Genomic DNA, 49052 nt, shown 5'->3' with positions numbered 1-49052 from the left:
TGCCGCTTGCTAACATGGGCGCGTGGCGATTGGGCGGGCGCCCATGTTAGCAAGCGGCACCTGTCAGCACGCTGACATCGGTGCGGTGCCGGCATGTCGAACACCCGCGGCCGATTCGGCGAGCACGACCGGGCGTCGTTACGCGCGCACGACCGTCACGCCTGCTGCCTCGATCGGCTTCGTCAGCGCGGTGTCGGTCTCCTTCTCGACCACGACGGTTTGCGCAAGCGTGAGGTCGCCGATCACGAATTGCGATGCCGCGCGCAGTTTCGACTGCGACGCGAGCACGACCGTCTCGGCCGCGCGTCCGGCCAGCGCGCGCTTGATCGCCGCTTCCTCGAAATCGCCGGTGCTCAGCCCCGCGACCGGATGCACGCCCGTGACGCCCATGAAGTACAGGTCCGCATGGATGCGCGCGATGCCTTCCATCGCGGCGGCGCCGACGGCCACGATCGAATGCTTGTAGAGCCGCCCGCCGATCAGGATCACGTCGATCGACGAATGCGCGGCCAGCGCGACCGCCACGCTCGGACTGTGCGTGACGATCGTCGCGCGCAGGTCGGCCGGCATCTGGCTGACGAGCAGCGCCGAGGTCGTGCCGCCGTCGACGATCGCCACTTGCCCGGGCGCGATCATCTCCGCGGCGCGGCGCGCGATGCGCCGCTTTTCCGCCGTTTCGATGGCCTCGCGCTGCGCGAACGGCGCGACGGCCGGCGACGCCGGCAGCGCGCCGCCATGCACGCGCTGCAACAGGCCTTCGGCCGCCAGCTCGCGCAGGTCGCGGCGGATCGTGTCTTCCGACACGCCGAATTGCGTACTCAGCTCGACCGCCAGCACCTGGCCGTCGCGTGCGAGCGCATCGAGGATTGCTTTCTTGCGTTGCGTCGTCAGCATCGTGATTGCACGAAAATTCTTGAAATTGCACGAATATGCACGTTACCATGGGCGCCGTCTTTTGTCGAATGGGAGGTCGTGATGGCTGCAACGCGGGACCGTGTCCGCATCGTCGATACGACGGTGCTGTCCGATGACTGGTATGTGCTGAAGAAGGTGACGTTCGATTTCCTGCGCCGCGACGGAACGTGGCAGCGCCTGAGCCGCGAGACCTACGATCGCGGCAATGGCGCGACCATCCTGCTGCGCAACGCCGGCACGGGCGACGTGCTGCTGACGCGGCAGTTCCGGATGCCGGCGTTCGTCAGCGGACACGACGGCATGCTGCTCGAAGCCGCGGCCGGCCTGCTCGACGACGCGACCCCCGAAGCGCGCATCCGCGCGGAGGCCGAGGAGGAGACCGGCTATCGCGTGCGCGGCGTGCGCAAGGTGTTCGAGGCGTTCATGAGCCCGGGCTCCGTGACGGAGAAGCTGCATTTCTTCGTCGGCGAATACGATGCGTCGCTGCGCACCGGTGACGGCGGCGGCGTCGCGGAAGAGGGCGAGGATCTCGAGGTCGTCGAGATGCCGCTGCAGGCCGCGCTGGATGCGGTCGAGCGCGGCGAGATCGTCGACGCGAAGACGATCATGCTGCTGCAGTACGTCGCGCTGCGGGAAACCGCCGGCGCGCGCACGGCATGACGCCGCTGCTCGTGCTGGTTGCCGGCCCGTATCGCAGCGGCACGGAAGGTGACCCCGCGCGCATCGCCGCAAACCTGCACCGGCTGGAAGCGGCGGCGCTCGCCGTGTATCGCCGTGGGCACGTTCCGATGATCGGCGAATGGGTGTCGCTGCCGCTCGCCGCCGCGGCCGGGTCGCGGCAGGTCGGCGACGCAATCAGCGAGGCGTTCCTGTATCCGGCCGCGCATCGGCTGCTGCGGCGCTGCGATGCGGTATGGCGGATCGACGGCGCGTCGCGCGGGGCGGACGCAGATGTCAGTCTCGCGCGCAGCCTCGGCAAGCCGGTCTATTTTGCGGCCGACGAGATTCCGGTTGCGCAGGACGATTCGGATAGCTGAGCAGGCGGGGAGGCGTCGGCCGGGGCATCGCCGGCGGCTCCCCGGATCGGCCTGCGCCTGCATCGCCAGCGGCCGGACGTGCACGGTGTCATGCCGTTGCATCGCGCATGCCGTGCGGCAGCCGATCCGGCGTATGATCGCGACGCCACCCGCGCACCGCTCGACGTTACCGCCGCCCCATCATGCCGTTCTCCGAATCCGCCGACTCCACTGCCACCGCCGCCGCGCAGCTGCCCGCCGATCTCGTTGCTTCCGCCGTTGACGCGCTCGCCCGCGCCGACGCGTTGCTCGTGACGGCCGGCGCGGGCATCGGCGTCGATTCCGGGCTGCCCGATTTTCGTGGCACTGACGGCTTCTGGCGCGCGTATCCGGCGCTGCGCCACGAGCGTTTCGAATTCCACGAGATCGCGTCGCCGCACGCGTTCCGTGCGCGTGCGCAGCTCGCGTGGGGCTTCTACGGACACCGTCTCGCGCTCTACCGCGCGACGGTGCCGCATGCGGGCTTCGCGATCCTGCGTCGCTGGATCGACGCGATGCCGAACGGCGGCTTCGTACTGACGAGCAACGTCGACGGCCAGTTCCTGAAGGCCGGCTTCGATCCAGCACGGATCGTCGAGATCCACGGTTCGATTCATGTGCTGCAGTGCCTGCGTCCCTGTTCGGACGACACGTGGGACGCGGCGCCGTTCGTGCCGGACGTCGACGAAGCCACTTGCCGCCTCATCGGCGAAACGCCGCGCTGTCCGCACTGCGGCGGCCTCGCGCGGCCAAATATCCTGATGTTCGGCGACACCGGCTGGCTCGGTGCGCGCTACGACGCGCAGGAGCGTGCACTGCAAGACTGGATCGCGCGGGCCGGGCGCGTCGCCGTGGTCGAGATCGGTGCGGGCACCGCGATTCCGACCGTGCGCCTGCTGAGCGAACGGCTCGGTGCCGACGTGATCCGCATCAACGCGCGCGAAGCGCATGCACGCCGTGCGGACGCGATCGGGTTGAAGGGCGGCGCGCTGGCGACGCTGACCGCGCTCGACGCGGCCTGGCAGCGCGCGTGAACGTACCGGCGAACGGGCGGCCGGGCGAACGGGCGTGCGTCGTGCCCGCCGTCGTCGTTGCAGCGGCGCGGCGAATCCGCATACAGTTCAGCTAGCACCGCCCGTGCATGCGCCGCGTGCGCCGGGAAACGGGCATCGCCCCGGGCAACCGGGGGCCGGCGGCTGAGTCCAGCCGCATCATCGACCGGGAGCGCCCTTGTTCTATTCGATCGTCGCGATCTTCGTCGGCGCCGGGCTCGGCGCGCTACTGCGCTGGTTCCTGAGTCTCGCGCTCAACGAATTCTTTCCCGAGGTGCCGCTCGGCACGCTCGCCGCGAACCTGATCGGCGGCTACGTGATCGGTGTCGCCGCCGTCGGGTTCACGGCCCGCGTCGGGCTGCCGCCCGAGTGGCGGCTGTTCGTGATCACGGGCTTCCTCGGCGGGCTCACGACGTTTTCGACCTACTCGGTCGAAGTGATGACGCATGCACTCGAGGGCCAATTGGGATGGGCGTTTGCGGTGGCTGCCCTACACTTGATGGGATCGTTCGCGCTGACGGCGCTCGGCATGTGGACCGCGCGCGCGTGGCTCGCGGCGGCCTGAGCGTGCCGCCATCGGAGGGTGCGGTGGACAGGATCTTCTTGCGCTTCTATCTGCACGAGCAGCACCGGCTGCACTGGAAGCCGCTGTGGGAATGGCTGCTGGAGGAGGCGAACCGGATGGGTGTCGCGGGCGGTTCCGCGTTTCGCGCGATGGCCGGTTTCGGCCAGCATCGCGTGCTGCACGAGGATCGCTTCTTCGAACTGCAGGGTTCGCTCGCGATCGAGGTCGAATTCATCGTCACCGAGGACGAAGCGCAGAAGTTGCTCGAGCGGCTATCGCACGAGAAGGTGCGCGTGTGCTACGCGATGATTCCGGCGCGCTTCGGCGTGATCGACACGCTCGGCGCACCGCCGGCGCAGGGGCCGGCGGCGTAGGGTGCGACGTCAGATGCCGAACATCGTCAGCGACACGGCGGCGCGCGTGACGATCATCAGCAGCACCTGCACGATCACGAACAGCAGGATCGGCGACAAGTCGATGCCGCCGAGGTTCGGGATGACGCGGCGCAGCGGGTTCAGGAACGGTGCGGTGAGCTGGTAGAGGATCGGCATCGCCGGCGAGCGCGGGTTGAGCCACGACAGCAGCGCCATCAGGATCGTCATCCAGATCACGAGATTGAGCGCCCACTTCACGACGGTGAGCAGTGCGACCACGACGAGCGTCGCGATCACCGCGGCCGGATCGAAGCCGGCCATCACGACCATCAGCACGACATAAACAAGCGCGGTGACCAGCGCGGCGACGACGCTGGCCCAGTCGATGCCGCGCACGCCCGGGATCACGCGGCGCAGCGGCAGCACGAGCCAGTTGGTCGCCTGCAGTACGGCCTGCGTGACGGGGTTGTACGGCGGCACGCGGACGGCCTGCATCCAGACGCGCAGGATCAGCGCGGCGCCGAACAGCGTGAAGATGGTATTGAGCAGAAAACGGGCGATCTCGCCGAACATCGTTGGCATCCTTTTTTATACAGTCAGTAGCGCGCGGCCGCCAACGCCGGATGGCGGCGCATCGGCCGACACCTTATCACGCCTCGTCTCGCGGCGGGGAGGGGTGCGCGGCCGTGCGCGCGAGCGACGTTTCGACGGCCTCGGCGAGCGCCGGCAGCGACGCCGGCGGCGCGGCGCGTTTCGCCGCGAGCGCGACCGCGCGGCGCGTCATCAGCGCGTACAGCGTCGCGTGATCGCCGCCGCGCGCTTCGAGCAGCGCGAGCTGGCGTTCGACGATGCCCGTATCGCCGCGCGACACGGGCCCGGAGAGCGCGTTCGCGAGCCCCTTGTCGCGGGCGGTCTCGATCGTGCCGGCGAGCATCGGCAGCAGCGCGCGCAGCGCGGCTTCCTCGTCGAAACCGAGGCCGCGCCACAGCTCGACCGCTTCCGACAGCCCGCACAGCGCGAAGCTTGCCGCGTAGTGCGCGGCCGCGTGATAGAGCATCCGGCCGCCGGCCGGAATCGACAGCGGATGGCAGCCGAGTGCGGCAGCAAGTCGCAGCAGCGTGGCATGCAGCGCGCCGTCGGCTTCGATCGTGACCGAGCAGCCGTCGATGCGGGCAAGGTCCGCGTCGGTGCCGCCGAACAGGTAGAGCGGATGGAAGCCGCCGGTGGCCGCGTGTTGCCGTTTCGCCGGATCGAGCAGCGCGACCGCCGACGCGCCGCTGCAATGGACGACCGCCTGCCGCGCGGCGCGCGATGCGTCGAAGCGGAGCGCCGCGGCGGTCGGCGCGAGATGATCGTCGGGCACCGTCAGGAAGATCAGGTCGGCCGCGTCGACGACCTGCTGCGGCGTATCGACCGCCTGGCAGCCATCGATACGCGTGGCGAGGGCCGCGGCCGATGCGGGTGTGCGGCTCGCGATCGCAGCGACGGGAAAGCCGGCCTGCGCGAAGCGCTGCGCGACACAGCGCGCGAGCCGGCCGGCGCCGATGAAGCCGAGACGGGGTGTGTCGGGGAGGGGCATGGCAGCGACGGAAGCGAAAACGGAGCAGCCGCCAGTATCGCAGGAATGACGGCGGGGTCGACGGACGTCGATTTCCGCGCAGACGCGTGTATTGCTTACCGGTATGCGGCGCGACTCACGCGCCTCGTGGTGCCCGCCATCACGGTCGAAGCGTGATCGTGGAATCCGACCCTGAAAAGGGTTGCATGCGTGTCCCTCTTGGAATGTCGGCGTCTTGTCGCAAATTTGTAATCGTTCATTACGCAAGCGTGCCCGCCGCGCGGGCCGTATCCGGTAAGACTGACCGGCCATGGTGTTGCGACCCGACTCGTCGGACGGAATCGCGCGATCCGCAAGGATCGCGGCATGTTCCTGAAGCCGTGCAGAACGGCGGCTGCGGCAGCGTGCAATTGCAATTTGCAACAAATGTGCGATACGCGAGGGGCGGGTTTTCGCTACATTGCTCCCATGCGACGTGCACGCCCGCCGTTGCCGACAGGGGCGCAAAAAATACCGCTCCAGCAGGAGAATCGAAGTGAAAAAGCTCATTCCGTTCATCGCCGCCGCCGCGCTGGGCCTGGGTGCCGCAAGCGCTGCGCAAGCTCACGTGTCGATCGGGGTCGGCATCGGTATCCCGGTCGCACCGGCGTACCCCGTCTATGCACCGCCTCCGCCCGTGTACTACGCGCCGCCGCCTCCGCCCGTGTATTACGCACCGGCGCCGGCCTACTATGCGCCGCCGCCCGCCGTGGTCGTCGGCGGCTACGGCGGCTATGGCGGTTACTACGGTCGTCCGTACTACCGTCATGGCTACGGCGGCTGGGGCCATCACGGCTACTGGCGTCGCTGATCCGTCCCGCGCGGCCTGACCGCGCGGCAAAACGGCGCAATGTCCCGTCGAGGGGCGCTGCGCCGTTTTTCATTGGGGCCGCCGCTTGGCGTGCAGCCCGTTCAGATCGCCTTCGATTACACGGCGTGCACGATCAGGTCGCGGTAGCCGCCGACGATCACGCTGTACGAGAAATACGCGAACAGCAGCGCCGACGCCACATGGCACGCGCGCATCAGCCCGGCGCCCGCGCGCTTGCGGCCCTGGCTCGCGAGCGTGCACATGAAGAGCGTCCACGCGAGGCCGCCGAGGAAAAAGCCCGACAGGAACACCGACGCCGTCGCCGGCGTGGTTGCGCCGGCTTTCGCGATCAGTGCGCCGCCGACCGCCGCGAACCACAGGATCGCGCTCGGCGAGGACATCGCGAGCAACATGCCGCGCAGGAAACTGCGCCGTGCGCTTGCACGCGGCGGCTGCGCGTCGTCCGCATCGTCGTCGGCCACCTTGGGCGGCAGCAGCGCTTCGCGTGCCATCTTCCACGTGAGGAACAGCAGCACGGCACCGCCGCCGATCCACACGATCCAGCGCACAGGCTCGAACTGCAGCAGCACGGCCATCCCCGCGAGCGCGAGCGCCGCGTAGACGAGATCGCCGACGCACGAGCCGACGCCGAGCCAGAAGCCCGGCCGGAAGCCGTGCGACAGCGTCAGCGACAGCATCGCGACGTTCACGAGGCCGATGTCGAGACACAGCGACAGCGACAGAAAGAAACCGTCGGACAGCATGGAGGCGGGCGGAAAGCTCATCTTCGTTGTTCTGGTGGTGGGTGCGAGGCACGGGCCGGCGGCTGCCGGCCGCATGGCTTCAGAGGCCGATCTCCTGCCACAGCCGGTCGACGCGCGCCTTCACGGCCGCATCCATTTCGATCGGGCGGCCCCATTCGCGGTTCGTTTCGCCGGGCCACTTGTTGGTCGCGTCGAGCCCCATTTTTGAGCCGAGACCGGCAACCGGCGATGCGAAGTCGAGATAGTCGATCGGCGTGCTGTCGACCACCACCGTGTCGCGCACGGGGTCGACGCGCGTCGTGATCGCCCAGATCACTTCCTTCCAGTCGCGGATGTTCACGTCCTCGTCGACGACCACGATGAACTTCGTGTACATGAACTGCCGCAGGAAGCTCCACACGCCGAACATCACGCGCTTCGCATGGCCCGCGTAGCTCTTCTTCATCTGGACGATGGCCATCCGGTAGCTGCAGCCCTCGGGCGGCAGGTAGAAGTCGGTGATCTCCGTGAACTGCTTCTGCAGCAGCGGCACGAACACTTCGTTGAGCGCGACGCCGAGCACCGCGGGCTCGTCGGGCGGTTTGCCCGTGTAGGTCGAGTGGTAGATCGCGTCGCGGCGCATCGTGATGCGCTCGACGGTGAACACCGGGAACCACTCCTGCTCGTTGTAATAGCCGGTGTGGTCGCCGTACGGGCCTTCGAGCGCGTGCTCGTACGCGGCGGACGCGTTGCCGGCCGGGCGCGGCGGCGCGCCGGCCGGAGCGGGGGCGGGGGCGCCGTCCTGCGGGTGGATGAAGCCTTCGAGCACGATCTCCGCGCGCGCGGGCACTTGCAGCGTGTCGACGCCGGGCGTCAGGCACTTCGCGAGCTCCGTGCGGCTGCCGCGCAGCAGGCCGGCGAACTGATACTCGGACAGCGAGTCGGGCACGGGCGTCACCGCGCCGAGCGTCGTGGCCGGATCGGCGCCGAGCACGACCGCGACCGGATACGGCTTGCCGGGGTTCTGCAGCGCGAATTCGCGGAAGTCGAGCGCGCCGCCGCGATGCGCGAGCCAGCGCATGATCAGCTTGTTGCGGCCGATCAGCTGCTGGCGGTAGATGCCGAGGTTCTGGCGCGTCTTGTTCGGCCCGCGTGTGACCGTCAGGCCCCACGTGACGAGCGGCCCCGCGTCGCCGGGCCAGCAGGTCTGGATCGGCAGCTTGTGCAGGTCGACGTCGGCGCCTTCCCAGACGATTTCCTGGCACGGTGGCGACGATACCGATTTCGGCGCCATGTCCCACACGGCCTTCGCGAGCGACAGCAGCTTGCCGGCGTCCTTCAGGCTCTTCGGTGGGTCGGGCTCCTTCAGCGCGGACAGCAGGCGCCCGAGATCGCGCAGCGAACCCAGCGCGGCGTCGTCGCCCGCATCGACACCCATCCCGAGCGCGACGCGGCGCGGCGTGCCGAACAGGTTGCCGAGCACGGGGAATGCATTGCCGGGCGGCGCATTGAACAGCAGCGCAGGGCCGCCCGCGCGCAGCACGCGGTCGCACAGCTCGGTCATTTCGAGCACGGGCGACACGGGTTGCGTGACGCGCCGCAGTTCGCCAAGTGTCTCGAGGCGCTGGATGAAATCGCGTAAGTCTTTGTATTTCATGAAGAAGGTCCGGGCGGCCCGCTTGACGGGCCGCGATGGGTGGGCGCAGCGGCCGGCTGCGGCCCCGATTCGACCGACGATTTTACCCGGGCCGCCGCGCGGGCGCCCGGCGGAGAAAAAAGTCGACCGCGCGCAAACCCCCTACGGCACGGGGCCTCCGATCTGAAGAGTGGTTTTAAATTACTTTTTGTTATAATTTCAAGGTTTTATAGTGTTGACGATCTATAAAACCCTGCTAGAATCCGCTCACATTGGTTGCAGGGTAAAAGGCTTCGAGCCGCCAATCACCGATCTTTGACGCAGCGCGTCACCGTCCGCCGAACCCTGCACGGCGTATCCGACGGCTTTAGTCGTAGTCCCAGCCAGCGCTACCAGACGCTGGTTTTTTGCGTGGGTGCCACCGCGTATGCCCGCCTCGCCCATTGTGCGAAGGTGCCGGCCCTCTTACACCGTGGCCTCGAACGGTACTTATACCGTTTCTCCGATGCCTGCACGTCCCAACCAAGGCGTGCGGCGTCGTGATTCCGCGGCGCGTATTCTGTCTCGCCATCGAGCTGAGCGAGCCGCACGAGTCATGTTCATGGGAGATGATCTGAATGAACGCTTGGTTATCGTGGCGTCCCAACGAGCAGCATGCGCAAATCGTGCGCAACATGCTGCGTCGCGGGACGCGAGTCAGTCACCATCTATTCAGCGTTGTCGGCTGTTTCGCTGTCGCGGTTGCACTTGCCCTGTGGCTGCTGCCAACCGTGCGCGGCACGCTTGCCGCGAAGCTGATGCCGGTCGTATCCGCGGCCGTGCAGGCCGGGCCAGCCCGTCTGTTGTCCGGCCACCCGCTGCCGAACTTCGCGCCTGCCGGTGCGCAGCCGCAGCAGGAAGACAGTCCTGAAACGGACACGCTTGCGGTCGGCCTCGATGTCGCGCCGGAAGCTGCCGCGCAGGGCGATGCGTCCGACCCGGCCCGCAACGGCCCGTCGCCCGTCGCGCTTGCAAAACTGATCCCGACCCAGCGGGTGCCGGCCGATGCGCGCGACGATCGTGCGCTTGCGTCGAACCGCGAACAGGCGCTCGTCGCGACCTATCTGTCGCGCCGCTACCGCATTGCGCAGGAGCCGCTCGGCCAGCTCGTCAAGGCCGCGTTCCAGACCGGCCGTGACGTCGGCCTCGATCCGCTGCTGCTGCTGTCCGTGATGGCGATCGAGTCGGGCTTTAACCCGTACGCCGAAAGCGGCGTCGGCGCGAAGGGCCTGATGCAGGTGATGTCGAAGGTCCATTCCGACAAGTTCGAGTATTTCGGTGGCACCGACACCGCACTGCAACCGCTTGCGAATCTGCAGGTCGGCGCGCTCGTGTTGAAGGACTGCATCGCGCGCGGCGGCTCGCTCGCGAACGGCCTGCGCATGTACAACGGGTCGACGAACCCCGACGACACCGCATATGGTGCGAAGGTGATGGCCGAGCGCGGCCGGCTGCGCGACGTGTCGCACGGTCGCAGCGTGCCGGTCAACGCGCCGCAGGCGCCGGCTCAGCCGGCGAAGCCGATCGTGACGGCTGCGGCCGTGACGGCAGGCGGCGCGAAGCGCGTGCACGCGACGCTCGACTCCGCTACGTCGGTGAAGGCCGCGCCGAAGGAGACGTCGCCGCAGGACGACGCGAGCGTCGACACCGCGAAGCAGTCGCACGACCATTCGGAGCTCGGCGCGTAACATCTTGCGTCCCGCGCGGTTCCGGCCGGCATGAAATGAAAAAGGCACCCGAGATCGGGTGCCTTTTCTTTTTTGCGATGCGGGAAACGGCTGGTGTGCTGCCGGCCGCGGCGTCAGCGCTGCCCGAACAGCGTCGCGAGCCGTTCGACCGCCTCTTCGAGCCGCGAGTAGGCCGTCGCATAGGACAGGCGGATATAGTCGTGCGGCGCATGGACACCGAAGTCCATGCCGGGCACCAGCACGACACCCGCGTCGTGCAGCATCGCCTGCGTGAGCGCGGCGCTGTCGCCGGCCGCCGGGTGGGCGACAGCGCCGCAATGCGCATACACGTAGAACGCACCGTCCGGCATCACGGGCACCGTGAAGCCGAGCCGTTCGAGCGCCGGCGCGATGAAGTCGCGCCGGCGCTTGAATTCGAGCCGGCGTGCTTCGTAGATGTGGAGCGCGGCCGGCTCGAAGCACGCGAGTGCCGCGTGCTGCGCGAGTGCGGACGGGCAGATGAACAGGTTCTGCGACAGCTTCTCGAACGTGCCGACCAGCGCGGGCGGCACGACGAGCCAGCCGAGCCGCCAGCCCGTCATGCTGAAATACTTCGAGAAGCTGTTCACCGTGATGACGTCGTCGCCGAACGACAGCGCCGACACGGGCGCCGCGTCGTAGCTGAGCCCCTGGTAGATTTCGTCGACGATCGTGAAGCCGCCGCGTGCGCGCACGGCTTCGACGATCCGCTTCAGTTCGTCCGGTTCGAGCGACGTGCCGGTCGGGTTCGACGGCGACGCGAGCAGCACGCCGCGCGTGCGCTCGCCCCAACGTGTGCGAACGTCGTCCTCGGTGAGCTGGAAGCGCGCGTCCGGGCCGCTCGGCACGAGCACCGCGCGGCCTTCGGCCGCGGCGACGAAGTGCCGGTTGCACGGATACGACGGGTCGGGCATCAGCACCTCGTCGTCGCGGCCCACGAGCGCGAGGCACGCGAGCAGCAGTGCAGCCGACGCGCCGGCTGTCACGACGATCCGTTCGGGGCTGATCGTGAGGCCGTATGCACGCAGATAGTGCGCGGCGATCGCCTCGCGCAGCGGCGCAATGCCGAGCGCGCTCGTGTATTGCGTGACGCCGCGGCGCAGTGCGGCGGCGGCAGCTTCGACGACAGGCTCCGGCGCGGTGAAATCCGGCTCGCCGATGCCCATGTGGATAACGTCGCGCCCGGAGGACTCGAGCCGCTGTGCCTCCTTCATCAGTTCCATCACGTAGAAGGGCTGGATCGCGTCGACGCGTGCGGCGAGCGTGACGAGCGAATCGGCGGTGGTATTCATCGGTCGGGCGGGGCGGGGAGGGAGAATGAAAAACGGGCGCTTGCGCGCCCGTGGACTAACGGTGTCAGCCGTTGCGGCGCGCCTGCGTTTCCGCCGGGCGCAGCTTCGCGGCGAGCTTGTCGAGCACGCCGTTTACATATTTGTAGCCATCGGAGCCGCCGAACGTCTTCGCGAGTTCGACAGCTTCGTTGATGATCACGCGATACGGCGTTTCGACGTGGTGCGTGAGCTCGAACGTCGCGATCAGCAGCACGGCGCGTTCGACCGGCGACAGCTGTTCGATCGGACGGTCCAGCGACGGCGTCAGCGCTTCGACGAGCGATGCTTGCTCGCGGATCACGCCGTGCAGGATTGCTTCGAGCAGCTCCTTGTCAGCCTTGTCGTAACCGAGTGCGCCGCGCAGCTGCGCGTCGATCTCGCCGGGGGCCGCGTTCGACAGCAGCCATTGGTACAGGCCCTGCGTCGCCAGCTCGCGCGATTGTCGGCGGGCGCTCTTCTTCATGCGCGCTCCTCTTCGTCGTCTTCGTCTTCTTCTTCGTCCTCGTCGTCGTCGCCGAGTTGGTCGAGCGCCATCGTCAGGTTGGCCATCTCGACAGCGACGCGCGCGGCGTCACGACCCTTTTCAGTCATGCGCGCGACGGCCTGCTCGTCGTTTTCGGTCGTCAGGACCGCGTTCGCGATCGGCAGGTTGAAATCGAGGCCGATACGGGTGATGCCCGCGCCGCTTTCGTTCGACACGAGTTCGAAGTGGTAGGTCTCGCCGCGGATCACCGCGCCAAGCGCGATCAGCGCGTCGAACTGGCCGCTTTCCGCGAGCTTCTGCAGCGCGAGCGGGATTTCCAGCGCGCCGGGAACCGACACGAGCAGCACATCTTCACCGGTGACGCCGAGGCGTTCCAGTTCTTCTACGCACGCGTCGGCGAGGCCGTTGCACACGGGCTCGTTGAAGCGCGATTGCACGATGCCGATACGCAGGCCGTCGCCTTCGAGATTCGGTTGGTATTGTCCGATTTCCATGATCTTGTCCGTGGTGTGGATGAGCGGTTATAGGGCGAAAGCGTCGTGGCGGGTTACGCGTGTGACGCCGGGCAGGACTTGGCTTCGCCGCCGGGCATCGGAATGAAGCCCGTGACTTCGAGGCCGTAGCCGGACATGCTGCCCAGCTTGCGCGGATTCGACAGCACCTGCATCTTGCCGACGCCGACATCGCGCAGGATCTGCGCGCCGATGCCGAACGTCTTGAAATCGACCGGCCGGCGCTTGAGCGCTGCGGCCTTTTCTTCCTCGTCGAACGCCTTGAAGACGTCGATCAGGTGTTCCTTCGTGTCGCCGCAGTTGAGCAGCACGATCACGCCGAGGTCGCGTTCCGCGATGTCGTGCATCGCGGCGTCGAGCGTCCACGAGTGTGTCGACACGCCCGTTTCGAGCAGGTCGAGCACCGACAGCGGCTCGTGCACGCGCACGGGCGTATCGATGTCGGGCGACGGCGTGCCGCGTACCAGCGCGATGTGCGGCGAGCCGCTCGGCTGGTCGCGGTACAGCACCGCGCGGAACGTGCCGTGCGCGGTCTGCATCGTGCGCTCGGCGATCCGCTCGATGATCGATTCGGTGCGGCTGCGGTACTGGATCAGGTCGGCGATCGTGCCGATCTTCAGGTCGTGTTCCTTCGCGAATTCGATCAGGTCGGGCAGGCGCGCCATCGTGCCGTCGTCCTTGATGATCTCGCAGATCACCGCGGCCGGCGTGAGGCCGGCGAGCGCGGTGAAGTCGCAGCCCGCTTCGGTGTGACCCGCGCGCACGAGCACGCCGCCCGGCTGCGCCATGATCGGGAACACGTGGCCCGGCTGCACGATGTGCTCGGGGCGCACGTCGTGCGCGACCGCCGTGGCGATCGTGTGCGCGCGGTCGGCGGCCGAAATGCCGGTCGTCACGCCTTCGGCCGCTTCGATGCTGACCGTGAACGCGGTGCCATATTGCGTGCCGTTGCGGTAGGTCATCAGCGGCAGGTGCAACTGCTTGCAGCGTTCCTGCGTCAACGTCAGACAAACCAGGCCGCGGCCGTACCGGGCCATGAAGTTGATCGCTTCCGGCGTGACGAATTCGGCGGCGATCACGAGGTCGCCTTCGTTTTCGCGGTCTTCTTCGTCGACCAGGATCACCATCCGGCCGGCTTTCAGCTCGGCGATGATGTCGAGCGTGGAGGCGAGCGTCATAAGGGGGCGAGAAAGAGGAAAGTGCGTATTTTACGCCAGCCGGACGGCGTTTCGGCTGGCACGGGTCGCGCGCGGCAGGCAAGCGCTCCGGAAAGCGCTGCGGCCGGCCCGCGCGGCAGGCCCGGCCGGGCCGCAGCGGGTTGCCTGCGCGTGGGCGCGGACGGTTGCGGGCCGGGCTTTGCCCGGCCGCGCGTCAGCGTCATGTGTGCTCGTTGCGCCCGCCGAGGTAGTCGAGCTTGCCGAGCTCGACACCGCTGTGGCGCAGGATGTCGTACGCGGTCGTCACGTGGAAGAAGAAATTGGGCAGCACGAAGTGCAGCAGGTACGACTGCCCGGTGAACTCGATCGGGCCGACGCGCATCTTCAGCACGATCTGGCGGGCCTCGCTGCCGTCGATCTGCGCGGCATCGAAGCCTTTCAGATAGTCGATCGTCTTCTGGATGCGCGCGTGCAGTTCGTCGAAGGTCTGCTCGACGTCCGGGAAGCTCGGGATCTCGGCGCCGGCGAGCCGCGCGGCGCAGCCCTTGGCCGTGTCGGTCGCGATGTAGACCTGGCGGACGAGCGGCAGCATGTCCGGGTAGAGGCGGGCGCCGATGAATACCGACGGATCGATCTGCTTCTCGGCCGCGTGCGCCTGCGCCTTGCCGAGGATGTGCTGCAGGTTGGTCAGGCCACGGATCAGCACGGGCAGCGAAGCCTGGTACATCGAGATGGACATGGGGACGACTCCTTGAGGATGAGGGCGATCGGTGCGCGGCGCGCCGTGCGTTGCGGCGTTGAATCCGCTGTCGATGCATCTTAGCGCGACGACATGACCCGTGCGCGTCGCTGGCCGTTCGGCCAGGTGTCGGGTCGCCGATCAGCAGGCGGGCGCGATACGGTTCGTCCCGCTTGCGCCGGAACGATGCCGGCCCTCGCCGGCGTTGCGCGTCGGAGTGAAAAACGTCGTATCATGAAACACGAAATATGAAGCAACGGAGACCCGCATGATCGAACTCGACAGCGGCGCGTCGGCCGTACTGGCCCAACTGGCGTCCTTCGGCCAGGACAACGATGCGCGGATGGACGACCGCAGCCTCAAGATGCTCAACCTCGAGCCACCGACGGCCGAGTTGCTGTACCTGCTCGTCACCGGCGCGCGGCGCCGGCGCGTGCTCGAGATCGGCACGTCCAACGGTTACAGCGCGATCTGGCTCGCGCACGCGCTGCGCGAAACGGACGGGCAGCCGCTCGTCACGGTCGAGTTTTCGCCCGACAAGGCCGAGCAGGCGAGGGCCAACCTGCGCGCGGCGTCGCTGCAGGATTGGGCGCAAGTGATCGAAGGCGATGCGACGCAGGTCTGCGCGGCCGTGACCGGCCCGTTCGATTGCGTGTTCTTCGATGCGGACCGCGTGAGCGCGCCGCGGCAACTGGCGCATCTGCTACCGAAGCTGACGGCCGACGCGCTGCTCGTCGCGGACAACGCGCTGTCCCATCCGGGCGAGATTGCCGGCTATCTCGCCGCGGTCGATGCGTCGCGGCAGTTCGACACGACGATCGTGCCGGTCGGCAAGGGGCTCCACATCGCACGTCGCCGGAGGTCCGCATGACGCGCGCCATGCTCGAACGCACGACACTGGGGCGCGACGCTTATGGGGCGATCAGGGAGATGCTGGTTGACGAAGCGCGCTTCGCGGCGGGCGAGAAGATCAGCATCGAAGCGCTGTCGCGCGATCTCGGCATCAGCCGCTCGCCCGTATGGGCAGCAGTGTCGCGCCTGGAGGCCGAGGGGCTGCTGCAGGTCGTACCGCGCCAGGGTGTCTTCGTCATCGCCTTCGACCGCGCGCGGATCGTGGCCATCTTCGAGGCGCGCGAGGCGCTCGAAGGCATGGCCGCGCGTCTGGCGGCGCAGCGCATGACACCCGACGATCACGCGGCGCTGGATGAAGCGCTGTCGCGACAGGCGCGCGCGGTCGCGACGCACGACGGCGACGCGTACCGCATCGCCAACCTCGACTTCCACCACGGGCTGCTCGCGACGGCGCGCAATACGACGATCGAGACGTCGCTCAGGGCGCTGTATGCGCAGGTGCAGACGATGTGTGCCGGCGGTGCGAGCCCGATGGACGACTGGGAGCGACTGGGCGGGAATGTCGCCGAACACCGGCAGGTGTTCGACATGATCGCGAAGCGCGACGCGGATGCCGCGGAGCGTGCGGCGCGCGAGCATGTCCGGCAGTTGCTCGCGACGATTCTGGCGCGCGCGGGGGAAGAGGGTGCGGACGCCTGATCGCCTGCGGAAAGCCGGCGGGCGACGGCAAGAAGGATGAAGGAAAGCGGCGGCAGTCAGGGCCCGGTCATTGGGTCGTTAACCGCCGTTTCGGCGAGCGCCGGCGCGATCAGTCCTGATGCGCGCCTTGCGACGTCGACAGCATCCGCTCCACATACCGCGCAATCATGTCGACTTCGAGGTTGACCTTGTCGCCGGTCTTCACGTGGCGCAGCGTCGTGACCTCGACCGTATGCGGAATCAGGTTGATCGAGAATTCGCAGCCGTCCGCGCGATCGTCGACCGTGTTGACGGTCAGGCTCACGCCGTTGACCGTGATCGACCCCTTGTACGCGAGATAGCGGCCGAGCTCGCGCGGCGCGACGATCCGCAGTTCGTGCGACTCGCCGACCGGCGCGAAGCGCGACACGGTGCCGAGGCCGTCGACGTGGCCCGACACGATGTGCCCGCCGAGGCGGTCGTGCGCGCGCAGTGCCTTCTCGAGGTTCACGTCACCGGGTTCGGCGAGGCCGACCGTGCGGTTCAGGCTTTCGCGCGATACGTCGACGTCGAACGCGGCGTCGGTCTTTTCGATCACCGTCATGCACGCGCCCTGGATCGCGATGCTGTCGCCCAGCGCGACATCGGCGAGGTCGAGCTCACCGGCCAGCACGGTCAGGCGCACGCCGGCATCGGCCGACGTGCCGAGTGGCTGGATCGATTCGATGCGGCCGACAGCCGCGACAATTCCGGTGAACATCGTGACGATTCCGTTCAATGAGACGCGTCGGGCGGCGCGAAGCGCGCCAGGATCCGCAGATCGTCGCCGATCCGTTCGATCCCGTGAAACGACAGTCGCGTGCGTGCGGCGAGACTCGCCGGCGCGGCGAGGTCGAACATGCCGGCCGCGTCGGCGCCCAGCAGGCTCGGCGCGAGATAGACGAGCAATTCGTCGACGCACTGTTCGCGCAGCAGCGACCCGTTCAGCTTGTGGCCGGCCTCGACGTGCAACTCGTTGACGCCGCGTGCGCCGAGCGTCGACAGCATCGCGGGCAGGTCGACCTTGCCGTGCGCATTCACGAGCGGCACGATTTCCGCGCCGCGCGCCTTCAGCACGTTCGCGCGCGCTTCGACGCTGGCGTCGAGCTGGCCGCAGAAGATCAGCAGCGGCGCGCCCTCGAGCAGCCGCGCGTCGAGCGGCAGGTCGAGGCGGCTGTCGACCAGCACGCGCTGCGGCTGGCGCGGCGTGTCGATGTCGCGCACGGTCAGGAGCGGGTTGTCCTCGCGCACGGTGCCGATGCCGGTGAGGATCGCGCAGGCACGCGCGCGCCACGCGTGCCCGTCGAGGCGCGCGGCCTCGCCGGTGATCCACTGGCTTTCGCCGGACGGCAGCGCGGTGCGGCCGTCGAGCGACGCGGCGGTCTTCATCCGCACCCACGGTCGACCGCGCGTCATCCGCGACACGAAGCCGATGTTCAGCTCGCCGGCTTCATGCGCGAGCAGTTCGCAGCGCACGTCGATGCCCGCGTCGCGCAACATGCCGAGGCCGCGCCCCGACACCTGCGGGTTCGGGTCTTCCATCGCCGCGACGACCTTCGCGACGCGCGCTTCGATCAGCGCGTTCGCGCACGGCGGCGTGCGGCCGAAATGGCTGCACGGCTCGAGCGTCACGTAGACGGTCGAGCCCGCAACATCGTGGCCGCGCGAGCGCGCGTCCTTCAGCGCCTGCACTTCCGCGTGGTCCTGGCCGGCCGGCTGCGTGAAGCCTTCGCCGATCACGTCGCCGTCCTTGACGATCACGCAGCCGACGCGCGGGTTCGGCGCCGTCGTATACATGCCGCGTGCGGCGAGCGCGAGCGCACGCTGCATGTGGGCGAAATCGATATCCGAGAACATGCGCGCGGACCCGGGTCAGGCGGCGAGTGCCGCGAACGCGCGGCGCGCGGCCGCGAGCGTCGCGTCGATCACCGCGTCGTCGTGCGTGCTCGACACGAAGCCGGCTTCGTATGCGGACGGCGCGAAGTACACGCCCTCGTCGAGCATCAGGTGGAAGAAGCGGTTGAAGCGCTCGGTGTCGCTCTTCGTGACTTCCGCGAAGCTGGTCGGCACGCGTTCGGCGAAGTAGAGGCCGAACATCGCGCCGATCGAGTCGGCCGCGAACGGCACGCCGGCGGCGCGCGCTTCCGCGGCGAGGCCGTCGGCGAGACGCTTCGTCTGCGCGGTGAGCGCGTCGTAGAAGCCCGGCGCCTGGATCAGCTGCAGCGTCTTCAGCCCCGCGGCGACCGCGATCGGGTTGCCCGACAGCGTGCCAGCCTGATAGACGCCGCCGAGCGGCGCGAGGTGGGCCATGATGTCGCGGCGGCCGCCGAACGCAGCGGCCGGCATCCCGCCGCCGATCACCTTGCCGAGGCAGGTGAGGTCGGCCGTGATCCCGTAATACGCCTGCGCGCCGCCGAGCGCGACGCGGAACCCGCACATCACTTCGTCGAAGATCAGCACGGCGCCGTGCTTCGTGCACAGCGCGCGCAGCGCGTTCAGGAATTCGGGCGTGCCGCGCACGAGGTTCATGTTGCCCGCGACGGGCTCGACGATCACCGCGGCGATCTCGTCGCCGAACGCGCCGAACGCTTCCTCGAGCGCGGCGACGTTGTTGTATTCGAGGACGGTCGTGTGTTTCGCGATGTCGGCGGGCACGCCGGCCGACGTCGGGTTGCCGAACGTCAGCAGGCCCGAGCCGGCCTTCACGAGCAGACTGTCCGCGTGGCCGTGGTAGCAGCCCTCGAACTTGACGATGCGGCTGCGGCCCGTGAAGCCGCGTGCGAGACGCAGTGCGCTCATCGTGGCCTCGGTGCCGCTCGACACCATCCGCACCTGTTCGATCGACGGCACCAGCTTGCAGATTTCCTCGGCGATCTCGATCTCGGCTTCGGTCGGCGCGCCGAACGAGAAGCCGTCGGCGAGCACGTTCTGCACGGCCGACAGCACTTCCGGATGGACGTGGCCGACGATCATCGGGCCCCAGGAGCCGATATAGTCGATGTACTGCTTGCCGTCGGCATCCCAGAAATACGGGCCTTGCGCGCGCGCGACGAAACGCGGCGTGCCGCCGACCGAACGGAATGCGCGCACCGGCGAGTTGACGCCGCCGGGAATGGTCTTCTGGGCGCGTTCGAAGAGGATCTGATTGTTGGACATGGGCGAAACCTGCGAGAGAAGGGCGCGGGGGCCTGTGCACGGGCCGCGGCGCCTGGGCGGAACGATCGTCTGATTGTACCGGAGACGCGCTCGGCGGGCCCGCGGGCCGGTCTGCGGCCTTTCGGCGCGTGGGGGATTGCGCGGGCCGGAAAGGAGGGCTCGATTCGACCGGGCCAGCGACCCGGTTATCGCGGCGGCTTGCGCTTGCCGGTCAGTTCGGCCCAGCGCTTCTCGAGCGGGCCCTCGACCATCGGCTTGATCGACGTGCCGGATGATTGCGCATCCCAGGTCTGTACCGAGTACGGATGGATGCGCAGCGCGTCGCGCGCGATCACGACGTCCTGGTGCGCGTCGACCAGCCAGTCGTATACGAAGTCGATGCACAGCCGGTAGCCGCGCTTCGTCGTTGCATCGGGCACCTCGTAAGGCGCGCGTGTCACGTAGCCGGAGCCGAACACGCCCTTGGGCTCCTTCGCGACGCGGTGCAGGAACACGCGGTCGCCCGGCAGGATGCCGCGCGCGAAGCCGCAGCCCCACACGTCATGCACGGCCTCGCCGGCCTTCACGCGCGCGGCGATGTCGGGCAGCTCGGGCCACGGCCATTTCTTGGGGCTCCAGATCAGCAGGAAAGCGGTCATCGGTTCGGTCGTGCGTCGAATAGGTCAGACAAGAGCCGCAAGCTTAATCGAATCCGCGTGCGATCTCGCGCGGCGGGCGCCGCACCGGTGTTTCCCGGCCTGCTACCGCACACGGCCGGCGGCCGTGAAAAAGTTGCGCGTACAATCATGGGCCTGAGCGCGCCATCCACGGCGCGGCCTCCCGTCTTCACCGCCACGCGCGCCCCGATGCGCGCGGGCTCCATTCCGGATACCCATGTCTCACGTCGTCCGGCGCCGGCCCGATGCCCGGCTGATCCTGTTGCTCGGCGCGCTTGCCGCCTGCGGGCCCATCGCCACCGACATGTACCTGCCGAGCCTGCCGTCGATCGCCGACGGCTTCTCCGTCAGCCCCGGCGCCGCGCAGCGCACGCTGACGAGCTTCATGGCCGGCTTCTCGGTCGGCATGCTGCTGTACGGTCCGCTGTCCGACACGTGGGGCCGCCGTCCGGTGCTGCTCGGCGGCATCGCGCTGTTCACGCTCGCGAGCATCGGCTGCTTCGTGTCGGGCTCGATCGACATGTTGATCATCGTGCGCTTCCTGCAGGCGCTCGGTGCCGGCGCCGCGTCGGTGCTCGCGCGTGCGATCGCGCGCGACGCGCACGAGCCGAGCGACGCGGCGAAGGTGCTGTCGATGGTCGCGATCGTCACCGCGGTCGGGCCGCTGCTCGCGCCGCTCATCGGCGGCCAGATCCTGCGCTTCTCGGGCTGGCGCGGCGTGTTCGTCGTGCTGGCGGTGTTCGGCGCGGTGTGCGCGGCGACCGCATACCTGCGCGTGCCCGAAACCTGGCCGAAGGAGCGGCGCAAGAGCACGGCCGTGCTCGCGTCGTTCGCATCGTACGGGCGCATCCTGTCCGATCCCGTTGCGTGGGGGCACATGCTGTGCGGCGGGATGGCGTTCGCGTCGATGTTCTCGTACATCACCGCGACCCCGTTCGTGTACATCGAGTATTTCCACGTGTCGCCGCAACACTACGGGCTGTTGTTCGGCCTGAACGTCGTCGGGATCATGATCGGCAATTTCGCGAACACGCGGCTCGTCGGCCGCATCGGCTCGCTGCGCATCATCGCGGCCGCGTCGCTCGTGAGCTGCATCGCGTCGCTCGCGGTCGCGCTCGTCGCGCTGACCGGGTGGGGCGGGCTGTGGTCGATCGTCGTGTGCCTGTTCTTCGTCGTCGGCGTGGTCGGGATTCTGTCCGCGAACTGCACGACCGACCTCATGCATCGTTATCCGCACAACGCGGGCGCGTCGGCGGCCGTGTTCGGCGCGATGCAGCTCGCGCTCGGCGCGCTCGCGAGCGTCGCGATCGGCGCACTCGCGGACGGCACGCCGTTCGCGATGGGCGTGACGATCGGCGTGTCGGGCGTGCTGTGTTTCGCCGGACGCTACCTCGTGCTGCGCTGGCATGGGCGGCCCGTGCCAGCGGGCGCCTGAACCGGCAGCCGGAAGGCACAAAGAAAAACGCCACCGCGCGCGATGCGCCGGTGGCGTTTTTCGTTGGGGTGCAGGAAGCGGCTTGCGCCGCGCCGTGCATCAATCCCGCGCGACGTCCTTCGCCGCCGGCGACGCGCCGTGGCTTAGCCAGTCGAGCACGTCAGCCGTTTCGTCGTCGCTCGCACGCGCCTTCGCCTGCGCGACGGCCTCGGGCAGTTCGCCGTTCGTCGACGCGCGGCGGATCGCGACGCCGACCGCGAGGATGTCGATCATCAGCAGATGCAGGATCCGCGAGATCATCGACAGCTGCGACTCGCGCATCTCGATGTGGTCGGTCTCGAGCGCGACGGTCGCGCGCTTCGCGAGCGGCGTGTTGCTCGACGTGATCGCGATCACCTTCGCGCCGGCCTGCATCGCGACATCGAGCACGCGCAGCAACTCGGGCGCGCGTCCCGACTTCGACACCGCGACGATCACGTCGCCCTTGCCGAGCAGCGCGGCCGACGCGGCCTGCATGTACAGGTCGCCGTACGCGATCGTTGGGATCCCGAAGCGGAAGAACTTGTAGTGCGCGTCCTGCGCGACGATGTTCGAGTTGCCGAGCCCGTAGAACTCGATGCGCCGCGCGCCGTTCAGGATCTCGATCGCGTTCTCGACGTGTTCGAAATTCAGGTGTTCGCGCAGTTGCAGGATCGCCGACACCGTGTTGTCGAGCACCTTCGCGCCGAAGTCGGTGGCCGTGTCGCCGAGGTGCACCTGGCTGTGGCTCATCGGAATCGTGCCGGTGAGGCCGGTGGCGAGCTTCAGCTTGAAGTCCGACAGCCCCTGGCAGCCGAGCGAGCGGCAGAAGCGGATCACCGTCGGCTGGCTCACGTCCGCCTTGCGCGCGATGTCGACGATCGGATCGTTGATGATCGAGCGCGGGTGGTTCAGCGCGAGATCGGCGACGCGGCGCTCGGCCGGCGTCAGCGCGTCGCGCATCTGGCGGATCCGTTCGAACACGGCCGACGATGCGCCGCCCGAGCGGTTCGACAGCTGCTCCGCGAGGATCGCCGATACGCCGAGGAACGCCGGGTATTCGGCGGTGATCAGGTAGGTCGGGATGTTCTCGAGATAGTGCGTGAAGCGGCCCTTCGCCTCGAAGCGCGCGCGGAACGACGAGCGCGTGAACAGTTCGCCGAGCTTCAGCGCGACGCCGCCGCCGATGTAGACACCGCCGAGCGCGCCGAGCGTCAGCGCGACGCTGCCGGCGAACGCGCCGAGAATCCCGCAGAAGCATTCGACCGTCTCGAGCGCAAGCGCGTCGCCCGCATGTGCACGCTCGACGATCTCCACCGTGTCGATGGTCGCGGCGACGCGTTTCTTGTCGCGCGCGGCGAGCGCGCGATAGATGATCTCCATGCCGGGGCCCGCGCACACACGCTCGAACGACACGTGCGGAAACTTCTTGCGCGCGTACTGCAGCACCAGATCCTCGCGCTCGTCCTGCGGCGCGAACGACGCGTGGCCGCCTTCGCTGCCGAGTGCGATCCAGCGGTCGTCGGCCGGAATCAGCCCCGACACGCCGAGCCCGGTGCCGGGCCCGAGCAGCCCGATCACGCTGTTCTGGCGCCGCGCGCCGCCGCCGACCTGCACGCGCTGCGCATCGGTCAGGCCCGGCAGCGCCATCGCGAGCGCGGTGAAATCGTTGACGACGAGCAGCGTGTCGAAGCCGAGCGCACGGCGCGTCGCCTCGATCGAGAAGCTCCAGTCGTGGTTGGTCATCGTGACCTGGTCGCCGTCGACCGGATTGGCGATCGCGATCGCCGCGTGGTTCACGCGGCTGATCTTCACGTCCTTCAGGTACTTGCGGATCGCGTCGGTGATCGTCGGGTAATCGGCGCCGGGATACACGCGGATCTGCGTGATCTCGCCCGGGCCGGTTTCCAGCGCGAAGCGCGCGTTGGTGCCGCCGACATCCGCGAGCAGGCGCGGGCCGTCGGCATGCTGACTCGCGACGACCGCCTTACTTTGCGCACCAGTAGACATCGAGCTGGGTCCCCTTGTCGTTGGCCAGTTGGGAAATCGCGTTCTTCTGCAGCGACGCGGCCGCGGCGTCGAGCACGTCGCGCTTGGCGGGGCCCGCGATCAGCAGGAACAGCCGGTCGACGCGCTTGAGCGCATCGAGCGAAAAACTGACGCGCGCATGCGGCGCGGCGCCGGGATGCACGGCGACGAAACGCTCGGGCGTCGCGATCGCGTGGCCCCATTCGGGCGCGTCGGCGAAGATCGACGCGGTGTGGCCGTCCTCGCCCATGCCGAGCACCGCGACGTTCGGCACGCGGTAGTCGGCATTCGCGTTCAGCGCGGCGACGTGCGCGTCGAGCGACGCGCGCGTGTCGACGAGCGGCAGGAAGCGGGCGGGGGCCGCCGCGTGCTGCAGCAGCGTGTCGCGCACGAGGTGCGCATTGCTCGCCGCGTCGCCTTCCGGCACCCAGCGGTCGTCGACCAGCGTGACGTCGACGCCGGCCCAGTCGAGCGCCGCATGCGACAGCGTTTGCAGGAACGGGCGCGGGCTCGTGCCGCCGGACACCGCGAGCGTCGGCCGCGCGGGGCCGGCGAGCGCCGCGCGCAGCGCATCGCCGACGGCGCGCGCGAGCGCTTCGCTTTGCGCTTCCTGGGTGTCGAAAGCGTGGATCTCGATCACATCTCCTCCGGACTGCTTTGTCTGTTCAAATCGTATGAATCGTGGGGCACGTTGCCGGACGCGGTGGCGCGCACGGCAACGGTCTACATCAGTTTTCTTCCTCGAGCCAGCAGGTGTCGTGCTGCGCGAGCATCGCACTCGCCGCGGCCGGCCCCCACGTGCCCGCCGCGTACGGCTTCGGCGGCTTCAGCGAGCGCGCCCATTCGTTCAGGATGGGCTCGACCCAGCGCCATGCGGCTTCCTGTTCGTCGCGGCGCACGAACAGCGCGAGCCGGCCGTTGATCACGTCGAGCAGCAGGCGCTGGTACGCCTCCATCTGTCCTTCCTTGAAGAACTGGTCGAACGCGAGGTCGAGGTGCACGCTCGCGAGGTTCATCCCTTCGCCGGGCTGCTTCGCGAGACAGTACAGGCGGATCGTCTCGTTCGGCTGCAGCCGGATCACGAGGCGGTTCGAACCGGCGCGCAGCGCGGTCGGTCCGAGCGCCGAGTGCGGCACCGGGCGGAAGTTGACGACGATCTCCGCGACGCGGTCGGCGAGACGCTTGCCGGTGCGCAGGAAAAACGGCACGCCGGCCCAGCGCCAGTTCTCGATCTCGACCTTCAGCGCGACGAAGGTTTCGGTCGCGCTGTCGGGCTTCACGCCCGGTTCGGTCGCGTAGGCCGGCACCTGCGCGCCCTTGATCACGCCCGCATGATACTGGCCGCGCACGGCGACCTTGCCGATATCGCGCGGATCGATCGGCTTCAGCGCGCGCAGCACGCGCAGCTTTTCGTCGCGTACCGAGTCGGAATCCATCGAGTGCGGCGGCTCCATCGCGACGATCGACAGCAGCTGCAGCAGGTGGTTCTGCACCATGTCGCGCAGCGCGCCCGTATTGTCGTAGAAATCGCCGCGTGCCTCGACGCCGAGTTCCTCGGCGATCGTGATCTGGATGCTCTCGACCCATTCGCGGCGCCACAGCGGCTCGAACAGCGCGTTGCCGAAACGCAGCGCGAGCAGGTTCTGCACCGGCTCCTTGCCGAGGTAGTGGTCGATCCGGTAGATCTGGTCTTCCGCGAAGATCTCGCCGACCGCGTCGTTGATCGCATTCGACGAGCGCAGGTCGTAGCCGAGCGGCTTCTCGAGCACGATGCGCGAGCCTTCGTTCAGCCCGACCGACGCGAGCGCGTTGCAGATCGGCACGAACAGCGACGGGCCCGTCGCGAGATAAAACACACGAATGCCGGGCAGCGACGCGATCGCGTCGCGCAGCACGACGTAGTCTTCCGCGCGGCCGAGATCGAGCTTCACGTACTCGATGCGATCGAGGAAGGATTTCCACGCGGCTTCGTCGAGCGTGTTGCCGGCTGCCTTGGCCGCATGCGGCTTCACATGCGTATCGACCCACTCGAGATAACCCGCCCGATCCGATTCGTGCCGCGCCACTGCGACGATCCGGCCGCTCTCCGCCAGCATGTTCGCGCGATGCGCTTCGAACAGCGCAGGCAGGATCTTGCGCATCGACAGATCGCCGGTGCCGCCGAAAAGTACGAAGGTAAAGCTGGAATCGGTATGCATGTGTCTCCGCCGGGTTGGGGTGCTGGGAAGCGATCCGTAGTGCGATAAAAATATTTTTGACACTGAATTGTAGTTTAACTACAATCCGCCGCAAGGGGTAGCACCTGGGCGAAGAAAAAAAGAAGTGCGGTCGATGAACTGCGCGAGCTTCGCCGGTGGGTGCGCCTAGTGCCGAATGTTATCGGACATTGACGGCGCGCATCGTCCGCGCACCGTCGGCCCCGGGCTCGCGTCGCAGCATCGCGGCGGGCCAGAAACACAAAGAGGAGACACGCCGTTGAATCTCGATTCACGCTTTCTGTAAGAGCCCGGCCGGTCATCGGCCCCGTACGCTGCATGCGTCCCGCGGCTCGATTTCCCCGTCGTTATCAAGAAGCCGGTTCCCGGTCAGGGAACCTCACGAGTTGATTCAGTCTGGAGGAGATAAGTAATGAAAATTCGCTCGATCATGGGTGCGCTCTGCGCGGCAGGTCTGATGGCTGGCGCCGTGGCGGCGCAGGCAGCCGAGAATGTAACGGTGCTGCACTGGTGGACCTCGGGCGGCGAGTCGAAGGCCGTCGGCGTGCTGAAGGACGACTTGCAGAAGCAGGGCTACGTGTGGAAGGACTTCGCGGTCGCGGGCGGCGCGGGTGCAGCGGCGATGACGGCGCTGAAGACCAAGGTGATCAGCGGCGACGCACCGTCGGCCGCGCAGATCAAGGGCCCGCTGATCCAGGACTGGGCCGACCAGGGCGTGCTCGTCAACATCGATTCCGCCGCCGGCGACTGGAAGCAGAACCTGCCGCCGGAAATCGACAAGATCATCAAGTACAAGGGCCACACCGTTGCCGCGCCGTTCTCGGTGCACCGCGTGAACTGGCTGTACATCAACAAGGCCGCGCTCGACAAGATCGGCGCGAAGGTGCCGACGACCTGGCCTGAATTCTTCGCGGTGGCCGACAAGCTGAAGGCCGCGGGCATCCAGCCGGTCGCGATGGGCGGCCAGCCGTGGCAGGACCTGACGCTGTGGGAAGACGTCGTGCTGTCGCAGGGCCCGGCGTTCTACAAGAAGGCGCTCGTCGATCTCGACCAGGCGACGCTGACGTCGCCGCAGATGCTGTCCGTGTTCGACACGGTGCGCAAGATCCAGGGCTACTTCGATACCGGCCGCAACGGCCGCGACTGGAACCTCGCGACCGCGATGGTGATCAACGGCAAGGCCGGCATGCAGTTCATGGGCGACTGGGCGAAGGGCGAGTTCGAGAACGCGGGCAAGAAGGCGGGCAAGGACTACATCTGCGCGGCGGTGCCGGGTACGGCGAATTCGTACACGTTCAACGTCGATTCGTTCGTGTTCTTCCAGCAAAAGGGCGAGAAGGCCGCGACGGCGGGCCAGCTCGCGCTCGCGAAGACCATCATGACGCCGGACTTCCAGGAGCAGTTCAGCCTGCTGAAGGGTTCGGTGCCCGTGCGCCTCGGCGTGAAGATGGACAAGTTCGACGACTGCGCGAAGAAGTCGTATGCCGACGAGCAGACCGCGATCAAGTCGGGCGGCTTCGTGCCGTCGCTCGCGCACGGGATGGCGCAGAGCGATGCGACCGCCGGCGCGATCACGGACGTCGTGACGAAGTTCATGAACTCGCAGCAGGATTCGAAGAGCGCGGTCGCCGCGCTCGCGAAGGCCGCGAAGGTCAAGTAACGCGCGACAGGCGCCCGGCTGGTAGCGCTTCATCGGCCGGGCGTTTTTGCATGTGCAGCAAACGGGCTCGCCCGCGAGCCCGTGCCGTAACCGGCGCCGGCCCGGCCTGCGCCGCCCTCGTTCCAGGAGTCGAATCAAGTGGCTGCCCCTCTTAGCGGAAACGGATCCGGCGCCGCGCGGCGTACATCGCCGATGTCGGCCTTCGCCGATCGCTGGATTCCGAAGCTCGTGCTTGCGCCGAGCGTCGCGATCGCCGTGGTGTTCATCTACGGCTTCATCCTGATTACCGGCTATCTGTCGCTGACCAACTCGCGGCTGTTGCCGAACTACGAATTCGACGGCTTCGGCCGTTACTCGGACCTGTTCCAGAACGACGTGTGGTGGACCTCCGCCGCGAACCTCGGCTGGTTCGGGATTCCATTCATCGCGGTCTGCGTCGCGCTCGGGCTGTTCCTCGCGATCCTGCTCGACCAGCGGATCCGCAACGAAGGTGCGCTGCGCGCGATCTTCCTGTACCCGATGGCGCTGTCGTTCATCGTCACCGGCACCGCGTGGCAGTGGATCCTGAACCCGGGCCTCGGCCTCGAGAAGGTGATGCACGACTGGGGCTGGACGAGTTTCTCGTTCGACTGGCTCGGCGATCCGGACAAGGCGATCTTCTGCGTGGTGATCGCGGCCGTCTGGCAGTCGACCGGCTTCGTGATGGCGCTGTTCCTCGCGGGGCTGCGCGGCGTCGATGCCGAAATCTTCAAGGCCGCGCAGGTCGACGGCGCGACGCTGCCGACCATCTACCGCAAGATCGTGATCCCGAGCATGCGCCCGGTGTTCTTCTCGGTGCTGCTGATCCTGTGCCACATCACGATCAAGACCTTCGACCTCGTCGTCGCGCTGACGGCGGGCGGCCCGGGCACGTCGTCCTCGCTGCCGGCGATGTTCATGTATACGTTTTCGTTCAACCGCGGCCAGCTCGGGCTCGGCGCGGCGTCGTCGGTGATGATGCTCGCGACCGTGGTCGCGGTGCTGGTGCCGCTGATGTATATGGAATCGAGGAGCACCCGCAATGCAGCCTAAGATGACGATCAGCCGGGCAGTGATCTATGCGGCGCTGATCCTGTTCGCGCTGTATTTCCTGTTCCCGATCTACGTGATGCTGTCGACGTCGTTCAAGGATCTCGACCAACTGCGCACCGGCAACCTGCTGACGCCGCCCACCAGCTGGACCATCGATCCGTGGGTGAAGGCATGGAGCGGCGCGTGTACCGGCGTGCGCTGCGACGGGATGAAGCCGTTCTTCCTGAACTCGCTGCAGATGGTGATCCCGGCCGTGCTGATCTCGTCGCTGATCGGCGCGTTCAACGGCTACGTGCTCACGCACTGGCGCTTTCGCGGCGCGGACGCGCTGTTCACGATGATGCTGGTCGGCTGCTTCATCCCGTTCCAGGTGATCCTGCTGCCGATGGCGCGCCTGCAGGGGATGCTCGGCCTCGCCAACACGATTCCCGGCCTCGTGTTCGTGCACGTCGTGTACGGGATCGCGTTCACGACGATGTTCTTCCGCAACTTCTACGTGAGCGTGCCGTCCGAACTCGTGAAGGCCGCGCGCATCGACGGCGCGGGCTTCTTCACGATCTTCACGAAGATCCTGCTGCCCGTGTCGCTGCCGATCTTCATGGTGTGCCTGATCTGGCAATTCACGCAGATCTGGAACGACTTCCTGTTCGGGATCGTGTTTTCCGGCGTCGATTCGATGCCGATCACGGTTGCGCTGAACAACCTCGTCAACACGTCGACGGGCGTGAAGGAATACAACGTCGACATGGCCGGCGCGATCATCGCCGCGCTGCCGACGCTGCTCGTCTACATCGTCGCCGGCCGCTACTTCGTGCGCGGGCTGACGGCGGGCGCGGTGAAGGGGTAAGCGCGGTTTCATCCGAGACGACGAACCGGCCGCGCACATCGCGCGGCGCATCGAAACGAACCCGACGCGGCGCCGTAGTGCGCCGCGCGAGACGAGACAGAGGATTCACAGCATGGCAAGCCTTTCCATCCGTGACGTGTACAAGACCTACCCGAACGGGGTGCCGGTCCTGAAGGGTGTCGACATCGAGATCGAGGACGGACAGTTCCTGATCCTGGTCGGCGGTTCGGGCTGCGGGAAATCGACGCTGCTCAACATGATCGCCGGGCTCGAGACGGTCACGAGCGGCGAGATCTGCATCGACGGCAAGGTCGTCAACGACCTGTCGCCGAAGGATCGCGACATCGCGATGGTGTTCCAGTCGTACGCGCTGTATCCGTCGATGACGGTGCGCGAGAACATCTCGTTCGGGCTGAACATCCGCAAGGTGCCGAAGCACGAGCAGCAGCAGATCGTCGACCGCGTGTCGCAGATGCTGCAGATCCAGCATCTGCTCGACCGCAAGCCGGGCCAGCTGTCGGGCGGCCAGCGTCAGCGTGTCGCGATGGGCCGCGCGCTCGCACGCGATCCGTCGCTGTTCCTGTTCGACGAGCCGCTGTCGAACCTCGACGCGAAGCTGCGTATCGAGATGCGTGCGGAAATCAAGCTGCTGCACCAGCGCCTCGGCACGACGATCGTCTACGTGACGCACGACCAGATCGAGGCGATGACGCTCGGCGACCGGATCGCGGTGATGAAGGACGGCGTCGTCCAGCAGTTCGGCGCGCCGCAGGAGATCTACGATTCGCCGTCGAACCTGTTCGTCGCGGGTTTCATCGGCGCGCCGCCGATGAACTTCATCAACGGCAAGCTGGTCGAGCAGGGCAGCGGGATCGCGCTCGAGATCGACACGGGCCTCGCGCGCAGCGCGCTGACGCTGCCGTTCGACGCGAAGCGGATGAACGGCCACGTCGGCCGCGAGGTGATCCTCGGCCTGCGCCCGGAGCGCATCACCGACGCGCGCAACGCGCACCACGGCGAGGCGTCGAAGCTGCAGCCGATTGACGTGCGCGTCGACGTGACCGAGCCGACCGGGCCGGACACGCACGTGTTCGCGCAGGTGAACGGCAAGCGGATCGTGAGCCGCGTGCATCCGGCAGCGAACCCGCAGCCGGGGCAGACGCAGTCGCTGCTGTTCGACGTGTCGAAGGCCGTGCTGTTCGATCCGGCGTCGGAAGAGCGGATCGCGTGACGCGGCGTTCGCGCTGAATGAAAGACAAGGGGCCGTTTCGCACGGCCCCTTTTGTTTTGGCGAAGCGATTGACGCGACCGCTGTCGATGCCGCGGCAGTCAGTGCGGCAGCCGCACGTCGAACTTGAACGTCGCCAGCCGCGCGGCGAGGATGAAGCCGGTCGCGAGCAGCACGCTGTACACCGAGTCGAACTGCAGCCACACGAGCAGCAGGTAGAACCAGCAGCCGACGAACGCACAGGTCGCGTACGGCCGCGAATCGCGCAGGATCAGCGGGATGTCGTTGCACAGCACGTCGCGGACGATCCCGCCGACCACGCCGGTGATCACGCCCATCATCACCGCGATGAAGCGCGGCATTTCGGCGTCGAGCGCGATCGCCGTGCCCGAGATGCTGAAGATGCCGAGCCCGATCGCGTCGGCCACCAGCAGCAAGCGCTCGGCCGACAGTCGCGACAGCATCCGCAGCACGAACGGCGCGAACAGCGCGAGCACGAAGATCACGATCACGTAGTCGTCGTGCACGACCCAGTAGAACGGCCGGCGCTCGAGCAGGATGTCGCGCAGCGTGCCGCCGCCGAACGCGGTGGCGAGTGCGACGACGAACGTGCCGACCGAGTCGAGGCGGTTCTTGCGCGCCTCGATGAAGCCCGAGATCGCGAACGCCAGCGTGGCGATCGCCTCCAGTATCGCGATCGCGAGCGTCAGCCTAGGATGCGGCACGCGGCCCCCGGTCGGCGGGGCCCGCGAGCGGCTGCAACAGCACGAGCACCGCGCCCGCGCCCCCGTCGTTGCCGCGCGCCTCGCAGAACGCGATCACTTCTTCCTTCTGCACGAGCCACGCGCGCACCTTGCCCTTCAGCACGGGTTCCTTGCCGATCGAGCCGAGCCCCTTGCCGTGGATCACGCGCAGGCAGCGCAGCCCCTTCTTGCCGGCGTCGCGGATGAATTCGGCGAGCGCGTCGCGCGCCTCGTCGCGGCGCATCCCGTGCAGGTCGAGCTGCGCCTGCACGATCCACGCGCCGCTGCGCAGCCGGCGCACCACGTCGCGGCTGATGCCGGGGCGGTGGTAATACAGCGAGTCGTCGCAGTCGAGCAGCGTCTCGGGGTCGAATTCGTCGGACAGCGTCGCGTTCAGCACGTCTTCCTCGTCGCGCTGCGTCTGCTTCGGCACCGGGTCGGGCGGCATCCGGCCCGCCGCCGCGCGCGGCGGCGCGTTCAGCGGCCGGATCGTGCCGATTTCGTTGCGGAACAGGTTCGCGTCGGCCTCGGCCTTGCGCTCGGCCTTCGCGGTTTCGACGCGCGTGCGTTCGCGGCGCTCGGCTTCGCCTTTCAGGTTCGCGCGCAGCGCGCCGAGGCCGGCGAGGCCCTGGCCGCGCAATGCGGCCGGATCGGGCGCGGGCGGCGGGGCGGCCGGCGCGGGGTTCGCGGGACGGGCAGCGATCTTCCGCTTCGCGGGATCGCTCGGGTGAGGCTGGTTCTTCGCCATGATTCGGTACGCTGGACAGGCGCGCTCGGGCGCGCGGGCAAAAAAAAGCCGCTGCGCGACGGCAGCGGCTTTCCGGTCAAGCCCGCTTCGCGGCAGCGGACGCCATTGTAGCGTCCGGCGCGGCAGGGCTCGCGGCTTACTTCTTGTCGTGCAGGCTTTCGAGGTAGCGCTGCGCGTCGAGCGCGGCCATGCAGCCCGTGCCCGCGCTCGTGATCGCCTGGCGATACACGTTGTCCTGCACGTCGCCGGCGGCGAACACGCCCGCGACGCTCGTCGAGGTCGCGTTGCCGTGCAGGCCGCTCTTCGTCAGGATGTAGCCGTCCTTCATCTCGAGCTGGCCCTGGAACAGGTCGGTATTCGGCTTGTGGCCGATCGCGACGAACACGCCCTGCACGTCGAGGTCTTCCGTCGCGCCGGTCTTCACGTTCTTGATGCGCAGGCCGGTGACGCCCGAATCCGCGCCCGTCACTTCGTCGAGCACGTGATCCCACTTGATCTCGACGGCGCCTTCCTTTTCCTTCTCCAGCAGGCGGTCGATCAGGATCGGCTCCGCGCGGAACTTGTCGCGGCGATGGATCACCGTGACCTTCTTCGCGATGCCCGTCAGGTAGAGGGCTTCCTCGACGGCCGTGTTGCCGCCGCCGATCACCGCGACTTCCTGGCCGCGATAGAAGAAGCCGTCGCAGGTCGCGCAGGCCGACACGCCCTTGCCCATGAACGCTTCCTCGGACGGCAGGCCGAGATACTGAGCGGAGGCGCCGGTCGAGATGATCAGCGAGTCGCACGTGTATTCGCCCGAGTCGCCGATCAGGCGGATCGGCTGCTCGTGCAGTTTCGCGGTGTGGATGTGGTCGAAGACGATTTCGGTGTTGAAGCGCTCGGCGTGCTCGAGGAAGCGTGCCATCAGCTCCGGACCCTGCACGCCTTGCGCGTCTGCCGGCCAGTTTTCGACGTCGGTCGTGGTCATCAGCTGGCCGCCCTGCGCGATGCCGGTGATCAGCACCGGGGACAGGTTGGCGCGAGCCGCGTAGACGGCGGCCGTGTAGCCGGCGGGGCCGGAACCGAGAATCAGGACTTTGGCGTGTTTGGGCGTGGACATGTGCGAATCCGTAAGAGACGGCCGCGGCGGGCGGGGTAGGGCTCGCCGTACGGCCCGGGTTGACCGGGATGCCGTCATAGATGGGTATCAGACGCGCATTATAAAGGCCTCGTTGCTGCGCTGCCGAACGAGAGTTTCAATCGCGGCGATAGCGTTTCGCGGCGAGCCGCCCGCGCCGGCGCGGCGCGAAGGGAGGCCGGTGGCGCCCGGCGGCGCGTTGCCGCACGCCCCCCGCCACGGCACGGCAAGGCGGATTTCACCGCTCGCGGCGGCCGGTTCGGTCTCCCGGCCCTGTTATGTAACCGTCATTTACACTTGACGGCCCGGTGCAGCGTTTACAATAAGCGGGATCGAACGACAGGCGGGCGCACGGCCCGTCCTCTTTATACGGATTCATGGCAAAAGCTCCTTATTCCGCCCAGGCACAGGCGTTGCCGCACCGGATGTCGAAGCTCCTCACGGAGATCCGCTGGATTCTCCAGGTCGCGCTCTGCGCATTTCTGGTGATGGCCCTGCTGAGCTACAGCCGGCGCGATCCGAGCTGGACGCACGCCGCGCAGGTGGACCACATCTCCAACTGGGCCGGCCGCGTCGGTGCGTGGACGGCCGACATCATCCTGCTGCTGTTCGGCCTGTCGGCCTACTGGCTGATCGTGCCGCTCGGGCGGCGCATCGCGGTCAACTACCGCCGCATCACGCGCCACGAGGCGATTCCCGACGAACCCGAGCGGCCGATCGGCTGGCTCACCGAGATCTTCTCGTTCGTGCTCGTCGTGCTGGCGTGCGACGGCATCGAGGCGCTGCGCATGTGGTCGCTGAAGGTGCAGTTGCCGCGCGCGCCGGGCGGGGTCGTCGGCGAGGCCGTCGCGGGCGCGATGTCGCACGCGTTCGGCTTCACGGGCGGCACGCTGCTGCTGCTGATCGCGCTCGCGATCGGCCTGTCGCTGTATTTCCGCTTCTCCTGGCTGTCGGTTGCCGAGCGCGTCGGCGGCGCGATCCTGTCCGCCGTCAACGTCGCGAAGCTGCGCCGCGAGGCCGAGCGCGACCGCAAGCTCGGCGAGGCCGCGGCCGTGCGCCGCGAAGGCAAGGTCGAGGAGGAGCGCGTGCGCATCGAGGATCACGAGCCCGTGACGATCGTGCCGCCGGTCGTCACGCCGGCGAAGTCCGAGCGCGTCGAGCGCGAGCGCCAGGTGCCGCTCTTCACCGACCTGCCGGGCGATTCGACGCTGCCGCCGGTGTCGCTGCTCGATCCCGCGCCGAAGACCCAGGAGGCGATTTCCGCGGATACGCTCGAATTCACGTCGCGCCTGATCGAGAAGAAGCTGAAGGACTTCGGCGTCGAGGCGAGTGTCGTCGCCGCGTATCCGGGCCCGGTCGTCACGCGCTACGAGATCGAGCCGGCCACCGGCGTGAAGGGCAGCCAGATCGTCAACCTCGCGAAGGATCTCGCACGCTCGCTGTCGCTCGTGTCGATCCGCGTCGTCGAGACGATCCCCGGCAAGAACTACATGGCGCTCGAGTTGCCGAACCAGCGCCGCCAAACGGTGCACCTGTCCGAGATCATCGGTTCCGAGGTGTACGCGGCCGCGTCGTCGGCGCTGACGCTGAGCCTCGGCAAGGACATCGGCGGCAAGCCCGTGTGCGCGGATCTCGCGAAGATGCCGCACCTGCTCGTCGCCGGTACGACCGGCTCGGGCAAGTCGGTCGGGATCAACGCGATGATCCTGTCGCTGCTGTACAAGGCGACCGCCGAGCAGGTGCGCCTGATCCTGATCGATCCGAAGATGCTCGAAATGAGCGTCTACGAAGGCATTCCGCACCTGCTGTGCCCGGTCGTCACCGACATGCGCCAGGCCGGCCATGCACTGAACTGGACGGTCGCGGAGATGGAGCGCCGCTACAAGCTGATGAGCAAGCTCGGCGTGCGCAACCTCGCGGGCTACAACAACAAGATCGACGATGCGGCGAAGCGCGAGGAGAAGATCCCGAATCCGTTCAGCCTGACGCCGGACGATCCGGAGCCGCTCGGCCGCCTGCCGAACATCGTCGTCGTGATCGATGAGCTGGCCGACCTGATGATGGTCGTCGGCAAGAAGGTCGAGGAACTGATCGCACGGATCGCGCAGAAGGCGCGCGCAGCCGGCATCCACCTGATCCTCGCGACGCAGCGTCCGTCCGTCGACGTGATCACGGGCCTGATCAAGGCGAATGTGCCGACGCGGATCGCGTTCCAGGTGTCGTCGAAGATCGACTCGCGCACGATCCTTGACCAGATGGGCGCCGAATCGCTGCTCGGGATGGGCGACATGCTGTACCTGCCGCCGGGCTCCGGGTTGCCCGTGCGCGTGCACGGCGCGTTCGTCGGCGACGACGAAGTGCATCGCGTCGTCGACAAGCTCAAGGAGCGGGGCGAGCCGAACTACGTCGAGGGCCTGCTCGAAGGCGGCACCGCCGACGGCGACGAGGGCTCGGCCGGCGCGGGAACTGGCGAAGGCGGCAGCGAGTCTGATCCGCTGTACGACCAGGCGGTCGAGATCGTCATCAAGAACCGCCGCGCGTCGATCTCGCTCGTGCAGCGTCACCTGCGGATCGGCTATAACCGCGCGGCGCGGCTGCTCGAACAGATGGAGCAGTCGGGGCTCGTGTCGGCGATGTCGTCGAGCGGCAACCGCGAAATTCTTGTGCCGGCGCGCGACGCGGAATGAGTCCGCGGCGCCCGCAGCGCCGGCCACCCACGGAGAAAACCGCATCATGCAGCAACTTTCGTTCGTCCCTTCCCTTCGTTCGACGCGGCGCTGGCTCGGCGCGGCGTTCGCCGGCGCATCGCTGATGCTCGCGGCGACGCATGCGTTCGCGGGCGGCACCGAACAGCTGAAGGCCTTCGTGTCGCAGGTGCGTTCGGCGAAGGGCGACTTCACGCAGCAGATCGTCAAGGCGCCGTCCAAGGGCGCGAGCGCCGTGCAGGCCGCACCGAAGCCGACCGACAATTCGAGCGGCACGTTCGTGTTCGCACGGCCGGGCAAGTTCATCTGGACGTACCAGAAGCCGTACCAGCAGGTGCTGCAGGCCGACGGCGACAAGCTCTACGTGTACGACCGCGACCTGAACCAGGTCACCGAACGCAAGCTGAACGGCGCGCTGGGCGCGAGCCCCGCCGCGATCCTGTTCGGCAGCAACGACCTCGACAAGAACTACACGCTGCGCGACGCCGGCGAGAAGGGCGGCATCGAGTGGCTCGAGATGCTGCCGAAGGCGCAGGACACGCAGTTCCAGCGGATCGGCATCGGCTTCAAGAACGGCACGCTCGCCGCGATGGAGCTGCACGACGTGTTCGGCAACGTCACGCTGCTGACGTTTACGAACATCCAGACGAATCCGCCGCTGAAGGGCGATACGTTCAAGTTCGTCGTGCCGAAGGGTGCGGACGTGATCACCGGCTGACCGGCGCCGCGCGCCGCGTTTTTCGCAACGGGCCTGCCGGCGACGGCGGGCCCGTGTTGTTTGCGGGCGCGGGCACCGGGCGCGGCGGCGCCGTCGCGCGGCTGTCATAATGTCGGGTCCGGCGGCCCGTTCGGCCGCGACCGTTTGATGTGGAGCGAGGGTTCATGTCCGATCTGTTTCAAGTCGAGCCGCGCCGGCCGCTCGCCGAAGCGCTGCGGCCGAAGACGCTCGCCGAGGTGATTGGCCAGACGCATTTGCTGGGCGAAGGCAAGCCGCTGCGGCTCGCGTTCGAATCGGGCAAACCGCATTCGATGATCCTGTGGGGGCCGCCCGGCGTCGGCAAGACGACGCTCGCGCGGCTCACCGCGCTCGCGTTCGACTGCGAGTTCATTGCGCTGTCCGCGGTGCTCGGCGGCGTGAAGGACATCCGCGAGTCGATGGAGCAGGCGAAGGACACGCTGAACCGCACCGGCCGCCACACGATCCTGTTCGTCGACGAGATCCACCGCTTCAACAAGGGGCAGCAGGATGCGTTGCTGCCGTTCGTCGAGTCGGGGCTCGTGACCTTCATCGGCGCGACGACCGAGAACCCGAGCTTCGAGGTCAACTCCGCATTGCTGTCGCGTGCGCAGGTTTATGTGCTGAAGTCGTTGAACGACGACGAGATGCGCCAGTTGCTGAAGCGTGCGCAGGAAATCGCGCTCGACGGCCTCGCGTTCGACGACAAGGCGATCGATACGCTGGTCGGTTACGCGGACGGCGATGCGCGGCGCTTCCTGAACCTGCTCGAGCAGGCGCAAACGGCGGCGGCGTCGGCCGGCGTCGCGACGATCGACGGCGACTTCGTCAGCAGCGCGATGACGCTGAACGCGCGGCGCTTCGACAAGGGCGGCGACAACTTCTACGACCAGATCTCGGCGCTGCACAAGTCGGTGCGCGGTTCGAGCCCGGACGGCGCGCTGTACTGGTTCTGCCGGATGATCGACGGCGGCGCGGATCCGAAGTATCTCGCGCGGCGGATCGTGCGGATGGCATGGGAAGACATCGGCCTCGCCGATCCGCGCGCGCTGCAGATGGCGAACGACGCGGCCGAAACCTACGAGCGGCTCGGCTCGCCGGAGGGCGAGCTCGCGCTCGGGCAGGCGGTGATCTATCTCGCGTGCGCGGCGAAGAGCAATGCGGGTTACAACGCGTTCAACCAGGCGATGGCGTTCGTGAAGCAGGACAAGTCGCGCGAGGTGCCCGTGCATCTGCGCAACGCGCCGACCAAGCTGATGAAGGAACTCGGCTACGGTCACGCGTACCGTTACGCGCATGACGAGCCGAACGCTTACGCGGCCGGCGAAACCTACCTGCCGGACGGGATGCGCGAGCCGCACTGGTACAAGCCGGTGCCGCGCGGGCTCGAATCGAAGATCGCCGACAAGCTCACGTGGCTGCGCGAACTCGATCGCGAGGCCGGCAAGAAGGACTGACGGGCAACGCGCTGGCAGGCTGGCGCCGTGCCGGATGCGTCAGCGCTTGCGGCCCGGCTGCTGTTTCTTCCAGTACTCGAACGGCTCCTCGTGGCATTCGATGTCGAGCTCGGCGACCCGCGCATGCAGGCGTTCCTGCGCGTCGGCGATCGCGAGGTTGTAGATCGCGGGCGCGATTTCCTCGACGAAGAAGTGCAGTAGCGCACCGGCCTGGATGTTGCCGATCGGCTCGTCCATGTTTTCCGTGAAATAACGTTGCAGCGACGCGATTGCGCGGTCGCGTACATCCTTGTCCAGTTCGATGGCCATCTCGTTCCCTGGGTTGCGGTGACGTGGGGCAGGTGCTTCGTTCGACGCGTTACGGCCGGCCGGCGCAGGCGATGGATTCTCCGTAGCGGTTCGACGTGACGTGCTTCGCCGGTCGTCGCTGTGCTGACCGGCAATGCGATACTGCCATGGCCGGCCGTTTTCCGGCATCGTCCGTCAGGCTGACGCGTTGGCGGCCGCGCGGTGCGTTAGAATTCCCGTCTTACACAACGATTTTTCAAGTCCTCCCATGCTCGACATCCAGTTGCTGCGTAAAGACCTCGACGGCGTCGCGAAGCGCCTCGCCGATCGCGGCTACACCCTCGACATCGCCGCGTTCTCCGCGCTCGAAGCGGAACGCCGCGCGATCCAGACCCGTACCGAAGAGCTCCAGGCGCGCCGCAACAGCCTGTCGAAGCAGATCGGCGCGATGAAGGGGAAGGGCGAGGACACGTCGGCCGTGATGGCCGAGGTCGGCGGGATCGGCGACGAAATGAAGGCGGGGGAAGCCAAGCTCGGCGACATCCAGGCGCGCCTGTCCGACCTGATGCTCGGCATGCCGAACGTCGCGCATGAAAGCGTGCCGGTTGGCAAGGACGAAGCCGACAACGTCGAGGCGCGCCGCTGGGGCACGCCGCGCCAGTTCGATTTCGAGGTGAAGGATCATGTCGATGTCGGCACGCCGCTCGGCCTCGATTTCGAGACGGGCGCGAAGCTTGCCGGCGCGCGTTTCACGATGCTGCGCGGCCCGATCGCGCGCCTGCACCGCGCACTCGCGCAGTTCATGATCGACACGCACACGCTGCAGCACGGCTACACCGAGACATATACGCCGTACATCGTGAACCCGGACATCCTGTACGGCACGGGCCAGTTGCCGAAGTTCGCGGACGACATGTTCCGCGTCGAGAAGGGCGGCGCCGAGAACACGGTCACGCAATACCTGATCTCCACGTCGGAGATCTCGCTGACGAACACCGTGCGCGAGTCGATCGTCGAAGGGGCCGCGCTGCCGATCAAGCTGACCGCGCATTCCCCGTGCTTCCGCTCGGAAGCCGGTTCGTACGGCCGCGACACGCGCGGGATGATCCGCCAGCACCAGTTCGACAAGGTCGAGATGGTGCAGGTCGTCGCACCGGAAACGTCGTATGCGGCGCTCGACGAGATGGTCGGCCATGCGGAAGCGATCCTGCAGAAGCTTGGCCTGCCGTACCGCGTGATCACGCTGTGCACGGGCGACATGGGCTTCTCGGCCGCGAAGACGTTCGATCTCGAGGTGTGGCTGCCCGCGCAGAACACCTATCGCGAGATCTCGAGCTGCTCGAACACCGAGGCGTTCCAGGCGCGCCGGATGCAGGCGCGCTTCCGCAATGCGCAGGGCAAGCCCGAGCTCGTGCATACGCTGAACGGTTCGGGTCTCGCGGTCGGCCGCACGCTTGTCGCGGTGCTGGAGAACTACCAGAACGCGGACGGTTCGGTCACGGTGCCGGAGGCGCTGCGTCCGTACATGGGCGGCATCGAGCGGATCGACGCGCCTGCGCAGGCGTCGTGAAATCGGCTGGCGAAGCCCTCGTAAAAAATTTGCGGAAGGGGCTTGTCAGCCCTGAAAAGATCGTTTTATAATCTTTTCTTTCCCGGACACGACCAACCGGGAATTGCAGTAAAACGGAGAGGTGGCAGAGTGGTCGAATGTACCTGACTCGAAATCAGGCGTACGGTTTCCCCGTACCGTGGGTTCGAATCCCACCCTCTCCGCCAGAATACGAAACCCCTTGATCCGGAAGGATCAAGGGGTTTTTCGTTTTGGGTCTGCGGCGCGATGTGTCGATTGCCGTTGAAGCGGCAACAGGCCGGCCGTCGAAACCATCGGATCGTGCTGATACGATGGCGACGAACTTGCGCGCACGATCGCGTCGCGCACTTCGGTGCAGCCGCGCTGCATGGTGCAAATACAAAGACTCCATGACGAACCGAGTGTCGAAAGTCCTGACGGGCATTGCGCTGCTGACTGCAGTTATCGCAGCCTTGGGCATCGCCGGCACGCACGCCGCAGGCATCACACTGGCGCTCGGCAATGCGGCGTCTCTCGCGGGACTGACGGCATGCGCGGCCATCGCTGTTGCGGCTGCACTGATCGCGTTGTCGCAAACGCAGCGCTACCGCGAGCGCACACACGCGTGGCGCTTGCGCGAAGCGGCCCTCGCGATGCTGTGCATCGTGGCGATTGCTGCCCTCAGCCAGGCTGTCGTGATACTCGACTACCTGTGCGTGGCACTCGCGCCGCCGTCGATCGAGACTGATCTCGTCCGGTTCGATGCGTTGCTCGGTTTTCATTGGCTCGACCTGTATCGCTGGGTGAGCGCGCACGGCGAACTGCACCGTGTGCTCGAGTTCGCGTATCGCAGCAGCATCGTGCAACTGGTCGCCGTTCCGTTCATCCTCGCGACCACGCGGCGGCATGACGATCTCGCCGAATTCATCACGTTGTTCGCATTCGCGCTGCTTGTCGTCGTTCTCGTATCGACACCGTTCCCCGCACAAAGCGCATTCGTCCATTTCGGCATCACCGATCCGCACACCGCATCGACCGTGTCCCACTACGACCTGCTGCGCAGCGGGCAGCTTCGGCAATTCAACCTGTCTGAATCGCAGGGGCTCGTGTCGCTGCCGTCGTTCCACGTGATGCTGGCGCTGCTGCTCGCGTATGCGGTGCGGCATGTCCGTCATGTGTTTCTCGCAGCGGTCGTGCTGAATGCCGCGATGATCGTGTCGACGCCGACGCAGGGCGGCCACTATCTGGCCGACGTGATCACCGGAGTCGGGTTCGGTGTGCTGTCGATCGTCGTCGTGCGCCGCTGGATGGTGGGCCCGCGCACGGCCGCGACAGCCGGGCCGCGCGCGACGCGTCCGACCTGATTGGTCTGATCAATCTTTTCGCGCGCGCCCGGTTTGCGCCGCTTTCCTCTGCTTTAAGCCCTTGAATCCCGCGCCGTTAACACGGTCGGCGGCCGGTGTCCGTGCCGTGCCGCGTCGCTCCCCGTCGATCCAAGGTCCCATGAAGCTGAGCTACAAGATTCCCCTCGCATTCGCCGTCGCACTGCTGCTGATGTTCGGTGGCGCGCTGTACGGTATCCACATCCTCAACCGGTCGATCGATACGTTCGCCGAAGACGTGCAGACGAACGTCGGCGACGAACGGCTTGTGTCGGCCACGCTCGTGCAGTTCAAGCTGCAAGTGCAGGAGTGGAAGGACACGCTGCTGCGTGGCAAGCAACCTGACAAACTCGACCAGTATTGGCAGGCGTTCCAGACGCGCGAACGAACGGTCGACGCGCTTGCCGCTCAGCTCGTCCACCAGTTGCCGCCCGGCGACAGCCGTTCGCTCGTCGAGCAGTTCATGCGTGCGCATACGGCGATGGGCGATGGCTACCGGCGCGGCTTCGATGCGTTCAAGGCGGCCGGCTTCGAGCCGTCGGCCGGCGATGCGGCTGTGGCGGGCGTCGACCGTGAACCTGCTGCGCTGCTGGAGCGCGCCGCGAAGTCGATCGCCGACGAGAGCGCCGCCGTGTCGGCGCAGGCGAGCCGCGACGCGCAGCGCGCGACCACGGCAAGCCTCGCGCTGATGCTGGTCGTGCTCGGCGTCGCGATGGTCGGCGCATTCCTGTTCAGCCGCGCGATCCTGCGTCCGCTCGATCGTGCGGTTGCGTGCGCGCAGGCCGTTGCTGGCGGCGACCTGACGCGCGACGTCGACGCGACCGGGCGCGACGAGATCGCCGATCTGCTGCGCGCGTTGCAGACGATGCAGGCGAGCCTGTCGGGCGTCGTGCTCGAGGTGCGTACGCATGCCGAAGCCGTCGCGACCGCGAGTGCGCAGATCGCGTCGGGCAATCACGATCTGTCGTCGCGCACCGAGGCGCAGGCCGCGTCGCTCGAGGAGACGGCCGCCAGCATGACGGAGCTCACCGGCATCGTGCGGCAGTCGGCCGAGCACGCGCAGCACGCGGCGCAACTCGCTCGAGACGCGTCGAATATTGCGTCCGCGGGCGGTGGCGTGATGACGGACGCCGTCGACACGATGAACGGTATCGCCGACAGCGCGGCGAAGGTCGGCGAGATCATCGCGGTGATCGACGGCATTGCGTTCCAGACCAACATCCTCGCGCTGAACGCGGCCGTCGAGGCGGCCCGCGCGGGTGAACAGGGGCGCGGCTTCGCGGTGGTCGCCGCGGAAGTGCGCACGCTCGCGCAGCGCAGCGCCGCTGCAGCGAAGGAGATCAAGGGGCTGATCGAGCAATCGACGCAGCGGGTCGACGAGGGCGCCGTGCTGATCGGCCGCGCGGGCGAATCGATTCACGAGATCGTGGGCGCGGTGCAGCGGGTCACGACGATCGTCGGCGAGATCTCATCCGCGGCACAGGAGCAGAGCGGCGGCATCCAGCAGGTGAACATCGCGGTCACGCAGATGGACGAAGCGACCCAGCGCAACGCGGCGCTCGTCGAGCAGGCATCGGCCGCGACGCAGGCGCTGGCCGAGCAGGCGAGCGCGCTGCGGCACGCGGTGGCCGTGTTCCGGTTGCCGGAAATGGCGTGACGGTTGTCGGCGGCGCGCGACGTGGCGGGCAGGCGCTGCCCGCCACCGGTCAGCCACCCACGATCACGCCGCGGCCGGATACTGCGCGAGCACCCTGGCGCGGATCGACGGCTTGATGTTCGATTGCGCCATGTCGCCGCCGTAGTGCGCGACGACGCGCGGATTCATCACGCGATACCAGAGCGGCGGCACGTACGCGAACAGGATCATCGTCGCGTAGCCGGCCGGCAGTTGCGGCGCATCGTCGAAGTGGCGCAGTGCCTGGTACGAGCGCGTCGGGTTCGCGTGATGGTCGGCGTGTCGCTGCAACTGGTACAGGAACAGGTTGGTGACGACGTGATTGCTGTTCCATGAATGCTGCGGCGTGCAGCGCTCGTAGCGGCCGCTCGGCAGCTTGCGGCGGCCGAGCCCGTAGTGTTCGACGTAGTTCACGACCTCGAGCAGCGACGCGCCGTAGACGGCCTGGATCACGAGGAACGGGATCACGACCTTGCCGGCCATCGCGATCGCGATGCCCCATACGACGACGGTCATCGCCCATGCGTGCAGCACCTCGTTGCGCCAGGTCCACGGCGAATGCCCGAGCCGTTCGAGGCGAGCCGTTTCGAGCCGCCACGCCGAGCGGATGCTGCCGGTCACGGTGCGCGGCAGGAACGCCCAGAACGACTCGCCGTAGCGCGCGCTGGCCGGATCCTCGGCCGTCGCGACGCGCACGTGGTGGCCACGGTTGTGCTCGACGTAGAAGTGACCGTACGCGACCGGCGCGAGCGTGATCTTCGCGAGCCAGCGTTCGAAGCGGTTGGTCTTGTGCCCGAGCTCGTGCGCGGTATTGATCGAGATGCCCGTCGCGGCGCCGAGCGACAGCGCAAAGCCGACATAGTCGTACCACGCGAGCGCATGGGTGCCGACGATCCACACACACGCGAAGAACGCGACATATTCGACGAGTGTCGCGAGATAGACGATGAACCGGTAATAACGCTCCCGTTCGAGGTGCGGTACGACGGCCTCGGGCGGATTGTCGCGATCGTCGCCGATCAGCGTGTCGAGGATCGGGATCACGCCGAAGGCGAACAGCGGACCGAACCACCAGAACACGTGTAGGCCCGTCGACAGCGCGAGCTGCGCCGCGAGGATCGGCAGCGTGATCGTCAGCGCGCCGAGCAGCCACAGGTAACGCTTGCCATCCGACCAGCCCGAAGCCGATGCGTCGGTCATTGCCATTGTCTCCCTCCAGTCGGCCGGCCCGAGGGCGGCCGCATCCATGGTTGTTCGAATCCTCGTGGGTCCGCGACGCGCGCGGTGGCACCGGATCGTGGTCCGGTTCTGCCTGTTATACGACCCGTGCGCACGCTTTCCAAACCCCGGCGCTAGGCGTGAGGCTCCAAACGGAGGGGCACGTGCGACGCGTGCCGGGAAGGGCCGGTACGCGCCGATTGAAACATGCCGGGCAGGCGGGATCGGCCCACGCGATCCGCGCGTTGGTCAGATGATTGGCCCGATGTGACGCGCTCGGGCCTCGGCGTCGTGGGCTCGCAACGAATGTTGCGGCGCAATAACCGCAATGAGGCGGGTAGCGGCGGGGCACCTGTTTCGACTACATATATTACGAATCATTACGACCTCCGGGACGAGATGAGAAGCGATCCGAAACGCGCCTGCCGCGCATCGCAAGGCGAGCGACGCGACGCGTCGAACGAAGCGGCCGCGACCGTCGTCCGGCGGCATGCATCGACACGGTAATGCTGCACCTGCACACCGACTGGCACACGCCGCCGCCGACAGTGCCTGCCGCCTTTCGATTCGCGCCGCCATTCGAAAATAACGATTTGACTCATACCCCGCTTTCGGTTGAAGCTAATAACTTGCTGTCCGAAGGGGGCTGTGCCTGCATGAGTTCGACCTTGACCGTTCGTCGTATCGTTGCCAACCAGGGCAGCGTGTATCGCGAACTCCGCGCCGCATCGCTGCGTGAGCCCTACGCGCCCGGCGAAGCGCCGGAGGCCGAATTGCTGAACGTCGAAACGGACGCAGCGTCGGCGATTGCCGCGCAACGCGCCGTGTCCGACGAGTCGACGACTTTCCTGCTGTACACCGAAGGCCATCCGGCCGGCATGATCGGCGCGTACTTCGACAACACGCCCGATCGGCGCGCGTTCGTCAGCGAGCTATGGGTTGCGCACGCGGTGCGTCATCTGCGCGGCGGCGTGCTGTTGCTGGAGACGGCCACCGCATGGCTCGCCGAGCGCGGCGCCAACGAGATCTATGCATGGATCGCCGATGCGAACCGCAACGCGATCCGTTTCTACGAGCGTTCGGGTTTCGGCAACACCGGCGAACACGCGCCGATCGGGCGGATGCCCGGCGCGATGAAATCGCTGTTCGTGTCGCAGGTGAAGCACTGACGCCTCGTCAAAACGCGGGCCGCGCGGCGCGATGAACGCCTGCTCGCCCGCTTGCCCCTCCGCCTTCCGGTTGCGCGCCCGCCGGGGCCGCCGCAGCCCTGTGTCCCAAAAATAATGGCCGCGCGCGTGGACGCCTGTAAAATACGCAAAAAATTTTTGCAGAGTGTCCATGTCGCTTAAAAAATCGCCATTCTTCGAGCTGCGCAGCGGATCGGTCGATACGTTGTTGTTCACCGTGAAGACGACCGATCTCGATGCGTTGCGTACCGAACTGGTCAAGCGCTTCGAAGCGACTCCCGAGTTTTTCGCCGACGATGTCGTCGCGATCGACGTCCGCCGCCTCGCTGACGGCGAACGCGTCGCGCTCGCCGACATTCGCCAGATGCTGAACGACGTGCGGATGCGCCCGGTGGGCGTGGTCGCATTGGCAACGCAGGGCTGGGCGGGGGAAGCCGGCCTGCCGTTGCTGGAAGCGCGCGATCGCCGCACGCCGGCCGTGAAGCCGGCCGACGGCGCGGAACCGTCGCCGATCGCCGAGGCCGTCGTCGCTGCAGCCGCCGCGGTGGCGCCCGAGCAGGCTTCCGGGGCGGCGCCGGCGTCGAATCCGGCGGGCGGGCAGACGCTCGTGATCGACCGGCCGTTGCGTTCGGGGCAGCAGATTTACGCGAGAGGAGACCTCGTGGTGCTCGCGCCGGTCAGTCACGGCGCGGAGATCATCGCGGAAGGCAATATCCACATCTACGCGCCGTTGCGCGGCCGCGCACTCGCGGGCGTGCACGGCAATCACGACGCGCGCATCTTCTGCACGTGTCTCGAACCGGAACTGATTTCGATCGCGGGTATCTATCGAACAACCGAGAACCCGTTGCCCCCCGAAGTTCTGGGCAAATCGGTGCAGATCCGGCTCGAAGAGGAAAAACTGATGATCGAACCGCTGCGCCTGACGTAATTCACGCGGCGCTCCGGGTCGATCGGCTCTCATTGACGAACACAGGGTATTGGGTAAATGGCAAAAATCATCGTGGTGACCTCGGGCAAGGGCGGCGTGGGCAAGACGACGACGAGCGCGAGCTTTGCGTCCGGTATCGCGCTGCGCGGCCACAAGACGGCCGTGATCGACTTCGACGTTGGCCTGCGCAACCTCGATCTCATCATGGGCTGCGAGCGTCGCGTCGTGTACGACCTCGTGAACGTGATCCAGGGCGAAGCGAACCTGAACCAGGCGCTGATCAAGGACAAGAAGTGCGAGAACCTGTTCATCCTGCCGGCGTCGCAGACGCGCGACAAGGATGCGCTGACGCGCGACGGCGTCGAGAAGGTGCTGAACGACCTGGTCGCGATGGACTTCGAATACATCGTCTGCGATTCGCCGGCCGGTATCGAAGCCGGTGCGCTGCACGCGATGTACTTCGCCGACGAAGCACTGATCGTCACGAACCCGGAAGTGTCGTCGGTGCGCGACTCGGACCGCATTCTCGGTATCCTGTCGTCGAAGACGAAGCGCGGGACCGAAGGCAAGGAGCCGATCAAGGAACACCTGCTGATCACGCGCTACAGCCCGAAGCGCGTGAGCGAAGGCGAGATGCTGTCGCTCGAGGACATCAGCGAGATCCTGCGCATCAAGCTGATCGGCGTGGTGCCCGAGTCCGAAGCCGTGCTGCACGCGTCGAACCAGGGCCTGCCGGCCGTGCACATCGACGGTACCGATGTCGCCGAAGCGTACAAGGACGTCGTTGCGCGCTTCCTCGGCGAAGACAAGCCGCTGCGCTTCACCGATTACCAGAAGCCGGGCCTGCTGCAGCGCCTCTTCGGCAGCAAGTAACGGAGGCCGCCCATGTCCATCCTTTCGTTTCTCCTCGGCGAGAAGAAGAAGTCCGCATCGGTCGCGAAGGAGCGCCTGCAGCTCATCATCGCGCACGAGCGGGTCGGCGGCCGGCCGCCGGCCGATTACCTGCCGGCGCTGCAGAAGGAGCTGGTCGCGGTCATCTCGAAGTACGTCCATATTTCGAACGATGACATCCGCGTGAGCCTCGAGCGCCAGGACGATCTCGAAGTCCTCGAAGTGAAGATCGAGATCCCGCAAGCCTGACCTTTGCCGGTATCCCTCCGCACGGCGGCCTCGGCCGCCGTGCGCGTCTTACGCCCTGTTGCACTTTCGGGCACGCCGTAACACGGTGTCTGTCGGCCGTTTTCGATCCTCCCGCATTGAACGAATACGCTCGCGTTACTTGTTCAACCAGGAGGTTGTGATGGCTGTCTCTACTGTTCAACGTCGTATCGTTTCGTTCGCACTGTTTGCCGCGGGCCTGTCAGCCGTCGTCGCGCCGTTTGCCGCGCATGCGGACGAAATCCTCGTCGGCGCGCCCGTGATCGCGCCGCAGGGCCGCGTGGTCATCGCCGAGCCGGTCGCCGTGCGTACCGAGGAAGTCGTCATCGTCGCGCCGAACGCGCCGCCGCCCGTGCGCTACGAGGTCGTGCCGACCGCGCGGGTCGGTTATGTGTGGGAGCGCGGGCACTGGCACTGGGATCATGGCCGCTACGTGTGGATCGGCGGTCACTGGGAAACCGAGCGCGTCGGCATGCAATGGGTGCCGGGCCACTGGGACCAGCGCGGTCCGAACTGGTTCTGGACGCGCGGCCACTGGGCGTGATGGAGGCGCGAGATGAAAAGAACCGCCATCGCCATCGTGCTCGTCGCCGTTACGCTGGCCGGGTGCATCGTCGTGCCGGCGCGACCCGTCTACTACCGGCCGGCGCCCGTCGTGATCTACTGAGCGTCGCGCGGGCCGGGCTGCGCCGGGCCGTTCGCGCCGGATGCAGCCGCCGGCGCGCCGTCGTGCAGCGCCGGCGCGGATGCTGCGCCTTCGGCCGGCTCGCCGCTGCTGCCTTCGTCGCGCAGCGTGTCGAGCGGATCGGCGGGCGTGGCGGTCGCATCCTGCGGCTCGGTGACGCCGGTCGTCGTCACCGCACTCGTCGCGGTTGCCGCAGCGTGCTCCGGAGCCGCGATGGGCGGCGCGAGATAGCGCTGGGCGAGCGTCTCGTAGAGCGGCGGCGCGAAAAAGCGCGACACGCGGCTCGACACCAGCGCGGTGGCCATCAGCGAAATCACGAGCGCGTGCCCGTTGATCATCTCCATCACGATCACGAACGACGTGATCGGCGACTGCGTGACGGCCGCAAGATAGCCGACCATCGCGAGCGCGATCAGCATGGGGAGGCTCATGTTGCTGAACACGACGTGCAGCAGGTTGCCGAACCCGGCGCCGATCGACAACGACGGCGCGAAGATCCCGCCCGGGATGCCCGGCAGGTACGACGCGACCATCGACACCATCTTCAGGAACGGGTAGAACACCGACAGTGTCTGGCTGCCGTCGAGCAGGCCGCGCGCCTCGGCATAGCCGCTGCCGAACGTCGTGCCGCCGGATACGATGCCGACGACGGCGATCGCGAAGCCGCACAGCGCGGCGAACGCGATCGGCCGCTCGCGATACAGGCCCAGCAGTTGCGCGGGCAGCCAGCGCCCCGTGTTGAGCAGCAGCCAGCAGAACAGGCCGCCCGCGATGCCCGTCACGATCGCGGTGACCAGCACGGCGAGCGCCAGCAGCTTCGGGAAATGGGGGCCGGCGTCGATCGTGCCGAAA

The 49052-nt window shown here is 67.3% G+C and carries 48 protein-coding genes and 1 tRNA gene; 26 read left to right on the top strand and 23 right to left on the bottom strand.

What is annotated here, in order from left to right; all coding sequences use genetic code 11:
- Positions 1–138 precede the first annotated feature (138 nt).
- A complete protein-coding gene (locus tag VL15_RS03595) occupies positions 139–894 on the bottom strand; it encodes a DeoR/GlpR family DNA-binding transcription regulator (RefSeq protein WP_048243155.1) in 756 nt (251 codons plus the stop codon).
- An 81-nt stretch (positions 895–975) separates the two neighbouring features.
- On the opposite strand from VL15_RS03595, the gene VL15_RS03590 reads away from it, so the two are divergent.
- From VL15_RS03590 to VL15_RS03570, 5 genes are all read left to right on the top strand, one after another.
- Entirely contained in the window at positions 976–1575 is a 600-nt protein-coding gene (locus VL15_RS03590; protein WP_048243154.1) for an NUDIX domain-containing protein, read from the top strand.
- Positions 1572–1952: an NUDIX hydrolase gene (locus VL15_RS03585; protein ID WP_048243153.1), complete on the top strand. Its 381-nt coding sequence runs from the start codon at positions 1572–1574 to the stop codon at positions 1950–1952. Before VL15_RS03590 ends, VL15_RS03585 begins: the two co-directional genes overlap by 4 nt.
- Before the next feature lie 182 nt (positions 1953–2134).
- Positions 2135–3004: an SIR2 family NAD-dependent protein deacylase gene (locus VL15_RS03580; RefSeq protein WP_048243152.1), complete on the top strand. Its 870-nt coding sequence runs from the start codon at positions 2135–2137 to the stop codon at positions 3002–3004.
- Positions 3005–3200: 196 nt separating this feature from the next.
- Entirely contained in the window at positions 3201–3587 is a 387-nt protein-coding gene (gene crcB / locus VL15_RS03575; RefSeq protein ID WP_048243151.1) for a fluoride efflux transporter CrcB, read from the top strand.
- A 23-nt stretch (positions 3588–3610) separates the two neighbouring features.
- Positions 3611–3961, top strand: a complete 351-nt coding sequence (locus VL15_RS03570; protein ID WP_048243157.1) for a DUF190 domain-containing protein — start codon at positions 3611–3613, stop codon at positions 3959–3961.
- Between the two features lie 9 nt (positions 3962–3970).
- On the opposite strand, the gene VL15_RS03565 is transcribed toward VL15_RS03570, so the two are convergent.
- Positions 3971–4534: a YggT family protein gene (locus tag VL15_RS03565; RefSeq protein ID WP_048243150.1), complete on the bottom strand. Its 564-nt coding sequence runs from the start codon at positions 4532–4534 to the stop codon at positions 3971–3973.
- Between the two features lie 76 nt (positions 4535–4610).
- Positions 4611–5540, bottom strand: coding sequence for a Rossmann-like and DUF2520 domain-containing protein (locus tag VL15_RS03560; RefSeq protein ID WP_048243149.1), 930 nt, complete (start codon positions 5538–5540; stop codon positions 4611–4613).
- 514 nt (positions 5541–6054) lie between these two features.
- On the opposite strand from VL15_RS03560, the gene VL15_RS03555 reads away from it, so the two are divergent.
- Entirely contained in the window at positions 6055–6369 is a 315-nt protein-coding gene (locus VL15_RS03555; protein ID WP_048243148.1) for a hypothetical protein, read from the top strand.
- 116 nt (positions 6370–6485) lie between these two features.
- On the opposite strand, the gene VL15_RS03550 is transcribed toward VL15_RS03555, so the two are convergent.
- Both VL15_RS03550 and VL15_RS03545 read right to left on the bottom strand, forming a co-directional pair.
- On the bottom strand, positions 6486–7154 hold the full coding sequence (locus VL15_RS03550) for a LysE family translocator (RefSeq protein ID WP_048243147.1): 669 nt from the start codon (positions 7152–7154) through the stop codon (positions 6486–6488).
- 58 nt (positions 7155–7212) lie between these two features.
- Positions 7213–8769 carry a UbiD family decarboxylase gene (locus VL15_RS03545; protein ID WP_048243146.1) on the bottom strand — a complete coding sequence of 519 codons (1557 nt, stop codon included), beginning with the start codon at positions 8767–8769 and terminating at the stop codon, positions 7213–7215.
- 596 nt (positions 8770–9365) lie between these two features.
- On the opposite strand from VL15_RS03545, the gene VL15_RS03540 reads away from it, so the two are divergent.
- A complete protein-coding gene (locus VL15_RS03540) occupies positions 9366–10475 on the top strand; it encodes a transglycosylase SLT domain-containing protein (RefSeq protein ID WP_048243145.1) in 1110 nt (369 codons plus the stop codon).
- Between the two features lie 113 nt (positions 10476–10588).
- Here the strand turns inward: VL15_RS03540 and VL15_RS03535 are convergent, their stop codons facing one another.
- The 5 genes from VL15_RS03535 to VL15_RS03515 form a co-directional block, all read right to left on the bottom strand.
- Complete coding sequence (locus VL15_RS03535; protein ID WP_048243144.1) at positions 10589–11785, bottom strand: pyridoxal phosphate-dependent aminotransferase; 1197 nt, start codon at positions 11783–11785, stop codon at positions 10589–10591.
- Between the two features lie 64 nt (positions 11786–11849).
- Entirely contained in the window at positions 11850–12287 is a 438-nt protein-coding gene (gene nusB, locus VL15_RS03530) for a transcription antitermination factor NusB (RefSeq protein ID WP_048243143.1), read from the bottom strand.
- On the bottom strand, positions 12284–12802 hold the full coding sequence (gene ribH / locus VL15_RS03525; protein ID WP_011351235.1) for a 6,7-dimethyl-8-ribityllumazine synthase: 519 nt from the start codon (positions 12800–12802) through the stop codon (positions 12284–12286). Before ribH ends, nusB begins: the two co-directional genes overlap by 4 nt.
- Positions 12803–12855: 53 nt before the next feature.
- Complete coding sequence (gene ribBA, locus VL15_RS03520; protein WP_048243142.1) at positions 12856–13998, bottom strand: bifunctional 3,4-dihydroxy-2-butanone-4-phosphate synthase/GTP cyclohydrolase II; 1143 nt, start codon at positions 13996–13998, stop codon at positions 12856–12858.
- Positions 13999–14197: 199 nt separating this feature from the next.
- On the bottom strand, positions 14198–14716 hold the full coding sequence (locus VL15_RS03515) for a DUF1993 domain-containing protein (RefSeq protein ID WP_048243141.1): 519 nt from the start codon (positions 14714–14716) through the stop codon (positions 14198–14200).
- Positions 14717–14984: 268 nt separating this feature from the next.
- Here VL15_RS03515 and VL15_RS03510 point away from each other — a divergent pair, with 268 nt between their 5' ends.
- Entirely contained in the window at positions 14985–15587 is a 603-nt protein-coding gene (locus VL15_RS03510; protein ID WP_048243140.1) for an O-methyltransferase, read from the top strand.
- Entirely contained in the window at positions 15584–16267 is a 684-nt protein-coding gene (locus tag VL15_RS03505; RefSeq protein WP_048243139.1) for a GntR family transcriptional regulator, read from the top strand. The genes VL15_RS03510 and VL15_RS03505 overlap by 4 nt, the downstream gene beginning before the upstream one ends.
- 109 nt (positions 16268–16376) lie before the next feature.
- Here VL15_RS03505 and VL15_RS03500 read toward each other — a convergent pair whose 3' ends face one another.
- The 4 genes from VL15_RS03500 to VL15_RS03485 all read right to left on the bottom strand — a co-directional run bounded on the left by VL15_RS03500 (position 16377) and on the right by VL15_RS03485 (position 20079).
- Complete coding sequence (locus VL15_RS03500; protein ID WP_048243138.1) at positions 16377–17006, bottom strand: riboflavin synthase; 630 nt, start codon at positions 17004–17006, stop codon at positions 16377–16379.
- Positions 17007–17020: 14 nt separating this feature from the next.
- A complete protein-coding gene (ribD, locus tag VL15_RS03495) occupies positions 17021–18142 on the bottom strand; it encodes a bifunctional diaminohydroxyphosphoribosylaminopyrimidine deaminase/5-amino-6-(5-phosphoribosylamino)uracil reductase RibD (RefSeq protein ID WP_048243137.1) in 1122 nt (373 codons plus the stop codon).
- Between the two features lie 15 nt (positions 18143–18157).
- A complete protein-coding gene (gene hemL / locus VL15_RS03490) occupies positions 18158–19441 on the bottom strand; it encodes a glutamate-1-semialdehyde 2,1-aminomutase (RefSeq protein WP_014897811.1) in 1284 nt (427 codons plus the stop codon).
- A 185-nt stretch (positions 19442–19626) separates the two neighbouring features.
- Positions 19627–20079: a hypothetical protein gene (locus VL15_RS03485; protein ID WP_048243136.1), complete on the bottom strand. Its 453-nt coding sequence runs from the start codon at positions 20077–20079 to the stop codon at positions 19627–19629.
- A 235-nt stretch (positions 20080–20314) separates the two neighbouring features.
- Here VL15_RS03485 and VL15_RS03480 point away from each other — a divergent pair, with 235 nt between their 5' ends.
- A complete protein-coding gene (locus tag VL15_RS03480; protein ID WP_048243135.1) occupies positions 20315–21532 on the top strand; it encodes a Bcr/CflA family multidrug efflux MFS transporter in 1218 nt (405 codons plus the stop codon).
- Between the two features lie 99 nt (positions 21533–21631).
- Here VL15_RS03480 and VL15_RS03475 read toward each other — a convergent pair whose 3' ends face one another.
- The 3 genes from VL15_RS03475 to zwf form a co-directional block, all read right to left on the bottom strand.
- Positions 21632–23560, bottom strand: coding sequence for a bifunctional transcriptional regulator/glucokinase (locus tag VL15_RS03475; RefSeq protein WP_048243134.1), 1929 nt, complete (start codon positions 23558–23560; stop codon positions 21632–21634).
- The gene (pgl, locus tag VL15_RS03470; protein WP_048243133.1) at positions 23538–24218 is read right to left on the bottom strand and encodes a 6-phosphogluconolactonase; all 681 of its coding nucleotides are present in this window, start codon (positions 24216–24218) and stop codon (positions 23538–23540) included. The genes VL15_RS03475 and pgl overlap by 23 nt, the downstream gene beginning before the upstream one ends.
- Before the next feature lie 88 nt (positions 24219–24306).
- On the bottom strand, positions 24307–25776 hold the full coding sequence (zwf, locus tag VL15_RS03465; protein WP_048243132.1) for a glucose-6-phosphate dehydrogenase: 1470 nt from the start codon (positions 25774–25776) through the stop codon (positions 24307–24309).
- 430 nt (positions 25777–26206) lie between these two features.
- Between zwf and VL15_RS03460 the strand changes: the two genes are divergently transcribed.
- The 4 genes from VL15_RS03460 (at position 26207) to VL15_RS03445 (ending at position 30603) form a co-directional block, all read left to right on the top strand.
- Entirely contained in the window at positions 26207–27454 is a 1248-nt protein-coding gene (locus VL15_RS03460) for an ABC transporter substrate-binding protein (protein ID WP_048243131.1), read from the top strand.
- A gap of 138 nt (positions 27455–27592) precedes the next feature.
- The gene (locus VL15_RS03455; protein ID WP_048243130.1) at positions 27593–28525 is read left to right on the top strand and encodes a carbohydrate ABC transporter permease; all 933 of its coding nucleotides are present in this window, start codon (positions 27593–27595) and stop codon (positions 28523–28525) included.
- The gene (locus VL15_RS03450; RefSeq protein ID WP_048243129.1) at positions 28515–29372 is read left to right on the top strand and encodes a carbohydrate ABC transporter permease; all 858 of its coding nucleotides are present in this window, start codon (positions 28515–28517) and stop codon (positions 29370–29372) included. The genes VL15_RS03455 and VL15_RS03450 overlap by 11 nt, the downstream gene beginning before the upstream one ends.
- A 112-nt stretch (positions 29373–29484) precedes the next feature.
- On the top strand, positions 29485–30603 hold the full coding sequence (locus VL15_RS03445) for an ABC transporter ATP-binding protein (RefSeq protein WP_048243128.1): 1119 nt from the start codon (positions 29485–29487) through the stop codon (positions 30601–30603).
- A gap of 98 nt (positions 30604–30701) precedes the next feature.
- On the opposite strand, the gene VL15_RS03440 is transcribed toward VL15_RS03445, so the two are convergent.
- From VL15_RS03440 to trxB, 3 genes are all read right to left on the bottom strand, one after another.
- Positions 30702–31325, bottom strand: coding sequence for a trimeric intracellular cation channel family protein (locus VL15_RS03440; protein ID WP_048243127.1), 624 nt, complete (start codon positions 31323–31325; stop codon positions 30702–30704).
- On the bottom strand, positions 31312–32091 hold the full coding sequence (locus VL15_RS03435; RefSeq protein WP_048243126.1) for a Smr/MutS family protein: 780 nt from the start codon (positions 32089–32091) through the stop codon (positions 31312–31314). The genes VL15_RS03440 and VL15_RS03435 overlap by 14 nt, the downstream gene beginning before the upstream one ends.
- Positions 32092–32227: 136 nt before the next feature.
- Entirely contained in the window at positions 32228–33190 is a 963-nt protein-coding gene (gene trxB / locus VL15_RS03430; protein ID WP_048243125.1) for a thioredoxin-disulfide reductase, read from the bottom strand.
- A gap of 395 nt (positions 33191–33585) precedes the next feature.
- Between trxB and VL15_RS03425 the strand changes: the two genes are divergently transcribed.
- The 3 genes from VL15_RS03425 to VL15_RS03415 all read left to right on the top strand — a co-directional run bounded on the left by VL15_RS03425 (position 33586) and on the right by VL15_RS03415 (position 38106).
- Complete coding sequence (locus tag VL15_RS03425) at positions 33586–35895, top strand: DNA translocase FtsK (RefSeq protein WP_048243124.1); 2310 nt, start codon at positions 33586–33588, stop codon at positions 35893–35895.
- 46 nt (positions 35896–35941) lie between these two features.
- The gene (lolA, locus tag VL15_RS03420) at positions 35942–36631 is read left to right on the top strand and encodes an outer membrane lipoprotein chaperone LolA (protein ID WP_048243123.1); all 690 of its coding nucleotides are present in this window, start codon (positions 35942–35944) and stop codon (positions 36629–36631) included.
- A 164-nt stretch (positions 36632–36795) separates the two neighbouring features.
- Positions 36796–38106, top strand: coding sequence for a replication-associated recombination protein A (locus VL15_RS03415; protein ID WP_048243122.1), 1311 nt, complete (start codon positions 36796–36798; stop codon positions 38104–38106).
- A gap of 39 nt (positions 38107–38145) precedes the next feature.
- Here VL15_RS03415 and VL15_RS03410 read toward each other — a convergent pair whose 3' ends face one another.
- The gene (locus VL15_RS03410) at positions 38146–38415 is read right to left on the bottom strand and encodes a DUF2164 domain-containing protein (protein ID WP_048243121.1); all 270 of its coding nucleotides are present in this window, start codon (positions 38413–38415) and stop codon (positions 38146–38148) included.
- Between the two features lie 247 nt (positions 38416–38662).
- Here VL15_RS03410 and serS point away from each other — a divergent pair, with 247 nt between their 5' ends.
- The 4 genes from serS to VL15_RS03390 all read left to right on the top strand — a co-directional run bounded on the left by serS (position 38663) and on the right by VL15_RS03390 (position 43003).
- Complete coding sequence (gene serS, locus VL15_RS03405) at positions 38663–39964, top strand: serine--tRNA ligase (RefSeq protein ID WP_048243120.1); 1302 nt, start codon at positions 38663–38665, stop codon at positions 39962–39964.
- A gap of 115 nt (positions 39965–40079) precedes the next feature.
- A tRNA-Ser gene (locus tag VL15_RS03400) sits at positions 40080–40170 on the top strand.
- 204 nt (positions 40171–40374) lie between these two features.
- Positions 40375–41328, top strand: a complete 954-nt coding sequence (locus tag VL15_RS03395) for a phosphatase PAP2 family protein (RefSeq protein WP_230684330.1) — start codon at positions 40375–40377, stop codon at positions 41326–41328.
- Positions 41329–41467: 139 nt separating this feature from the next.
- Entirely contained in the window at positions 41468–43003 is a 1536-nt protein-coding gene (locus VL15_RS03390) for a methyl-accepting chemotaxis protein (protein ID WP_048243119.1), read from the top strand.
- 63 nt (positions 43004–43066) lie between these two features.
- On the opposite strand, the gene VL15_RS03385 is transcribed toward VL15_RS03390, so the two are convergent.
- Positions 43067–44227: an alkane 1-monooxygenase gene (locus VL15_RS03385; RefSeq protein WP_048243118.1), complete on the bottom strand. Its 1161-nt coding sequence runs from the start codon at positions 44225–44227 to the stop codon at positions 43067–43069.
- Between the two features lie 518 nt (positions 44228–44745).
- Here VL15_RS03385 and VL15_RS03380 point away from each other — a divergent pair.
- From VL15_RS03380 to VL15_RS03360, 5 genes are all read left to right on the top strand, one after another.
- Complete coding sequence (locus VL15_RS03380) at positions 44746–45408, top strand: GNAT family N-acetyltransferase (protein WP_230684329.1); 663 nt, start codon at positions 44746–44748, stop codon at positions 45406–45408.
- Between the two features lie 169 nt (positions 45409–45577).
- On the top strand, positions 45578–46357 hold the full coding sequence (gene minC / locus VL15_RS03375) for a septum site-determining protein MinC (RefSeq protein WP_048243116.1): 780 nt from the start codon (positions 45578–45580) through the stop codon (positions 46355–46357).
- 57 nt (positions 46358–46414) lie between these two features.
- On the top strand, positions 46415–47230 hold the full coding sequence (minD, locus tag VL15_RS03370; protein ID WP_048243115.1) for a septum site-determining protein MinD: 816 nt from the start codon (positions 46415–46417) through the stop codon (positions 47228–47230).
- A 12-nt stretch (positions 47231–47242) separates the two neighbouring features.
- Complete coding sequence (gene minE / locus VL15_RS03365; protein WP_006486661.1) at positions 47243–47497, top strand: cell division topological specificity factor MinE; 255 nt, start codon at positions 47243–47245, stop codon at positions 47495–47497.
- A 160-nt stretch (positions 47498–47657) separates the two neighbouring features.
- Positions 47658–48059: a YXWGXW repeat-containing protein gene (locus VL15_RS03360; protein WP_048243114.1), complete on the top strand. Its 402-nt coding sequence runs from the start codon at positions 47658–47660 to the stop codon at positions 48057–48059.
- Positions 48060–48175: 116 nt separating this feature from the next.
- Here VL15_RS03360 and VL15_RS03350 read toward each other — a convergent pair.
- Positions 48176–49052: chloride channel protein (locus tag VL15_RS03350; protein ID WP_048243112.1), on the bottom strand; the 877-nt coding region annotated here is incomplete at its 5' end.

Origin of the sequence: Burkholderia cepacia, from assembly GCF_001039005.1 — a bacterium.
GTDB lineage: Bacteria > Pseudomonadota > Gammaproteobacteria > Burkholderiales > Burkholderiaceae > Burkholderia > Burkholderia theae.
This window is presented reverse-complemented; position numbering and strand designations above follow the sequence as displayed.

What these genes read in the sequence shown, in the direction of transcription:
- VL15_RS03595 (WP_048243155.1), bottom strand. Translation starts at nt 894, where the DNA reads ATGCTGACGACGCAACGCAAGAAAGCAATCCTCGATGCGCTCGCACGC.
- VL15_RS03590 (WP_048243154.1), top strand. Translation starts at nt 976, where the DNA reads ATGGCTGCAACGCGGGACCGTGTCCGCATCGTCGATACGACGGTGCTG.
- VL15_RS03585 (WP_048243153.1), top strand. Translation starts at nt 1,572, where the DNA reads ATGACGCCGCTGCTCGTGCTGGTTGCCGGCCCGTATCGCAGCGGCACG.
- VL15_RS03580 (WP_048243152.1), top strand. Translation starts at nt 2,135, where the DNA reads ATGCCGTTCTCCGAATCCGCCGACTCCACTGCCACCGCCGCCGCGCAG.
- VL15_RS03565 (WP_048243150.1), bottom strand. Translation starts at nt 4,534, where the DNA reads ATGTTCGGCGAGATCGCCCGTTTTCTGCTCAATACCATCTTCACGCTG.
- VL15_RS03560 (WP_048243149.1), bottom strand. Translation starts at nt 5,540, where the DNA reads ATGCCCCTCCCCGACACACCCCGTCTCGGCTTCATCGGCGCCGGCCGG.
- VL15_RS03550 (WP_048243147.1), bottom strand. Translation starts at nt 7,154, where the DNA reads ATGAGCTTTCCGCCCGCCTCCATGCTGTCCGACGGTTTCTTTCTGTCG.
- VL15_RS03545 (WP_048243146.1), bottom strand. Translation starts at nt 8,769, where the DNA reads ATGAAATACAAAGACTTACGCGATTTCATCCAGCGCCTCGAGACACTT.
- VL15_RS03540 (WP_048243145.1), top strand. Translation starts at nt 9,366, where the DNA reads ATGAACGCTTGGTTATCGTGGCGTCCCAACGAGCAGCATGCGCAAATC.
- VL15_RS03535 (WP_048243144.1), bottom strand. Translation starts at nt 11,785, where the DNA reads ATGAATACCACCGCCGATTCGCTCGTCACGCTCGCCGCACGCGTCGAC.
- nusB (WP_048243143.1), bottom strand. Translation starts at nt 12,287, where the DNA reads ATGAAGAAGAGCGCCCGCCGACAATCGCGCGAGCTGGCGACGCAGGGC.
- ribH (WP_011351235.1), bottom strand. Translation starts at nt 12,802, where the DNA reads ATGGAAATCGGACAATACCAACCGAATCTCGAAGGCGACGGCCTGCGT.
- ribBA (WP_048243142.1), bottom strand. Translation starts at nt 13,998, where the DNA reads ATGACGCTCGCCTCCACGCTCGACATCATCGCCGAGCTGAAAGCCGGC.
- VL15_RS03515 (WP_048243141.1), bottom strand. Translation starts at nt 14,716, where the DNA reads ATGTCCATCTCGATGTACCAGGCTTCGCTGCCCGTGCTGATCCGTGGC.
- VL15_RS03510 (WP_048243140.1), top strand. Translation starts at nt 14,985, where the DNA reads ATGATCGAACTCGACAGCGGCGCGTCGGCCGTACTGGCCCAACTGGCG.
- VL15_RS03505 (WP_048243139.1), top strand. Translation starts at nt 15,584, where the DNA reads ATGACGCGCGCCATGCTCGAACGCACGACACTGGGGCGCGACGCTTAT.
- VL15_RS03500 (WP_048243138.1), bottom strand. Translation starts at nt 17,006, where the DNA reads ATGTTCACCGGAATTGTCGCGGCTGTCGGCCGCATCGAATCGATCCAG.
- ribD (WP_048243137.1), bottom strand. Translation starts at nt 18,142, where the DNA reads ATGTTCTCGGATATCGATTTCGCCCACATGCAGCGTGCGCTCGCGCTC.
- hemL (WP_014897811.1), bottom strand. Translation starts at nt 19,441, where the DNA reads ATGTCCAACAATCAGATCCTCTTCGAACGCGCCCAGAAGACCATTCCC.
- VL15_RS03485 (WP_048243136.1), bottom strand. Translation starts at nt 20,079, where the DNA reads ATGACCGCTTTCCTGCTGATCTGGAGCCCCAAGAAATGGCCGTGGCCC.
- VL15_RS03480 (WP_048243135.1), top strand. Translation starts at nt 20,315, where the DNA reads ATGTCTCACGTCGTCCGGCGCCGGCCCGATGCCCGGCTGATCCTGTTG.
- VL15_RS03475 (WP_048243134.1), bottom strand. Translation starts at nt 23,560, where the DNA reads ATGTCTACTGGTGCGCAAAGTAAGGCGGTCGTCGCGAGTCAGCATGCC.
- zwf (WP_048243132.1), bottom strand. Translation starts at nt 25,776, where the DNA reads ATGCATACCGATTCCAGCTTTACCTTCGTACTTTTCGGCGGCACCGGC.
- VL15_RS03460 (WP_048243131.1), top strand. Translation starts at nt 26,207, where the DNA reads ATGAAAATTCGCTCGATCATGGGTGCGCTCTGCGCGGCAGGTCTGATG.
- VL15_RS03450 (WP_048243129.1), top strand. Translation starts at nt 28,515, where the DNA reads ATGCAGCCTAAGATGACGATCAGCCGGGCAGTGATCTATGCGGCGCTG.
- VL15_RS03445 (WP_048243128.1), top strand. Translation starts at nt 29,485, where the DNA reads ATGGCAAGCCTTTCCATCCGTGACGTGTACAAGACCTACCCGAACGGG.
- VL15_RS03435 (WP_048243126.1), bottom strand. Translation starts at nt 32,091, where the DNA reads ATGGCGAAGAACCAGCCTCACCCGAGCGATCCCGCGAAGCGGAAGATC.
- trxB (WP_048243125.1), bottom strand. Translation starts at nt 33,190, where the DNA reads ATGTCCACGCCCAAACACGCCAAAGTCCTGATTCTCGGTTCCGGCCCC.
- VL15_RS03425 (WP_048243124.1), top strand. Translation starts at nt 33,586, where the DNA reads ATGGCAAAAGCTCCTTATTCCGCCCAGGCACAGGCGTTGCCGCACCGG.
- lolA (WP_048243123.1), top strand. Translation starts at nt 35,942, where the DNA reads ATGCAGCAACTTTCGTTCGTCCCTTCCCTTCGTTCGACGCGGCGCTGG.
- VL15_RS03415 (WP_048243122.1), top strand. Translation starts at nt 36,796, where the DNA reads ATGTCCGATCTGTTTCAAGTCGAGCCGCGCCGGCCGCTCGCCGAAGCG.
- VL15_RS03410 (WP_048243121.1), bottom strand. Translation starts at nt 38,415, where the DNA reads ATGGCCATCGAACTGGACAAGGATGTACGCGACCGCGCAATCGCGTCG.
- serS (WP_048243120.1), top strand. Translation starts at nt 38,663, where the DNA reads ATGCTCGACATCCAGTTGCTGCGTAAAGACCTCGACGGCGTCGCGAAG.
- VL15_RS03395 (WP_230684330.1), top strand. Translation starts at nt 40,375, where the DNA reads ATGACGAACCGAGTGTCGAAAGTCCTGACGGGCATTGCGCTGCTGACT.
- VL15_RS03390 (WP_048243119.1), top strand. Translation starts at nt 41,468, where the DNA reads ATGAAGCTGAGCTACAAGATTCCCCTCGCATTCGCCGTCGCACTGCTG.
- VL15_RS03385 (WP_048243118.1), bottom strand. Translation starts at nt 44,227, where the DNA reads ATGGCAATGACCGACGCATCGGCTTCGGGCTGGTCGGATGGCAAGCGT.
- VL15_RS03380 (WP_230684329.1), top strand. Translation starts at nt 44,746, where the DNA reads ATGCTGCACCTGCACACCGACTGGCACACGCCGCCGCCGACAGTGCCT.
- minC (WP_048243116.1), top strand. Translation starts at nt 45,578, where the DNA reads ATGTCGCTTAAAAAATCGCCATTCTTCGAGCTGCGCAGCGGATCGGTC.
- minD (WP_048243115.1), top strand. Translation starts at nt 46,415, where the DNA reads ATGGCAAAAATCATCGTGGTGACCTCGGGCAAGGGCGGCGTGGGCAAG.
- minE (WP_006486661.1), top strand. Translation starts at nt 47,243, where the DNA reads ATGTCCATCCTTTCGTTTCTCCTCGGCGAGAAGAAGAAGTCCGCATCG.
- VL15_RS03360 (WP_048243114.1), top strand. Translation starts at nt 47,658, where the DNA reads ATGGCTGTCTCTACTGTTCAACGTCGTATCGTTTCGTTCGCACTGTTT.